The sequence below is a fragment of the Saccharothrix luteola genome (assembly GCF_020859565.1).
Classification (GTDB): Bacteria; Actinomycetota; Actinomycetes; order Mycobacteriales; family Pseudonocardiaceae; genus Actinosynnema; species Actinosynnema luteola.
Window position 1 is genome coordinate 1 of sequence record NZ_JAJHUO010000039.1, and the last position, 57,671, is coordinate 57,671.

Below are 57,671 nucleotides of genomic sequence, written 5' to 3' on the forward strand. Positions count from 1 at the left end.
ACCGACCAGCAGGTCGTAGGTTTCTGCGACAGTGGACATGCGGGTGTCCATCCTTCCCAGGGGTGCGCGTCCGTGACGGGCGCCGGCCCGGGTAAGGAAGATGCTCTCTCGGCAGTACTGTGACGGGCCACGACCCGCGGCAACGGGTCGGACAGGCTTCTGATCAGGCCATCGAGAGCGGCAGGGCCGGCGGCGCCTCCCCGGCTCGGGCGGGCAGATCTCACTCAAGGCACCCTGCGGGCCACCCTTTTCACGAGCCACACCCGAACCGAAGGCCACGACACCGACCCTGCCAGCCAGCCCCAGGCCAGCCACTGCCGAGTCTCACAGCCTTTCATCGTGCTTGGCGGCAGGTTTCGACGTGGTGCAGCACGAGGATGCCGCGACGATCGCGGTGGCCCGGCCTGGGCAGCAGCGCAGCTTCACCAGAACTTTCCAGCCCTTGAGCAGCGACACGGCGCGTTCACCGAGGGCCCGAATACGGGCATGGGCCCGGTTGACCGCCTTCTGACCGCGTGACAGCCGCGGCCGCGTGGCGTGACACTTGAACGGCGTGTGCACCATGCCGCCCGCGCCCTGGTACGCCTTGGCGGCGTACGTGGTCACCTCGTGTTCAGTCAGCACGTCGACCAGACCGTGGGTGCGGGCCGCAGTCATGCCCGAGTAGTAGGGCTTCTGGTCGGCGACGCGGTCGATCGGGACCAGGGTGCCGTCGGAGAATCGCGTAGGCGAGTCGGGCGGCGCGTTGACCGGCGGCGTGAAGGTTGTCAGCCAGGGCGGCGAGAAGGTCCACCGCTTCCCGGACGTAGCGCCAGGCGGTGCTGCAGGAGACTCCGAATCCGGCGGCCCGACGAGCGCAGGTGTCGCCGTTGCGCAGGTGGGCGAGCACGAGCAGCGCCTGACGGCCCGGATTCAGGGGGCGCCGCCACCGGATCGTCGCACACGTCTTGGATTCAATCGGTCGTCGCAACACCGGTGCCTTGGATTGAGTGTAGGTGATCGTTGAGTGCTTCGGCTGGTGTCTTCCAGCCGAGTGTCTTGCGGGGGCGGGAGTTGAGTGTGGCGGTGACCGCGGCGAGGTCGTCGGCGTTCCAGCGGGAGAGGTTGCCTTCGGCAGGTCATATGCGGACGGCGCAACCCGCCTTCCTCGGCGACCTACCGCGCGGCGAGCGCACGCTTCAAAATCCGAACGCAGAGATCAAGGTGCCCGAACGCTCGGTGCAGGATCTGGAACGCTCACTCCACCGAAGCGGCCAGGGGCACGAAGGCCCGCCGCAGATCCCGCGCCCGCCCCCCGTCGACGAACGCCAACGGCGCGTAGTGGTGCGACTCCCCATCCGGAACCCGCGACAACGGCCGATCACGCCCGTCCCGAGCCCACTCCACATCCCCGGTGATCGTGCGAGCAGGGATCAACCAGTAGTCACCGGGCCGCAACGTCCCACCCTCGAACCACACCTGCACACCGTCCTCCAGGTCCAGCCACTGCCGCTCCACCGCCTCGACCGCGCCTCCGACCGGCTTGGCGGGCCGGTGGTCCCACCGGCGCAGGAACGGGTGCCTGCCCGGCGCGCCGACCGCGACCGCGCCCTCCAGTTCCACGCGCAGCCGCTCGGTGTCCACGTCCACCACCCGAAGCAGGTCCGCAGGCTCCTCGCGCGCCACGGTCGCGTCGTCGAGCAGTTCCACCCAGTCGCCGATGTCCAGGTCGAGCTTGCCGTCGCGGCCCGCGTCCGACAGCGTCACAGAGCCGCCGTCCACCGAGGCCACGCCGAACACCACCGAGCCGTTCTCCCGAGACCACTTGAACGTCCGCTTCGGCGTCACGCTGTGGATCTCCAGTCGGTAGAGCTGGTTCTCCTCGCCCCGGTACCGCGAGTCGGGCGCGGCCAGGCACGGGCCGTCGTCGCCCTTGGCCGGTCGCTCGGTGCGCGCGGCCAGCCGCGCGGTGGAGTTCTGCTCGCCCACCCAGCGGGCGAAGTCGTCGGGGGTGCCGGGACGGGCCAGCACCTGCCAGGTCACCTTGAGGCGGGCGGCGGTGTCGGGCAGCGACGGGCCCAGCGCGGTCTCCCGGATCGCCGGGTCCTGCACGTACGTCACCAGTCGCTCGGTCACCTGTAGGTAGGCCACGAAGGGCTTGTTCGGCAGGTTGTCGGTCTCCGGCCGCTCCTTGTCCCGGTAGGCGTCGGGCTGGTCCCAGTAGGTCCAGTTGGGCGGGGGCAGGGTCGAGTGCTTGTCGTCCTCGACCGGAACGCCCGCGGCGGGCCGGGTGGCGTCGACCAGGATGCCGTCGACGTAGTAGCGGCCCGCGGAGATGACCAGGTCGGCGGGTTCGCCGTCCTTGGTCCGGTACTGGATGCCGAAGCCGAGCGCGTCGGCCGGACCGCCGTGCGGGCCGATCAGGTCGGCCGCCAGGGTGCGCTGCCGGTGCAGCTCCAGCAGCACCTGCTCGTTGGCGTCGGAGTCGAGCTGGACCCGGCCCTGCTGGGCGAGCACCGCGGAGTAGCGCCGATCGGGTCGGAAGCCCAGCTTGGAGAAGTCGCCGTGCATGGGGCCTTTCCCTTCATGAGACGAAGACGATGCCGGCGGCCGTGCCGGCGGGGAGGAACTCCTCCAGTCGGGCCCGGAGGTTGTCCTCCCGCTGCGGCTGGAACAGGTCGTGGAACGCGCCCAGCTCGGCCCCGTCCTCGGCGCCGCGGGCGATCTGCGGCGGACAGCCGGGGGCGAGCTGGGCGTAGCCGGGTGTGCCGTAGCGGGTCCTGGTGAAGCGCGGCCGGTGCTCGGACTCGCACCGGTAGCGCCGCGGCGTGCGCGATCCACCGGGCACGTAGCAGAAGCGCAGGCAGCCGATGCCCCGCCGGGCCACGTGGACGAAGCCGTCAAAGATGCTGTTCTCGGCGATGCGGATGGCGTGCGCGTGAACCTCGCCGATGACCGTGGTGTTGCTCAGGGAGAGCACGGCGTGCGCGTGCGAGCAGTCTGGACCCGCCAGCGCCTCGCGGTCGCGGCCGGTGGCGTCCAGGATGCTGTCCGCGATGTGGATTTCCAGCGGTTCGGTGCGCACTTCGTTGCCCTGGACCAGGATCGTGCCCAGGATGCTGCGCTCGACCTGCACGCAGGCGGTGGTGTTCTCCAGCACCAGGCTGGGTTCCTCGGGCTGCACCGGGTGGCACTGCGGGTCCAGCGTCCAGCCGGGGACCAGCGTGCTGTGCCGGATGACCACCTGCCCCACCGGTCCGCTGACGTGCACGCCGCGCCCGGTCACCAGCAGCCCGTCGAGCACCACGCGCGGCGGTCCGGGCCTGCCGCAGCTGTCGCGGTCCCGGTCGCCCTCCGCGGCCCGGATGATCAGCGCGTCCGGCCGGTTGCTGTACCAGTCCAGCAGCCGGATCACCGGCCGCGCCTCCTCCGCGGCGCGGACCTCCAGCCGGTCGCCGTGGTCCAGCACGAACTCGATCTGCTCCTGGTAGGCCAGGCTGCGGGTGATCTCGATGACGGCGTCGGCGGGCGCCTCGCCGGAGGCCTTCTCCCGCCGCCAGCGGCGGTAGGCGTCCATGATCTCCGACTCGTCCTCGTCGGGGCCGACCCGGTAGACCCGCGCGCCGGGCCGCTCGGGCCGCACCCGCGGGTACTCGCCGCCGCCCATGTCGTCGCTGAACCCGTGGTGGTAGCTCACCCACACCCCGCGCTTGGGCGCGGTGCGGGTACCGAACGCGATCCGCCCCAGCACCGGGTCCACCACCACCTGCTTGCGCTGCGGCCGGTACCGCCACCGGGACAGGTCGGCCACCACGATGTCGGCAGGCGGCACCGGGCGGTCCTCGCCGTCGCGCCAGATCTGGAAGCTCTTGCCCGGCCCGTAGTGGTCGGCCAGCCGGTCGCGCAGCGCCCGGCGGCGGATGAAGCCGGGCACGTTGGCGGGCGTGGCGATGTGGGTCGGCGAGGGCTCGGGGACCGGCTTGGTCAGCAGCGGGGTGTCGTTGCCCAGGATGGAGAAGGTGTAGAGGCTGCGCGCCCGGTCGATGCAGTACGCGGGCGCCTTGGTGATCGACTGCGGCTTGAGCCGCCACGCGAACAGCCCCACGCTCGCGGGCGTGCGCCCCCGGCCCGCCAGGTGCGCGAACTCGTCGAACGCCGAGTCCACCAGGTCCAGCTCCGCGCCCCGGCGCAGGTCGACCGTGCGCGCCGGGGAGGCCAGGTGCCGCGCGGCGGCCCGCGCCGGGCTGCCGGGGTAGAGCCGCACCGGCTGCGAGCCCGCCAGCAGCGGCCCGAACTCCACCGCCCGCGCGGGCCACTCGGCCACCGTGCGCGCGGTGTTCTCCAGCAGCGGCAGGGTGCCCTTGCGCCGCCGGTTGGTCACCGTGGCCGCCACGTCCACCCGCGGCGCCAGGCGGGCCGCCAGCAGCCGGGCCGAGGCCCCGCGCCCGGACACCGCCTCCTCGTACCCGCGCAGCGCCCGATAGCCCACCAGGTCGCCCAGGTAGGGCACCGCCCAGTCCGCGCAGGTCTCGATGAACCAGTTGTCGTACAGCTGCTCCAGGTCGGTCTCCACCAGGTCGACCTGCTCGGCGATGACGCCCAGCAGCGCGCGCAGCGCCCCGCCGCTCTCCGCGTCGCGCCTGCGGTGGAACTGGGGCAGCAGGTCGAACAGGCGGTCGGGCTGCCGGCTCATGACCGGACCTCCTTGAGGATCAGCGTGTCCGGCACGGCCGGGGACAGCAGCGCCAGCTGCGCGGGCCGCACGCCGCGGAAGACCACCACCGAGCGGTCGGCCAGCGGGTCGCCGGTGGTGATGTCCGGGTTGAGCCGCAGCAGCTCCGCCACGGTGATGCCGTGCTTGGCCGCGACCGCGGTCAGCGTCTCCCCGCCTGCCGCGACCCGGTAGCGGGTCTCGTCGAACACCGCCTGCCGCGCGGGCACCACGGTCCTGGGCTCGCTCAGCGAACCGGCCAGCGCGTCCAGCTCGACCGGCGTGACGCTGCCGGGTATCCCGGCGAACACGTCCACGTCCACGTGGTCGACGCCGGGCACGGCCTGCGCGGTGGCCAGCACCTCCGACAGGTAGGCGGGCTGGCCCAGCTCCCGGTTGCGGAAGCCCAGGCGCTCCAGCAGGGCCGCGCGCACCGCGGGCTCCAGGACCTCCCAGTAGTGGTCCGGGTGCACCCCGATGTTGGCCGAGACCACCAGCAGCACCGGCTCCCGCACCGCCACCTCCACCGGCAGGCCGGTGTCGCCGTGCGCGGCCAGCGCGGCGCGCAGCGTGGTGACGATGTCGGAGTCGTCCTGCAGCGCGATATCGTCCACCCCGGCCACGGTCAGGTGCACCACCTGCCGGACGCCGTTGAACAGCCGCCGCGCCGAGGCCCGCCCGATGCCCGCCCGCGCCCGCGCGAAGTCCTCGTGGTCGGGCACGGAGACCAGCCGGTCGAACGCGGTGACGCTGAGCGGGATGTTGCGGCGCAGCAGGCCCGCGTCGTCGCGGTCCGCGCCGCCGTGCGCGGGCAGCGGGTTGGTCACCCCCGACACGCCCAGCGGCCGGGTGGTCAGCTGGGTGATCCGGCCCGCGCCCACGTTGCCCGCCTCGCCAAGGCCGACCCGGTAGCGGGCCCGGATGTTCTCCACGCCGGTGGGCAGCCGCGCGCCGCGCACCCCGTCGCCGAAGGCCACCACCAGCGAGCCCTGCTCGCCGGGCCGGGTCACGAAGACCCGCTCGGTGGGGCCGCGCCCGGCGAAGCTGTCCACCTCGCGCCAGCGCACGCCGTCCACCCGCACCTCCAGCGTGCTCTGCGCGCCCAGCGGGTTGTCCGCGGCCAGCCAGGTCAGCGGCCCCTGGCGGAGCAGGAACTCCTGGTTGGCCCGCCCCTCGTCGCCGCTGCCGATCGGCTCGTCGCGGCCCGCGCCGTGGGTGGCGCGCACGACGTTGGCCAGCAGGCGCACCGTCTCCCGCCGGTAGGTGTAGGCCAGCGGCGTGGCCAGGGTGAGCGTGGTGTGCACCTTCTCGCCGGGCCGCCGCTGGTCGTGGTCCTGCTCGACCGCGGCGATCATGGCCAGCTCGGTGCCGGGCACGCCGGTGGGCCTGCCGGGCAGGTCGGTGCGCTCGCCGGTGACCACCAGCCAGCGGCCGGGGGCCAGCCCGTCGTAGAGCTCGGCCAGCTCGACCTCGCTGCCGGACACGTCGTCGGTGATCGGCTCCTCGGCCAGGGCCAGCCGCTCGCCGCGCAGGTAGACCGTGGTGTCGCGGATGTCGGACAGCCGGGTGTCCTGGGCGTCCAGCCACGGCCGGTCCAGCACCAGCTCGGTGACCTTGCCGCTGATCCCGAAGCCCTGCTTGGCGATCGTGCGCACCCCGGAGACCCGCGCGATGACCCGGTGCATCCCGCCGGTGGCGGAGCCCGGCTCGGCCTTGCGCGGCCGGTCGACCACCACCCAGCTGCCCACGCCCACGCCCTCGTAGACCGCGTCCAGGGTGAGCACGGTGGCGGGCAGGCGGGCCCAGGTGGAGGTGGTGACCGACACCGAGGGCCGCTGCGCGCCCTGCGCCGGGGTGGTGCGGGTGATCACGATGTTGGTCCACCGCTCGGTCAGCGGGTCCCAGTCCCACAGGTCCTGCCGGTCGTTGGCGACCAGCACGACGGGGGCGCCCAGGTCGTCGGGCAGCGTGACGGTCACCCGGTCGTCGGCGTTCACCTTGGACACCGCGATGCGGTGCGCGGGCAGGTGCGGCTGGGTCTCCAGGGTCACCTCGCCGTCGTCGGCCACGGTGTGCTTGATCCGCCCCGGACCGAAGTCCTGCTCGCCGTCGGTGGTCAGGTCGTCGATGGTGTCGCGCCAGGCGTTGGCGTCGAGCTCGAAGACCAGCGAGGCCGTCGTCGGGGTGTCCTTGGGCCCCGCCGCTTCCTCCTCGGGGTCTTCGGGCTCCTCGGCGACGTCGTAGAACACCGTGACCGCCAGCTTCTGCGGCACGTCGAGGTCCCACTCGACCTGCCGGGCGGGCTGGTCGGGCTCGATCACCGTCTTCAGCGGGGCGGTGGCCGCGAACGGGGTGGCGACCTGACGCATCGCCAGCAGCTCCTGCAACGCCAGCGGCGCGCTCAGGTCCACCCCGCGCCACGCTGTGTAGAGGTCGTCCTCCAGCCGCGGGTCCAGCGCGGCGAGCAGCTGGGCGGCCAGGTCCGATCCGGGCGCGTAGAGCTGGCCGACGCTGCGGCGCAGCTTGCGCGAGCTGCTGGGGGAGCGGCTGGGCGGGGTGCGCAGCGCACCCAGCAGCGCCCCCAGCCCCAGCAGCGCCGGGCTGCTCGACGGGGGCGTCGAGTCCAGCGCCAGCGCCTGGTACAGGGTGGGCTCCTGGTCGGCGTCCGGCTGCGGCGGTTCCAACTCGCCCGCCTTGGCGTGCTGGTCGGCGATCTCGGCCCGCACGTCCTCCAGCCACTTGCGCACGTGCGTGTAGTGCTCGGCCACGGCCAGCGCCTCGGCCAGCCGCTCCAGCGCCTCGGCCAGCCGCCGGGCGTACCTGGTGGGGGTGGGCAGCTCGCCGGGGTCCTCCGGGGTGGCCCCCAGTGCCGCGCGCAGGGGCACCAGCACGCCGTCCACGAAGCGCTTGAGGATCACGCTGCGCCGCACCACGTCGCCGGGGTCGGCCAGCAGCGCGTCCAGCCACTGCTGCAGCGCGGCGCGCAGCTCCTTGAGGTCGTCCAGGACCGGCGGCGGCTTGCCGACCGTGGTGGTGTCGCGGTCGCGGTCGAGCGAGACCTGCGCCACGTCCTCCAGCACCTGGCTGCCCGCCTCGCTGCCGAACACGAACAGCAGCCGGTCGCCCGGCTTGAGGTTGGTGGTCACGCCCTGGAGCTGGACCGCCCGCCGGTCCCGCAGGTCGTCCGCGGTCAGCTGGTAGGGCCTGCTGGTGCGCACCCGCAGGTTGTTCCAGGAGTGCCGGGCCACCAGGTCCTCGACGCTCTCGAAGGCCTGCGGCTCCTCGCCGGGGCCGGGCACGCTCTGCGCCCGCGCCCCGCGCGGGACGTGCGCCTCCAGGTCGCGGCCGGGGGTCGAGTCGGCGTCGACGGTGTAGGACAGGTAGGTGCCCGCCGCCACGCCGGGGCGCGGCAGGTGGCCGACCAGGCGGCCCAGCAGCTCCAGCGACCGCTGCTCGGTCGCGGTGCGCAGGTAGCCCTCGTCGGCGATCCGCTCGGTGTAGAAGGTGAGCAGGTCGGCCAGCACCGCCGAGGCGTCCAGCAGGCCGATCGCCGGGTCGTCGAGCGCGCGCGTGGTCAGCGCGTTCAGCGGTCGGTAGCCGGGGCTGGACAGCCGGGCCAGCATGGTGGCCAGGAACTCCGCGTGGGTGCCCACCCGGTGCGCCAGCGCGGCCTGCGAGGGCGGGGTGAACACCTCCACCGGGGTTCGCGCGGACGCCGCCGCGCGGCAGTCCTGGCAGCCGCAGCCGCTCATCGCCCACCTCCCAGCACGATGGCCAACCGGCCGTTCTCCGGGCGGTCGGGGTCGTTGTCCAGTTGCGCGACCTCCAGCGGGCCCAGCCGCAGCAGCCCCGCCTCCAGCGCGCCCTCGTCCTGGCCGAACTGCCTGCGCAGCGCGGTCACCCGCGCGGTGAGCACGCCGGGCACCGCGGCCGCGGCGGCCACCAGTGCGCTGACCCGCACCGGATCGCCGAAGGTGAGCCGGTCGGGGTGGAAGAACCCGCGCCCGCCCAGCGCGGCGGTCAGCGCCGCCAGCACGTGGCCGCGCTGGTAGCCCTCGGCCACGCACACCGCCAGGCCCACCTCCAGCGGCACCAGCACGGCGGGGCCGACGCTGACCTGATGGCCGATCCGCCGCACCCGCGCCAGCGCCTGCGCCACCGCGTCGAGCAGCGCGGCGTCCGGCTCGTCGCGGCCCACCGGGTCCACGGCCACCTGGACCTCCCGGCCCGACCCGGTCCACCGCACCCGCGCGGCGGCCCGCTGCACGCCGGGCACCCGCGCGGCCAGCGCCGCGTAGTCCTCGGCGGTGACCGCGCGCAGCAGCTCCCGGCGCAGCCCCAGCGGCGCCAGCTGGCGCACCTCGTCGAGCGTTTCCGGCTCCACGCCGCCGACCGCGGCCAGCGGGTTGCGCACCCGGTCCACCGCGTCGTGCTGGTCCCCGCGGCACAGCACCAGGTGGTTGACCGCCTCGGCGCCGACGTTGCCCGCGGTGCCGTTGCCGACCCGGTAGCGGGCGCTCAGCCGCTTGCCCGGCGGGGGAGCGGCGCCGTGCGCGCCGTCGCCGAAGCGCAGCGCCAGCTGCCCGGACTCCTCGACCTCGCCGACGAAGTGCCGGTCGCGCGGCCCGCTGTCGAGCAGGTCGCGCCGCGGGGTCCACTCGGCGTCGTCCTCGCCCCGCAGCAGCACCGCGGGCAGCGCCGTGCGCGCGTCGGTGAGCAGCGCCGACCTCGCCGAGCCGCGCAGCGCCGCCTCGTCCGGGGCCAGGCCCGCCGCGTGCTCGCCGCCCCAGCTCTGCGCCAGCTCCCAGGCGATCCCGTCGTCGAGCACCCCGCCCGCCAGCGCGCGGGCGCGCAGCACGTCCAGTCGCCGGGTCTTGGCCGCCAGCAGCTCGGCGCGCCGGGCCAGCAGCTCGCGCAGCGCCCGCTCGGGCCGCTCGCCCAGCCGCAGCTCGGTCAGCACCCGCTCGCCGTACAGCACGGTCAGCGCGGCCACCTGGTCCCTGCTGGGGCGCCTGCCGCCGCGCACCTGCCGCCACAGCTGCTCCAGCCAGGCCCGCACCCGCTCCGGGATGGCGGCCAGCAGCCGGGCCTGGCCCGCGGCGACGTGCGCGGGCAGCGGGAACGGCGCCCGCTGCGTCACCGGCGCCTGCTGGAGCACCGGCCGGAAGCGCGGTCGCACCGCGGGGTAGGTGATCTGCGCCAGCAGCGCGCGCAGCGCGGCGTGCTGGTCCTCGGCGGTGTCGGGCACCACCACCTCCCGGTCGCCGTCCAGGTCGAGCACCAGCCCCGCGCGGTCGGTGGTGCCCTCGCCCAGCAGCCCCACCAGCTCGTGGACGTGCTCCGCGGTCAGCGGCTCGCGGTCGCCGGTGCGGCCGATGAGGTCCTGGACGAACGCGACGACCGGATCGACCGCGTCGTCACCGCCGCAGCCGAACTCCGGCGGGTCGCAGGTCGGCGGCACCACCGGCGCGGGCGGCACGGTGATCACCTCCACCGGGCCGCCGCACGCGTCGACGCTGCGCCCGTGGTCGACCAGCACCACGTTGCCGCGCGCCACGCTCACGTCCGGGATGGGGCAGCAGTCCTGGCCGCCGCGCGAGGACAGGCAGGCGGTGAAGGCCAGCGCGTCCTCGACGTCCCAGGTGACCTCGACCACCGGCTGGTCGTAGAGGTCGTCCACCCCCGGGGTGACGCTGAGCAGCCGCACCGCCTGCCGGTGCGCGGGATCGGCGTCGGCGGGCGCGCCGCTGTCCGGGCCGACGACCTCCTCGATGACCAGCACGTCACCCGGCCGCAGGCGCAGCGCGCGCCGCTTCGGGCGGGTGCTCTCGGCCTCGGCGTCCCCGGCGTCCCCGTCCTGCTCGCTGTCGTGCTCGGCGTGGTGCAGCCACTCGTCGCGCAGGGTCGCCGAGGTGGCGCCCTTGCGCAGGCTGCACTCCTGGTCGCCCCACGTCCAGAAGCGGATCTCGTTGTGCGCCGGGAAGATCCGCAGGTCGCCGGGGTCGACGGGCTCGAAGAACTCCCACGTCGCCGAGGTCGGCAGCTCCGCCACCACCTCCTCGGCCACCACCGGCCCCAGCTCGGGGCGGCGCAACGGGTCCACGTAGCTCAGGTCCACGGCCAGGAAGCGGAAGTCGCCCGCTTGCAAGGTGGCCTCGCGGCACGCCTCCAGCGCCACGAACGTGCGCGCGTTGCAGCCGTCGTGCATCGCGTAGTCGACCAGCCGGGCGTGCCTGCGCACCGAGGTCCGCCTGCGCGCGGTGTCCAGGTACGCCTCGGTGGCGATGGCGTCCTGCTGGTAGCTGAGCCGGTCGCCCACGTAGGCCAGCAGTTCGGCCACGGTGACGCCCAGGTCCGGCACGTGCCGCTCGACCCACCGCGGTGTGGTCAGCGTCAACCGGTCCAGCAGCAGTTGGCGCAGCGAGGCGTAGTCCCGCGCGGTGTAGTTGATGACCGGCCGCGGACCCGGCGGCGGTGGCGCGGCCCGCTCCGGCAGGCAGTCCAGCTCCGTCGGGCACATCCGGCGGAAGTCGAAGTCCGCGCCCGCGTAGCGCGGGTCGAAACCGGGGTAGGGCTCGGTGCCGGGCAAGCCGTGCCCGTCGGCCCGGACCACCGAGAGCCGGTAGGTCGAGCTGTCGCCGGGCCGGTCGACCCGCACGCGCACCCGGTCGTCCAGCTCCGGGTCCTCCTCGTCGTCCAACCGCACCGACACCGCGACGATGCCCCGGACGCGGCGACCGCCGTCGATACGGATGTTCGCCGGGCCCAGCTCGCGCGGCGCCCGGCCCAGGAAGGTGACGGTGAGGGTGCGCCCGTCATCGGAGACCTCCACGCCGTCGACGCCGTTGCGGTGCTTGGCGCGCACCCGCGCCCGCCTGCGGTCGGTGCGGCAGTCCTGCGTCATCGGTCGCCGCTCCTCTCGAACGTGTCGGTGCGCCGGGTGCCGGTGGGGCGCACGACGTAGACCAGGTGCACGCGCAGGGTGCTGTCCTCGCTGACGACCTCCAGCGCCTCCACGTCGATCACGTCGCCCAGCCACCGCTGCAGGCTGGCCTGGATGGACAGCCGCAGCGCGGAGGCGAACTCCGGGCTATTGGGCGCGAAGACCAGGTCCAGCAGGCCGCAGCCGAAGTCCGGCCGCATCACCCGCTCGCCGGGGCTGGTGAACAGCAGCTGCTCCACCATGTCCCGGACGTGGTCGTCGTAGCCGCGGTCGGCGGTGCGCCCGCGACCGTCGACCCGGAAGGGGAAAGCGATGTCGGTGCGGGTCATCGTCCCACCGCCCTTTGCTGCACCACGACGACGTTCGGCGGCCCCTGCGGGACCTGTTCGGCGCTCTGGCACAGGCCCACCGAGCTCTGCAGCAGCGCGGGCTGGCCGTCCAGGGTGATCCGGGCGGAGGGGGTGACCCACTTGATCGTCACGCACGGCTGGGGTTTACCGCTGACGTTGAAGGCGCAGCCCGCGATCGTGTGGACGTCCGCGAGCGTGGCCACCGGCTGACCACTGGCCAGCACGCGCGTGCGCGAGGGCAGCAGGGTGGCCTGCCCGCCGTGCGGGCACATCACCGTCGCGTTGACGTGCAACAAGTTTCCGGACATCGTTCCCCCTCAGGTGACGGCGAGTGCGCCCTGGTTGATCGAGACCGTCGGCCCCGCCAGCGAGATGGAGGCGCCCTGGCCGTTGCTGATGACGATCCCGCTGTCGTTGACCGTGATCATCGCCCCGGTCGCGGTCTTGAGCGTGATGCCGACACCGGGCACGTCCGACAGCACGATCGAGTGCTGCCCCAGCGTCTGCAGCACCATGTTCGGCGAGGCGGGCAGCCCCGCGTCTGCGGGCGCGGGCAGCTCCGCCTGGCTGCCGTACCAGCAGCCGGTCCAGATCGGGAAGTCCTTGTTGCCCTGCTCGAACTCGACCCAGACGCCCGCCCCGACCGGCGGCACGACGTAGTGGCCCATCTGCGGCCCGGCCACCGGCAGGCACGGCAGCGCGAACGTGGACGGCGTCGTGCCGTACACGTCGGACACCAGCGCCTGGATGCGCCCTCGGCGCTCCGGGTCGACGTTGTTGAACACGGTGCCGCGGTACTTGCCGAGGTACCTGGTCGGTTCGGTCATCTGGCTCCCCTCACGGCCGGACCACTGGGGCCAGGGAGATCAGGCCTTCCCTGGCGAGCGTGAAGTTCTGGGTGTAGCTGCCGCGCTGGAGGTTGTGCGTGACGCTCTTGACGTAGTACAGGCCGTCGTAGGTGATGCCCGCGCCCCGCACGCCGACCAGCTCCCGCGCCCGCAGCACGTGCCCGTAGCGCACCACGTCGAGCTGCCCGGAGCCGGACACCGCGTCGGCGGACTCGGCGGCCTTGGCCAGCGCCTCGGCCAGCGCCTGCGGCGCGTCCTTCTTCGCGGTGTCCTTGATGACGGTCTTCTTCAGCGCGGGCGCGGGTTTGAGCGCCATCGGCGGGCGCAGCACGCTCACCTCCGGCACGGGCAGGGGCAGGGAGATCTTGGTGGCCGGGATCTGCACCATCACCTCCGGCCGCTCCCGCGCGGTGCCGTCGAAGCTGAACGTCATCTGGTCCACGTTGGACGAGGCGTCGGAGTTCACCGTCAGCGCAGGCTGGGGGACGCCCAACCGCACCTCCGGACCCCAGTAGGCCAGGCTCACCCCCGGCGCGGGACCCGGTTCGAGGTAGAAGACGTACCCGTTGGCCTTGGCGATCTCGTTGAGGTAGGCCAGGTCGGTGCCCTTCTGCGAAGGGGTCTGCTCGGTGGGAAGCTTCACTTGGGGGAAAATCTCCGGCACCACCGCGGGCACGATCCCGTAGGTGGCGTACTCCGCGATCACCACCGCCGCGCGGGTCGCTGGTGAGGTGGCCGGGAACTGCCGGTCCTCCTTCTCCTCCAAGTCCATCAGCACCGTCAGGTCTTCACCGGTGACCGTCAGCGTGGACTGGCCGGGCTCGTTGCTGATCCCGACCTCCTGGCGGATGCACACCCCGTCCATGATCACGCTCGGCACGCCGCGCACCGTGACCACGAGCACCACGCGCGTCTCCGGGTCGAAGAACCCCGCGGGCAGCAGCGCGCTGCGCAGCACTCCCAGTTTCGACAGGTCGAACGCGAGCTGGAATCCGCTGCGCTGGCCCGCCGAGACGGTCACCTGCGCCGACAGCAGCGCGTCGGTGACCTCCCGCGGCACGGGCACCGGGATGCGGCGGCCCATGAGCAGGGTGAGGTGGACGGGGGCGAGGTCAGCCATTCGGCATCGCGATCCTGAGCAGGCGGCCCGGTGTGCCGGTCAGCTCCTCCGGGCTCAGCACCGGGTTCGCGTCCGCGATCCGCCACCACGCCTCGGCGTCCCCGAAGTACCGGTGCGCCAGCAGGTCCGGCCGGTCCCCCTCGCTGACCTCGTGCTCGGCGATGGCGGTCGTCGGTGGCGGCGGCAGCAGCCTGCGCGCCAGGTGGGGCACCTGCCTGCCGTCCGCGGTCACGTGCACCGCTGTGGGCACGCCGTAGTAGCGGCTGCTGCGCGGGTAGGGCGTGGGCTGCGGCACGGCGGCGGCCATCGCGTCCGCGGGGTTGGTCATGGTGTGCTCCCTCAGATGTTCCGCAGTCCCAGCGCTTCCAGCCGCCCCGGCGCGGCGGAGCCCGCGAACCGCTCCTTCTGCGACAGGTAGGCCATGTAGAGGTCGGCCCCGCGGTGCCCCGCGGGCAGGTCGTTGACCGAGAGGATGCGCAGCCCGATGCTGACCGTGGCCCGGTACGGGTTCAGCTCGGCGTCGAAGGCCTCCTCGGTGATTGCCAGCTCGGTCAGCCGCACCGGCATGACCCGCTTGGCACCCCAGACGAACAGCGTCAGCGGGGTCTCGACGGGGGTGATCTCCAACGTGCCCAGGCTCGCCAGGCGCAGGTTGGTGTTGATCTGGGTGGTGGTGGGGTGGACCAGCATCTCCAGCGTGGCCAACTGCGGGTGGATGCCGAACTCGCTGGGGACGTCGGGCTGGTCGGTGGCGTCTATCTCGGCGGTGAACCGCCAGGTCTCGATGGCCGGGCCCTTGAGCCTGAGCGCTTCGGTGCGGTCGCCCTGCTCGGCCCCGGACGCCTGGGGGGCGAGGCTGCGTTCCAGGGTGTCGGGGTTGAACTGCATGACGATGACCCGGCGCGTGCCCTGGTCGGGGTCGATCACGATCCCGGCGCGGACCGGCTTGGGGATGTCCAGGTAACGGGTCATGAGCCATCCACCCCCGCGGCGTCGTACGCCTCAAGTGTCAGCGAAGCCCTTTCCCGCAATGTTGGGACGGGGTCGTACGCGGCGATGTCCTCCAAAGTGGGGCGGTATTCGGGCCAAGGTGAGTAGGTGGTGGCCCAGAGGGACATGTCCCTCGTGCGTTCGTCCTGGTGGGTGAGGCCGCGCTGAATGCGCTCGAACGTTCCTTCCTCATAGGTGTACGGAGCCCCCACTCCCAGTTTGAGCAAGGCGAGCCCCAGCCTCACCGGATCTTTGGCGACATCCACCCGGCGCCACAGGTCGAGCAGCCGCCAGGGCTTCAACTCCTCTTCGAGCGTCCCTCCCGTGGAGGTCGTCAGGTTGGGCTGGTCCCCCTTGGCGTAGATGTACGAACTCGATGAGGGCTGGTCTTCCACGTAGTGCACGGTCGTGCCCACCCAGGCTTGCCAGACCACCTCGCGCCTGCTCTCCGAGGCACTCCCGAGTTCCTCGACCAGCGGCCAGCTGTTCTTGTCGGCGAGCTCGGCGACCGCCTCCTCGGCCGGGTGTTGTCGGAGCACCATCCGCGATGTGCGGAATTCCCGGGATGTCATGCCAGGCCATCCATTCTCTGTCGTTCCGCCGTGTACCTCGAATGAATCCCGTATATCCTATGGATGCGCTCCCTGATTTGCCGGTAGATCTGTTTCCTCTTCTCCTCCGCCGTGGCCTGGGAGTCGACGACTATCTCATCGCCGAGACTGCGCACCCAGGCTTCGACCACCACTGCCTCTCGAAGGCGCACTTCACGTGCTCCGGGGGACAGGTCATCCACGTTCCCCCGGTTCATCAGGTGTTGGTGCAGTTCCTGGGAGGCCGCTCTCGCTTGGGGGATGCCCATGGGGTGCATGGCGGCGGCTTGAGCCATCGTGATGTGGCCCCTGGCGGCCATGTCGAGCAACATGCCACCGGTCGCCCGCGTCACCACCGACCGCAGCGTTTCCTGGTGGATCATCAGTGCCGTGACCTCGCGGACGAAGCGGGGATTGGGCCCCCTCACGGGCTCGCCGCGTAGCGTGTCGAACGCGCTGCGGGCGATCGCCTGCTGCTTGAGCACTGAACGGGGACCTCGCCAGGACGCGAACAGGTTGCTCAGCTCCTCGTAGCTCAGCGCCTGGTCCGGAGTGGCCCGGAACTTCTTGTTCGGGTCGATCCACGGTTGCTGCCGCGACTTGGGGATGTTGAAGCGGACGCCGCGGTTGCGGGACGACCTCCCGAACCACTGCTGCCAGATCACATCGACCGAACCGCCCGCCTGCGTATCGGTGTAGCGCTGCAAGTCCTTCTGCCACAACGTGGTCGGTGGCTGGTTGCGGAGGTACTCCTGGACCTCGACTGCGCCTTGGCCGGTGAACTCGTGTGCCACGGTCGGCGTGCCGGCCGCGACAGGCGTGGTCTGCGGCCTGGTGCTGCCCGGTCCCTGCGGGTGCGCCCATTGGGGAGCGCGGCTGAGCTCCGCCGAGACCTTGCGCACGAAGCGCAGCACGTCGTCCACGACGAAGGCGACGCCTTTGAGGAAGACCAGTACCGGGTTGAGCGTGGCGCGCAGGTCGACCCCGCGTTGCCCCAGGCGTTCCAACCTGGTCAACCGGTAGGCGATGCGCATCGCGAACAAGGTGGCCCGCAGCACCTTGCCCCGGACTCCCTTGCTGAGCAGCCAGGAAAGCTTCGGCTTGATGCGCGCGACGATGAGCTGCAGCCGCTTGTTCTTGTCGTCGGGCTTCGGCTTGTTCTTCTCCTTGGCCTTCTTGTCCCGGTTCTTCTTCAGCTTGTCCTTGATGCGGTCCCGGTAGTTCCGGTACTTGTCCCGCAGTTTCTTCGCGGTGTTCCGCAGCGACTTGCCGATCTTGCTGTTGGCGATCTTGCGGCCGACCTTCTTCAGCGTCGTGGCGACCCGCTTAACGCCGTTGGCCACCGCATTGCGCACCGGGTTGACCCGCCGCTTCGGCGAGTCGGCTCCCGGCCTCTCCTGACGGCGAGGGCGATCGGGCCGGTCGGGGCGTTGCGGGCGGCCCGGTCGCTCGGGGCGGCGACCTGGCGTGCCGGGGCGCGTGGGACGGGCGGTGGGCCGTCCAGGGCGAGGGCGGCCGGGGGGACGGCGGAGGGCGGCACCGGCGCGCTGCGCCCCGCGCCGGGCCGCGTTGACCGCGCGGCTGGCGGCCTTCCGAGCGCCCTTCCCGGCCCGCTTCAACCCGGCCATGATCTTCTTGGCCATCCCCTTGAGCGCGCCGCCCACGCCCTTGGCCGCCCCGGCCAGCTTGGCCATCAGGAAGTTGGTGATGAACTCCAGCAGCGCCACCACACCAGCGGCCACCGCGGCGGCGAACAGGCAGGCGGCAGGCCCGGCCTTGACCGCCTTCACGAAGGCGATGAAAGCCCCGATCGCGGCGATGATCTTGCTAATCGTGCCCCAGGCCGCCATCAACCCCTGGACGACGGCGAGGACGGCGCCGGCGGCGGGGACGATCAGGGAGACCAGTCGCTCGATGACGACCGCCACGATCATCATGGGCAGCGCTGCGATGATCGCGTCCCAGACCATCTTGCCGATCTTGGCCATGCTGAAGCAGCCCTTGATCAGCACGTCGATCACGGTCTTGCCGAGCCCGACGATGGCCTGGACCTTCTCGTTGAACCACTGCCGCACGGCCGTCTTGATGGCGTCCCACAGGTGGTTGCGGATGCCCTCGACCGCCGCCGCGCCGAGTCTGCCCAGCCACGTCCCGACGCCCATGGAGGCGATGTCGGCGATGATCGCGGCGAACTCGCCGAGCATCTGGATCGCGGCCTTGGCGAACTCGATCGCGGCGTTGACCGCGCTGCGGACCAGCTCGACCGCGGCCTTGAGGCCTTTCTCCAGCAGGCGCAGCAACCCGGTCAGTGCCTCGGCCAGTTTGTTGAGCAGGAACTCGACGCCCGCCTTCAACGCGTCGGCGAGCTTGTTCACCGCGGCGATGGCCGCGTCGCGGGCGGCTTCGATGCCCTTGCGTATTCGGGCGGCCAGCTCGGGGAAGAACAGGGCCAGGACGTCGCAGAGCTTGAGCAGCACGTCGGCCAGCGCGTTGATCAGGCCGATGATGGCGTTGCGGGCGGCGTCGATCAGGCCGGTGACGATGGTGGCGAAGGTCTTGATGATGCCGTTGACCACCGCGACGGCCGCGTTGAAGATCGCGGTGATCGCGTTGAGCAGTCCCTCGAAGAAGCTCTTGACCTTCGACGCCAGCCAGCCGAAGAAGCCGCCGTCGGACTCCTGCTTCTTGGCTTCCTTCTCCTTGCGCGCCTTCTCCTCGGCCTGCTCGCGCTCGTGCTGGATCTTGTCGTTGTCGGTCTGCTGGCGCTGCTCGACCTCCTTGTCGGTGTTCTCCTTCTCCTTGTGGATGCCGGTCCGCGACGCCTCGTGCTCCTTGGTGGCCTCGCCGTTGCTCTCCTCGATCTTGGCGTCCTGCTCGGCCCGCCACCCCTCGCGCTGGGCCTGCACGTCCGCGGCGACCTTGCCGCGCTCGTCGGCCTGCGCGGCGCTGTTCTCCTGGACCTGCTGCGCCACCTGGGCCTCGTGGTCGGCCTTCGCCTGGGCCTCGCCCTGCTGCTTGGCCTGCCGCTCGGTGCCCATCTGGGACTGGCCCTGCGCCACGCCCGCCTGGATCTCGGCTCCCCGTTCCTGCTGCGCGACAACGGCGACGCCCTCGTCGGCGCCGCCCGCCTGGACCGGGCCACCGCCCCCGCCGCCCTCGGCCGAGGGCACCTGGGCGGTCAGCGTCTCCGGCGGCGCGTTGGGGAAGATCTGGTCCTCGCCCATCGGCTTGGCCGACTCCTCGCGGCCCGCCGTGTGCAGGGTGGTGGAGGCGTCCCGCAGCTCGGCGGTCTGCTCGTCGGTGCGGGCCGGGTCCTGCTCGCCGGTCAGCTCGACCTTGGGCGCGGGGCCGACGGTGGTGTTCAGCGCGGGGTCGGTGGTGGGGACGCTGTTCACCGCGTCCTGGACGTCGCGGACCTCCTGCTCGGACATCTCGCCCTGGGCGTTGCCGGTGACGTTCGGGCGCGGGGTCTGCTGCGCCTGGTTCTCGCCCTCGACGCGCTTGGCCTCGGCCTGGCGCTTCTCCTCCGCGGCCTGGGTCTCCTTGGCCTTGGTCAGCTCGACCTGCACCGGCTCACCGGGCGGCGCTGCCTCAGGCGGTCCGGTCAGGACCTGCGGCGCGCCGGACGGGCGGGTGGTCGTCGGGGGAGCGGCCTGCAACGCCTGCTGCTCCTTGGCGACGTCGTTGGACGCCGCCGCGTCCACCTGGGACAGCGAGGTCTGCATCTTGTCCGGCGGCAGCGTCGCCACCGTGCTCAGCGCCGCCTCCGGCGGCTGGCTGGACACGTCCGGCGGGGGTGCCTGCTGCTGCTCGGCGGGCGCGGGAGCCACTGCTCCGCCGCCACCGCCACCACCACCGCAGCCACCGCCACCGCCCGCGGCCTCGGGCTCGGCCGGGGCGGGACCACCGTCGCAGCCGCCACCGCCGCGTTCCAGCGACGCCTCGGGAGCCGGGCCGGGCCCCAGCTCGCCGTCCGCAACGCCGGACGCGGCGCCCGGAGCGTCGACCGCGCCACCACCGGCGCCCGCACCGCCACCGAGGTCCGCGCCACCGCCGGGACCTGCGCCGCCCGCCAGGTCCGGACCCGCGCCCGGACCGACCGCACCGGCAGGATCGGGGCCGGCCTCGGGACCGCCCCCGAACGCCGTGGGCGCGGTGGGCGCGGACAAGGCCGCCGCACCGGCGGGCTCGGTGGCCTCGGCGCGGCCGTCGTCCGCGCCCACCGGACCGGGCGGTTCGGGTGCGGCGGCGGGCGGCTCGGCGGTCGGTTCCGGGCCGACCTCGGCGTCCAGCGGCTGCTCGGCGGGGGCCTCGTCCTCCTCCTCGCGCTCGGCGGCGGGCGAGGGTTCCGGCGCTGGTTCGGGCGAGGGCTCGGGCGCTTCGGCCCGCTCCGGCGGTTCCTGCTCCTCGGCCTGCTCGGCCTTGGTGGGCGGCGGGCTGGGGAAGCTGGGCGCGTCCTGCTGAGGCGGTGACGATCCGCTGGCGGGCAGCGTGATCCGGTCGGCGGTGGGGACGTTGGAAACGTCGAGGTCGGTGGCGGGCAGGTGGTCCTCGGGCTTGAGCTCCGGCTGCTCGGGCCGCTCCTCGTCCTCGGCCTTGGGCTCCTCGGGCTCGGGGACCGGCACTTCCTCGTCGGCCGCGGACTCCAGGCCGATCGGCTTCTCCTGCTCCTCGACCCGCTCGTCGGTCTCCGGGCGCTCCAGCAGGCCGTGCTGGACCAGCGGGCTGTCCGGGGCCTGCGCGGCGGCCTCCACCCGCTCGGGGGCGACCTGGCCCTCCTGCTGCGCCATCGGCGCGACCTCGGGCGCGGGTGTGGCACCGGCCGGAGGTCCCTGCCCCGGTGGTGGCTGCGCGCCCGGCGCGCCGGGCTGCTGCGCGGCGGGGATCTCCTCGGCGGGCGCGCCCTCCGCCGGGGCCTCCTCATCGGCGGGCTTGTCCTGCTCGCCCTTCTTCTCCTCCTCTTTCTCCTTTTCCTTCTCCTCTTCGCTCTTCTCCTCGTCCTCTTCCTCCGGCTGGGGCTCTTCCTCGGGGGCAGGCTCCTCCGGTTGGGGTTCTTCGGGAGAGGGCTCTTCCGGCTGCGGCTCTTCCGGCTGGGGTTCCTCCGGCTGGGGTTCCTCGGGCTGCGGCTCTTCGGGCGCGGGTTCCCCAGGGGAAGGCTCTTCGGGGCGGGGTTCCCCGGTGGCGGGCTCATCGGGCACCGGCTCGGGCACGTTCGGCGTCTCCACCGGGCCGGGCGTGCTCTCCGCCTCCCGCACGTACTCCAGCACCCGCGCGTACTCCGCCGAGGACAGCCGCCGCTCCAACCGGATCAGCACGTCCTCGCGCAACTCCGGGGTGAACCGCGCCAACTGCGCCCGCACCCGCCGCGACGAGTCGGTGGGGTCGCCGCGCAGGCTGCGCAGCACGCCCGCCACCAGCCGGTCCACCAGCGTCGCCGGGTCCAGCCGCTCGGTGCGCAGCCGGTCGGCGTTGACCGTGGCGTAGCGCAGCCACGCCGCCCCCTGCGCCACCTGGGCAACCGGCTCCTCGACCCGGTCCGACCGCGCGACCCGCTCGGCCTCCTGCTCCACCGGCTCGCCCGGCATGGACACCGAACCGGTGTCGCGGCCCTGCACCAGCGCGCCCAACGGGTGCGGCACCTGCGCGGTGTGCAGCAGTTCGTGCACCAGCAGCCGCTCGCCGGCGGGGGTCTCGGGGCGGAACATGCCGTGCCCGAAGAAGATGTCCTGCCCGACGGTCACCGCGTCCGCGCCCAGCAGCTCGGTCAGCTCGGCCGCCTCGCGGTCGTGGTGCACGCGCACCGCGGCGAAGTCGTGGCCCAGCCTGGACTCCAGTTCCCGGCGCAGCCCGAGGTCGATCGGGTGGCCCGGCGCGGCCAGCACCTCCCGCAGCTCGCGCGGCTTGCGGGTGAACGCCGACGCGCCCTCCTTCTTGGGCTTGCCCGGCTCACCCGCCGGGCGCGCCACCGCCCGCGTCACGGCGCACCCCTGCGAAGTCCGCTGTGGACCGAACGGGCCAGCGCCACGCCCAGCAGGCGCGCGGAGGAGGTCCGGGGCACCACGGGCAGCCCGGCCACGACCTCGCGATCCACCGGCACCACCGGGGCGCGCCGCAGCAGCCGGGTCAGCTCCCTCTGGAACGACTCCACCAGCAGGTCCGCGTCCAGCCGGTCGAACCCGGTCAGCACGAGCTCGTCGATGCGCACCCTCACACCCACCCGGCCACCTCCGCGGAGGTCAGCGAGCGGTCCAGTTTCAGGTACTCGGTGCGGGCCGCGGCCAGCACGTGCCGCATCCCCAGCGGCACGGCCTGCTCGGCAGCCAGGAACGCCGCGGACAGCGCGATGTTGCGGATGCTGCCGCCCGCCACGGTCAGCTGCGCGAGCTTGCCCGCGTCCACGCCCTCGATGGGGGTGTCGGCCGGGATGACCCGCCGCCAGATCTCCGCGCGCTCCACCGGGCCGGGGAAGGGGAAGTCCACCACGAACCGGATGCGCCGCAGGAACGCGGTGTCCAGCGCCTTCTTCATGTTGGTGGTCAGGATCGCCAGGCCCCGGTAGGACTCCATGCGCATCAGCAGGTAGCTGACCTCGATGTTGGCATAGCGGTCGTGGCTGTCCTTGATCTCGCTGCGCTTGCCGAACAGCGCGTCGGCCTCGTCGAACAGCAGCAGCGCGCCGCCACCCTCGGCCGCGTCGAACACCCGGCGCAGGTTCTTCTCGGTCTCCCCGATGTACTTGCTGATCACCTGGGACAGGTCGATGACGAACAGGTCCAGCCCCAGCTCGCCCGCCAGCACTTCGGCGGCCAACGTCTTGCCGGTGCCGCTGCCGCCCGCGAACAGCGCGGTGACGCCCAGCCCTCGCCGCAGCACGTTCTCGAAGCCCCACTCCTGGTAGACCTTGGAGCGCTGGCGCACGTGCGCGACGACCTCGCGCAGCACCAGGCGCTGCGCGTCGGGCAGCACCAGGTCCGCGGTCACCGCGCGCGGCTCGACCCGCTGCCCCAGCTCGTCCAGCGCCATCCGGGCCTGCTCCAGCCCGGCCCGCCAGGCCAGCTCCGCCGGGTCTCCCGAGGAACGCCCCACCGCCGCCCCGGCCGCCCGGATGACGTGCGACGCCAACGAGAACTGCGCCACGATGTCCCGTAGCCGCCGCTCGGGCACCGAGGAGCCGCTGCCGTTGAGCGCGGACCGCCACAGCGCGCGCTGCTCGTCCTGGGTCGGCCGGGTCACCGGCACCCGCGGCCAGGTGCGCCGCCCGGACGGAACCGGGTCCAGCGCGGAGACCACCACCGGCACCGCCAGGCCGTCGATGAACGAGCGCACCGCGGCGTGCTGCGGCCCGGACACCTCGACCAGCAGCGCGGAGGGCAGCAGGAGGGCCTCGCGCTCCCACAGCCGCGACAGCGCCTCGCGCTCGGCCGCGCCGGTGGGCACGTCCTCGGAGAACATCGCGTGCAGCGCCACCCCGGCGTGCCGGGCGGCCGACGCGGCGACCTCCCAGCGGGTCTGCTGGTCGGCGCCGACCAGGTGCACCCGGGGGCTGTCGGACCACCGCGCGGCCAGCGACTCGGCCACCCGCCGGTGCGACTCGGGCAGGTCGCGCGGCACGTCGACGCGGGTCAGCGTGCCGTGCAGGCGGCTGTCCACGTAGGGCACGCCGACCAGAAAGTGCAGCACCCGCTCGTCCAGGTGCAGCCGGGCGGCGGTGAGCACCGGCTCGGGGTCCACCTCGACCAGCCGCCACCGGCGCAGCGGGGCGACCGGCGTGGCCGCGCTCCAGTGCGCTCCGTCGAACGCGCCGAAGGCGTGCGCGAAGGTCGGCACGGGCGCCTGCGGGCGCAGCTCTGCGGCGGCGGCCAGCAGCAGCACCTTGCGCTCGAACGGGCTCAGCCCGAAGCACGAGCACACCGCGTCCAGGGCGCTGAGCCCGTCACCGGGAGGTTCCTCGCGGCCGGCGAGGACGGCGTCGACGGCGGTCAGCAGCGCGCGCCGGTGCCGGTCGCCGTCCCCCTCGAACCCCTCGAACCCCTCGTCTCCCACCGCGCTCACCCCGCGATGTCGACGGTCGGCCCGGTGAACGCGCCGTCGGCGAACGTCAACGGGCTCTCCGCGCCGTCGACCTGCACCCGCACCAGGTACGTGCCCCCGTCCACGTCGCGGATCGGCACAACCTGGGCGGTGCCCGGCGGCAGCGGGAACGGCGCGGTGAACTGGTGGCCGCGCGCCTGCCCCACCGGCGTCCGCTCGTCCAGCAGCAGCGTCACCCGCTGGTCGGGCCGCACCGGGATGTCCAGCTCCACCCGCAGCGCGCCCTGGCCCTCCGGTGTGGCCTGGAGCACCTTCGGTCGACGCACGTAGGGCGCGGCGTTGGACTCCAACCAGGGCCGCGCGGAGTCGCCGATCGGCACGTCGTAGCGCAGTTGCACCGGGTGCACGCCCGCGGGCAGGTCCGCGGGCTGGGCCAGCACGACCACGTCCTCCCGCGACCGCACCACTTCCGCCTCGACGCCGCCGACCAGTGCGCTCACTCCGGGGCGGCCCAGGTTCGCGCCGCGCAGCACCAAGCGCCGCTCGGCGGTGATCGGGCCGTCGTCGGGCGGGGTACCCTCGGGCGCGTCGAGGGCCAGCGACAGCACCTCGTCGATGACCGGCCGGGAGAACGCGGTGACCGCGATCTGCCGGCGCAGCACAGGTTTACCGGACGTGGGCGGGGACTGCCCTTCCAGCAGCACCGCGGTCGCCTGGTAGGGCACCGACAGCGCGTAGGGCGTCTGCAGCATCGTCGACCACAACTTGGACAGGTCGTCGAGGTCCATCTGGGTCGGGGTGAAGCGCACCAGCTGCGGCGAGGCGGCCAGGTCTGAACCCAGCAGCGGCGGGCTGCTCACCGCGTCCTGGATGTCCGAGCGGGCCAGGATCGGCTGCTCGTGCAGCGCGGCCACCACCGCGCCCAGCAGCCGCTGCGGCACGAAGTCCGACTCGTCGCCGTAGAAGCTGATCAGGTAGTGCAGGTCGATCGCGGCCTGCGGTCGCTTGAGCACCGTGCCGTCGCCCGCGCGAGTCACGGTGTCCCGGTTGCGCAGCGCGGCGTTGGGCACCACCTGGTACAGGAAGACGGTCACCAACGCGTCGGAGGTCGGGTCGGCGGGCGGCTTGGCGGCGGCCACCGTCGCGCCGACCTCCACCGCGGCCACGGCGCGGGCCAGAAAGGTCTGCAGCGCCCTGGTGGCGGTGGCCACGGCGAGGAAGTTGCTCATCGGCGGTCGTCCTCACGGGCGAGGTAACGCTCCAGGCTCAGCACCGGCTCGGCCCGCCGTACCCGCGGGCGAGGTGGCCGCCCGCGTTCCGGCTCCGCCGCGGTGACCTCGACCCGGCCGATGGACACCTGCACCAGCGGCTGCGGTGGCGGTGCGGCCACCGGCGCGAGCGCGGGTGCGGGGGCCCGCCGGGGTTCGACCACCGGTGGCGGGACGACCACGGTGGTGTGCCGAGGGCGCAGCTCGGCGACCGGGGCGGCGGGCCGCCCGGTCACCTCCAGGGTCGTGGAGCGGTGCTCAACCAAAGGTTCCCGGACCACTTCGTGCCGCGTGCGCTCGGTGCTGATCACGGTTTCGATCACCCTCACCGGCACGGGGCCCGGTGCGGGCGGCCCGACCTCCGGCGGCGCTTGCGCTGCCGGGGGAGCGGGAACCCCCGGTGTGCCACCGGCCGGGCCGCGCGGCCCCTCCGGACCCCGCGGCCCCGTCGCGGGCCGCACGACCGGTGCGGGCGCGGTGGGCCAGACCTCCACCTCGGCCTCCGGTTCGGCGTCGAACCGCTCGTAGAGCCGAGGCAGCCGCGGCCGGACCACCTGGTCGGCCGCGGGCAGGCCCGGTACGCTGCGCGCGAGCAGCCGGTCGAAGTGGTCAGCCATGGCCCACCAGCTCCAGGTAGTGCCGCCGCCGGGTCGGGCTCAGCGCCAGCACCTCCGGCTCGGTCCAACCGTAGGCCGTGGCCAGCGCGTGCACCTCCAGCAGCAACGCCCGCGCCCAGGCGTCGAGCTCGGCCCACAGGTGGGAGACGACGTCGATGGTCGCGGTGTTGCGCCGCCCGCACTCCACGCAGGGCATCGCCACCCGCACGTCCGCCGCCGGGTCGGCCTCGGCCGCGGCGGCGGCCAGCAGCCCCACCACCTCGGCGGGCGGTTCGGCCCGCACCGGTCGCCCGGCGCGCTGCACGGCGAGTGCGCACCGGGCCAGCAGCACCGCCCTGGCCGCCGGGGGATCGGCCGCCGCGGCGAGCAGGTCGGCCGAGGTGGGCAGGCGCATCCGCACCCGCCACCCGCCAGACTCGACCTCCACCACGTCCTCGGCGGGCGCCGGGACGCGCAGCACGTTGGCCACGTCGAAGTCGAACTCCTGCTCGGTGCCGCACCCAGGGCAGGCCAGCAGCCCGGTCAGCCGCTCGCCGAACAGCGCGCGGCGCAGCCCGAACAGCAGCCGGTCGCGCGCGCCGACCGGGAGCTCCGCCGAGCGCTCGCCCGCCAGCGCCTGCAGCAGCAGCGCCCGGCGCACCGGTCCGGCCGCCAGGCCCGCCTCCCACGTCGCGAGCAGCTCCGCCGGCGCGCGCACGGGTCAGGCCGGGAACTGGATGGACGGCTCTTCCGGCTCGGCGACCTCGTAGTCCCGGTCCCAGCCCTCGTGCTCCAGCTTCAGGCTCTGGATGGCCACGGCGTTGGCGTTGGCGTCCAGCTCGCCGACGACCTGGTACTCGGCGACCCAGGCTCGGTAGACCTTGTAGGCCACGGCCACCTGTCCGGCCTCGTTGAGCACCTGGATCACGATGTCCTTGCGGAAGTCCCGAAGCGACGACTCCGACCCCCGGCCCTGCCCGACCATCCAGACCTTGTTGGCCCAGCGGTCGAACTCCACGTCGTGGGTGATCCCGCGCTCCAGCGTGATGGCCTCGAACTCGGTGCGCCCGGCGGATTTTCGCGGTGAGCTGGCATCACCGCCGCTCCGGTGCTTGACCACCTCGGTGGTGCGCTTGAGCGGGCTGATCTTCGACACGCCCGCCACCGCGCGGCCGTCCCACAGCACGAGGAACTTGAAATTCTTGTACGGGTCGAACCGCTGCGGATTGACGATGAACTCGGCCATGCGAACCCTCACACCTCGATCTGCCCGGCCAGCTGCTCGATCTGGATGATCACGAACTCGGCGGGCTTCAGCGGAGCGAAACCGACAAGAATGTTCACGATTCCGGAGTTGATGTCGTTCTGCGTGGTGGTGTCCTTGTCGCACTTGACGAAGTACGCCTCGCGCGAGGATGTGCCCTGGAACGCGCCGCGCTCGAACAGCGAGTTCATGAACGCGCCCACGTTGAGCCGGATCTGCGCCCACAGCGGCTCGTCGTTGGGCTCGAACACCACCCACTTCGTGCCGCGGTAAAGGCTCTCCTCGATCATCAGCGCCAGCCTGCGCACCGGCACGTACTTCCACTGCGAGGGGGGCGAGTCCGCGCCATCGAGGGTGCGCGCGCCCCAGACCACCGGCCCGATCACCGGGAAGGACCGCAGGCAGTTCACCCCGAGCGGATTGACCAGGCCGTTCTCCGGGTCGTTGAGCGGCACGGTCAGCGCGCGGGCGCCCGCCAGCCGCGCCTCGGTGCCCGCGGGGGCCTTCCAGACCCCGCGCTCGCTGTCGGTGCGGGCCATGATCCCGGCGACCGTGCCGCACGGCGGGAAGGCCCGCAGCCTCCCGGTCAGCGGGTCGGTCTGCTCCAGGTGCGGGAAGTACAGCGCCGCGTGGTCGCTGCGCACCGGGTCCAGCTCGGTCAGCCCGGCGCGGGCCCGGTCCAGCGTCGTCCACGTCGCGGGGCTGTCCACCAGCAGGAACATCCGCTTGTCCGCGCACAGCCGCTCGGCCGCGGCGAGCACCTGGACCTGTTGGTCGATCGAGTCGAACCCGCACACCTCGGGCAGGCACAGCAGGTTGACGTCCTCCACGTCGCGCAGCGCGTGGATGCCGGTCTTGTCCAGTTCCGAGCCGATGATGTCGTTGGGGCCGGGCAGGTCGCCGTCGGTGCCCTGCTGCGTGGCGCCGACGGCGTAGGCGGTGGTGTTGGGGGAGGCGTTGAGGTTCAGCGCGGTGGCCACTTCGCCGCTGAACTCCAGCACGGTGGTCGGGTCGTCGGAACCGGAGACGACCTGCAGCCGGTTGCCCATGGGCGTCACCCGCGCCGCGCCGAAGGTCCTGGACCGAGGCTTGTCGGGGATCGCGCGCAGCGCCTTCTCCAGCGCCAGTCCCAACTCCACCACGTTGGCGGGCTGGCCCGCGATGCGGGTCTTGTAGGTCTCGGTGCCGCCCTGGACCTTGACCTCCAGGTCCTTGTCCGGGATGGCCGGGACGTCCGTGCCGAACGGGCCGGAGACGGTGCCGTTCGGGTCGGGCCGCAGCACCGGGCCGTCCCCGCCGGGCGAGGAGATCTCGATCAGCGCGGAACCGGAGTTGACCACGTCCACGACGTAGCGCGGGTGGTCGGGGTCGGGGGAGAGGTCGTTGAAGGTCTCGTTGCCCACTCGCAGGGTGAACGTGTCGTTGGGCGTCGGAGTGGCGTAGTCGACCGAGATCCGCAGGGCGTTGCCCCAGGCTCCCGGCTCCTTCGCCGCGACGACCAGCGCGTCCCCGGGGGACTGGGACGGGTCGGAGCTGTTCTTGAGCGTGGAGCTGGCCGTCGCCGAGCCGGAGGCCACCCGGACCACCACGCCGATCGACCCGCCGTTGAGGAAGAACTGCTGTACGGCGTAGCTGACCGGGCTCTTGGCGGCTAGGCCGCCGAACCGCCGCTCGAAATCGGCGAAACCGGTGATCGTGACCGGCTGGTCCACCGGCCCCTTGGCGGTGTACCCGACGAATGCGGTCACCGAAGTGGACACCGCGGTGATCGTGCGAACCCGACTGGGCAATTCTTCGATGTAGACACCGGGATAGGTCGGTGTGACAGGCATGTGCGCTCCACGATCCTCGGCACGCTAGTGGTGAGAGGCGTGGGCGGGCGACACCCAGCTCCCCCCGTTCCCCAGCGCTCACGCGCCATCGGATAGGATCGATACTTGCCCCGTCCGCCGTTCGCGTCAAGAGATTACGCCGTGTACCGCTATTAAGTACCCCATATGGCTGATGATCGACAAGTGGCTTGCCTCGACCCGGAGTTGATCCGGGCAATGGGGCCGTTTGTCCGGCTTCTGCCGTGTAGTCGTTGAATTCGCTGGTCGAATGGCCCGACGAGGTGTCGAGCCGGTCCCACTGCCCTGGGGGACGGGTGCGAGTGCGGGGTCGGCTGCCCTCGCGAATACCTCGGAGGACATGCCGGCGCGGGCGTGAGTGGGTGGACCGCCGATGCGATCGACGCCCGAACGAGGCGAGGCGCATCGATCTGCTCCTCGGTACCGTCGCTGTGACCGCGCCGCGCAAGGCCTCGGCCGAACCCGCCGTGGCGAGAGCTCCCGGCGCTGTGCCTGCCGATAATGCTGTCCATGCAGGTCAGGCGGCGTGGTGGTACTCGTTGAGGATGCCGCCCAGTCGCTGTCGTCGGCGGATGTCGAGTCGGGTGACGGCTGCTTGATCGGTGGTCGCTTGTGGTAGCGGCTGTAGCGGTCGTGCGTTGTCGATGCCCTGGTGGGGTCGGTGGGTGTTGTAGAACTTCTCGTACTCGCGCAGGGCGTGGAGCAGGTGCTGTTGGTTCCAGATCAGTGTGCGGTCGAGGAGTTCCCGTCGACAGGTCTGGATCCAGCGCTCCGTGATCGCGTTCATCCGCGGGATTCGGACGCCACTGAGAACGACCTGGATGCCTGCGTCGGCGAGGACGGCGTCGAACAGGGCCGGGAACTTTCCGTCCCGGTCGCGGATCAGGAACCGCGCGATGCTGCCCGCGTCTTCGAGGTCCATGACGAGGTTTCTGGCGGCTTGGGTGACCCAGGAGGCGGTCGGGTGCGCGGTGGCGCCCAGGACGCGGATCCGCCGGCTGCTGTGTTCGATGACCGCAAGCACGTACAGACGCGTGCCGGTCAGGGTGGAGGTCTCGAAGAAGTCGCAGGCCAGTAGAGCGTCGGTCTGGGAGCGGAGGAAGGTCGACCAGGTGGTGGAGGTGCGCTGGGGTGCCGGATCGATCCCTGCGTCCTTGAGGATCTGCCACACGGTGGAGGCGGCGACCTTGATGCCGAGCACGAGGAGTTCTCCGTGGATGCGGCGATAGCCCCAGGCGGGGTTCTCCCGTGCCAGACGCAGCACCAGGAGCCGGATTGAGCGGACGGTTCGAGGTCGGCCGGGCCGCTTGGGGCGGGACCTGGCGGCGTGGCGGCGGGCGAGGAGGTCCCGGTGCCACCGCAGCACCGTCTCCGGGCGTTGTGCCTGCCGACAACCCCATCCGTGCAGGTCACGGAGATTGCAGAGACAAGTGCGCGGAAGCGGTCGTGCACCCACGCTGCGGTCGATCGACACGGCAGGATGGTCAACCGTGTTCCTCCGACTGGCCTACCTGAACATGATCAACGCGTTCGCGCTACTGCGCCTGCTGCCCATGAGTGATCGTGACAAGGACGTGGAGATCCTGGCGCTGCGCCACCGGATCACCGTCCTGGAACGCCGACGGGGCAAGGCCCGCCCGCGGTTCTCTCCCGGCGACCGGGCATTCCTCGCGGCACTGCTGCACCGACTCCCGGTGGAAACGCTTCGTCGGTTCGGACTGTTGGTACGTCCGGAGACGGTGCTGTGGTGGCACCGGGATTTGCTCGCACGACGCCACGCGGCCCAGTCCCGTCCCAGGCGTCCGGGCCGACCACGGACCGTGCGCTCGATCCGTCTCCTGGTGCTGCGCCTGGCGCGGGAGAACCCCGCCTGGGGCTACCGCGTATCCACGGAGAACTGCTCGTGCTCGGCATCAAGGTCGCCGCGTCCACCGTGTGGCAGATCCTCAAGGACGCCGGGATCGATCCGGCGGCTCAGCGCACCTCGACGTCCTGGTCGAACTTCCTCCGCTCCCAGGCCGGCACACTGCCGGCCTGCGACTTCTTCGAGACCTCCACCTTGGGCGGCACCCGACTCTACGTATTCGCGGTCATCGAACACGCCAGCCGCCGGATCAGGATTCCGGGAGCCACCGCGCACCCGACCGCCTCCTGGGTCGCCCAGGCCGCGAAGAACCTAGCCATGGACCTCGAAGACGCAGACAGCTCCGCACGGTTTCTGATTCGCGACCGGGATGGGAAGTACCCCGCCCTGTTCGACACCATCCTCGCCGACGCGGGCATCCGGGCCGTCCTCACCGGTGTCCGGATCCCGCGAATGAACGCGATCATGGAACGTTGGATCCAGAGCTGCCGCCGCGAACTCCTCGACCGCACACTCATATGGAACCAGCAGCACCTACTCCACGCCCTACCCGAGTACGAGCAGTTCTACAACTCCCACCGACCCCACCAAGGCATCGCCAACGCCCGACCACTACGCGCGCTGCCACAACCCGCCGCCGATCAAACAGGGGTCGCCCAACTCGACATCCGCCGACGCCAACGACTGGGTGGCATCCTCAGCGAGTACCACCACGCCGCCTGACCTGTACGGACGGCATTTTCGGCAAGCTCCAGCTCGTCGCGAGGGTCGATCCGTGGACCGTCCGCCGGGCTACTGAGATGAGTGATCGTCCAGTAACCCGACTCCGAACAACCAGGTGAGGATCACACCGGGGCTCCGCCATGCTTACCGCCCTCGACCGCGTGGGTGCCGACCTGACCGTGGTCGAGGCGTCCATGCTGTGGCGGCTGGTCAACGGTCGCGGCGGCGTCTGGACCTAACCGGCCACCCGCGTCGCCGACGTCATCAACGCCGTCCGCCGCGTCGAGGAACGCCGCATCGCCGCGTGCACGCTCCCGGCCGTCGGCCTCCTCGCCCCCGTCCGTTGCTGACGGGTTCGGTGGGCGACCAGTTCCAGGACGATTGCCCGCAAGAATGCGGAATTCGGCTTCTCGGCCTTTCGCGGTGGTCGACGAGATCTCCGTGCCCTTGAGTGGTGAATAATCGGCGCGTGGGAGCGAGCGGGAATCCGGGCGGGGAAGCGGCTGACGGGTCGGTGACCCAGTCGGCCGACACCGGTCCCGCCGGGCTTGTGATCCAAGCGGGACGCGACGTGAACCTGCGGACCGGTGCGCCGGTGACGACCCGCTACCGCCACCAGGTCAAGCGGATCGTTCCGGCGCGGCTGCTCGACCGGGACGCGGAGCTCGCCGAGCTGGCGGCGTTCTGCTCGGGTGCGTCGCCGGGCACCTACCAGTGGTGGCGGGCGGAAGCTTGGGCGGGGAAGACGGCGTTGTTGTCGTGGTTCGTGCTGAACCCGCCGCCGGGGGTGCGGGTGGTGTCGTTCTTCGTCACGGCGCGGCTGGCCGGTCAGGCGAACCGGACGGCGTTCGTGAGCAACGTGCTGGAGCAGCTGCTCACCCTGGTGGGCGAGGAGAAACCGCAGTTCCTGGACCCCGCGACGAGCGAGGCGCACCTGTTGGGTCTGCTGGAGGAGGCGGCGTCGCTGTGCCGGGAGCGCGGTGAACGCCTGGTGCTCGTCGTGGACGGGTTGGACGAGGACCAGAGCGTCACCGCGGGGCCCGACTCGCACAGCATCGCCGGCCTGCTGCCCGCGCACCCCGCCGAAGGGCTGCGGATCGTGGTGGCCGGACGCCCGGACCCGCCGGTCCCCGGTGACGTGCCGGACGAGCACCCCTTGCGCGACGGTGGCGCCGTGCGGCGGTTGGGGTTGTCCGAGCACGCGCGGGCGTTGCGCACCGAGATGGAACGCGACCTGAAGTCGCTGCTGGCCGGTCCCGACCTGGGCCGGACGCTCCTGGGGCTGGTGGTGGCGGCCGGTGGCGGCCTGACCGCCTACGACCTGGCCGAGCTGGCGCACACCGGAGCGTGGCAGGTCCGCGACCACCTCAAGACGGTGTCCGGACGCAGCTTCACCCGCCGTGACAGCGACCTGAACCCCGGTGCCGACCCGGAGATCTACCTGTTGGCGCACGAGGAGCTCCAAGTCACCGCGACCGAGATGCTCGGCCCGGCCGAACTGGCCTCCCACCGCGCCGTGCTGCACGACTGGGCGGCGGACTACCGGCAGCGCGGCTGGCCGGCCGAGACACCGGAGTACCTGCTACGCGGCTACCACACGATGCTGCTCGCCGCCGTGGAGCCGGACCGGGCCGCTGCGCTGTGCGCCGACCGCGCGAGGAACGAGCGGCTGTTCGAGCGGATCGGCGGCGACAGCGACGCCCTGGCCCAGCTCACCACCACGTTGGACGCCCTGGTCGGCGCCGAGGTGCCCGACCTCGTCGCGATCGGCCGCTTGGCCGTGCACCGCGACTTCCTGAGCGACCGCAACACCCACGTCCCACCGGCCGTCGCGGGCGTGTGGGTCCGCTTGGGACAACCTCGCCGAGGCAGCGCTCTGGCCCGCTCGATCCCCGACCTGCACCGGCGGGTCCTGGCGCTGGTCGCGGCCGCCGAAGCCCTCGTGGACCTCGGGCACCGCGACCAAGCCGTGGAGCTGCTGGACGAAGCGGCGGGGACGACCGGTTCGATCATCTACCAAGATGCACGGGATTTGGCGTCTACGGCGGTGGGCGTGGTCTACGCGAAAGCCGGTGAGCACGACCGCGCTGCCGAGGTCGCCCAGTCGACGCGGCACCACGATCACCGCAACGACGTGTGGACCGCAGTGGCGGTCGAGGCGGCCAAGGCCGGGCACCACGATCGCGCCGTAGAGGTCGCCCGGTCGATCCGCGACTCGTTCCGCCGCGGCCCGGCGTTGGGACTGATCGCCGTGGAGCTGGCCGGGAACGGGCACGACGACCAGGCCTCGGGCCTGCTCGCGGAGGCGGAACGCACCGCCCTCGGGATCATCGACCACTACCTGCGCAGCGTGGCTTCGGCACTGGTCGCCGTGTCGTGGTCGGACACCGGCCGACGGGATCGTGCCGAGACCCTGCTGGACGACGCCGTGCGCACCGCACGGTCGATCACCGACGTCCACCGCCGAACCCTGACGTGTGCGCCGATCGCCAAGGCACTGACCAAGTTGGGGCGTCCGGACCAGGCCGTCGACCTGGTCCACGAGATCCCCGACGTCGACCGGTGGAACCCGGTTCTGGTGTCGGTCGCGCAGTTGTTGGCCGCGGCGGGGCGCGAGGCCGAGGCGAGGCGGCTGCTGGACCACATCGAGTGGACCTCCCGCTCGATGGCCAACCCCGAGGAGCGGAGCGCTTCGCTGGTGTCGGTGGCGGGCGCGCTGGCCGAGGCCGGCCACCACGACCGTGCCCGCGACCTGCTGCACGAGGCGTTGCTGACCGCCCGCTCGATCGCCGGGCGCAGGCCGGACGGCCCGACCGCGGCCTCGGCGGCCGTGAAGCTGGCCGAGGCGGGTCACCAGGAGCAGGCCGGGCGGCTGGTTGAACGGGCGCTCGAGTTCGCTCACTCGGACAACCACCTGGAGCCGCTGGTGTCGACGCTGGTGTCGGCCGCAAATGCCTCGGCGCAGGTGGGGCTCCGCGATCAAGCCGTGGACCTCGTCCTGGGCGCGGAGAAGGAGCTCCGGCGGCAGAAAGCACCCTTTGAACTCGCGGGGCGGGCACAAGTGGCGATCGCGATCGGTTGGGCGCAGATCGGGCACTACGACATAGCCGTACAACGGGCCGCCGTGATGCTCGCCGCGTACCGGGAACAGGCGCTGTCCGGAATCGCCTGCGCGCTCGTGGCGAGGGGCGACCACGATCGTGCCGTGGCACTCCTCGTCGCCGAAAGCCGGATCGGCCTCCACGCCGAAGCCCTGGCGGAGGTCGCGGAAGTCATGGCCGCTTCGGGCGACAGCGTCGGCGTCGAGAAGCTGCTCGACCACCTCATGGGGCTCGCCCAGGCCGAAAAACCCGTCCCCGCGGGCCGGATCCTGTTGTGGGTGGCGAGGGTCCTCGTCATGATTGGGAACCGCGGGAAGGCCGAGGACCTGGTTCGCGGGATGTTCGACCGCCTGCACCGGGACGATCTGCGGTTCCTCGATCAGGACATGGCGCTGTTGCTCAGCCGGGTGCTGGCGGACGTCGGGGACCACGAGCGGGCGCTGCGGGTCGCCCGTGAGGTCGCGAACCTCCGAGATCAGGCGAAGGCGCTGGCGACGCTGGCGGAGGCGCTGGCGGTTGCCGGGCAGCACGACCAGGCGATGCGATTGGTCGATGAAGTGCTCGAGATCGGGTTGCTGCCCGACCGAAATGTGCGAGACCTCATCGCGGAACAGCTCGCGACCGCGAGCTTCATGGCCGGTCGTTACGACACGGCAGCGGCAGCGGTCCAGTCGATGATCGGAGCAGACGACCGTTGCCGGGCGCTGATGCGGCTCGCGCACGCACCCGTCGCGCCGGAGCACGCGCCGCAGGCCCCGCGCTTCGCGGCACAGGCGTTGCGGAACGGGCACTGGAGCACGGCACTGGACGACCTCGCCGCCGTCTCGATCCCCACCCTGCTGGCGATGGCGGAGGAGTTCACCGCGTTGGCGGACTGAGGCGACGTCCCCGGTCAGCACCTGCCGGTCGTCACCGCCACCGGTGGTGGGGTGAGGCGTTGGCGGACGACCTCGAACGGTTCCAGGGCGGGGTGGCCGCTCAGCCAGCCGAACCACGCGTCCTTCAGGGCCGGGTGTTCCTGTTGCAGGTAGGGGCGGTCGGCCTGGCTGCGGTGCAGCTCGATGGCGCGCTGCCGCAAGCGGGCCACGTGCTCGGTGACCGGGTGGAAGGCCGTCGGCGTGAACGACTGGCCGCTGCTCGGCTTCCGGTACCAGCACAGGCTCACCCCCGACCGCTACGGCCGCCCCACCATCGCTGCGGGGTCCGGCGTCACCCTGCTCGCCGTCAGCGTCATCGCCGCCACCGCGCCCGGCGACTCCGTCGCCCTGCTCGCCCTCGCCTTGGCGCTGCTCGGCCTGGGCTGGAACTTCGGCCTCGTCTCCGGCACCGCCATCATCACCGATACCGTGCCCCTGGCCACCCGAGCCAAGCCCCAGGGCACGATCGACGTCTCCATCGCCATCGCCGGCGCCACCGGCGGACTCGCATCCGGCCTCGTCGTCGGCACCGCCGGCTACCCGGTCCTCGCCCTGGCCGGCGGCCTGCTCTCTCTGGCTATCCTGCCCGCTTTCGCCGTTGGCGCCCGCAACCGGTGAACCTTAGGTAGCCGCACGTCCGGCACCCGAGGCGTTGCTGTCGATCGCAAGCCCGTACGTGACACGCCGTCCGGCCTTCCGGCCGCACCGACCAGGCGACGATGCCTACGTCCAGAGCAGGTGCTTGCCGGCGTGGACGAGTCCCAGGTGCTGACTCACCTGGAGCCGGGTATGGACCGGTCGCTGTCCATGTCATAGCCCTTCGGCGAGCAATTGCTCGCCGTTTGGAACCTTCCCCTCGTGGGCGAGGGCGACGAGTCGCTGACCGCAGTGCTCGTCGCCCTTTCGTGTCCGGTCGAGCAGTTCGCCGTGCCGGCCGTGTTCGGCGAGCAGTGCCGCCAGCTCCCGGCCGGCGTGGTCGAGGCCGGTGTCGGCCAGCTCGCGCAACGCGTTGAGGTTGCCCGCCAGGGCCAGTCGCTTCGGGATCCACTCCTGTGCCCAGGGCTTGCCCTTTACCAGCATCAGCGCCTCCGACCAGCGGCCCTTATCGGCGAAAAGATTCGCCAACTGCTCCTGTCGTTGGCCCACGCGCCATTCGACAAATTTAGGGAACACGCTGCCCCGCAGGAATCGGATGCCCCCAGCGCGCTCGTCTTTCGACTTCGACAGTGCCTCCGCTGCGGTCGCGCCGGTGACCAGCTTGATCGCCAGCTCGTCCTCGCCCCGGTCGACCAGGGCGGCCAGTAGCCGGTCGGTCGGTGGATGACCGGCCTTCACAAGATCCGACACCACTGCTTCGGCGTCGGCCTGGTCGTCGGTGGCTAGGGTGTGGGCGGCCAAGTTGGCGATGGCTTCGGGAATGTCGGTCGCCGCGAGCTGGCGCAGTCGGTCGACGTTGCCCGCTGCGGCGAACCGCTCCGCCAGCCAGGCGCTGGCCCAGCTGGCCGGCTCGGCGCGCACGATGTCCAGCGCCTCGTCCCACCTCCCGCTGTCGGCCAGTACGTCGGCCAGCCGCTGCCACCGGCCGTTCGACGATTGCCACAACACCCCGCCCGCATCGTGGGGCGAGGCGGCTACGGCCAGCTTGTCGGCCGGTGAGAGGTCCGCCCAGGAGCCGCGGTCCTCCAGCAGATCGAGGAACATCTGGCGGTGCGGGAGCCAGGGGCGTTGCAGTACTTCGGCTGTCTCGTGGGTGCGGATGTGGGGCGGTTCGCGGTCCAGCAGTTCGCGGACCTCGTCAACCCGGCCGTGCGCGATCAGCACGCTCATCATCCGCACCGCCGTCGTGGTGGAGCCAGTGGCGGTGGCCGTGCGGTAGAGCGGGTCGGCGTGGCGGTAGCGCAGGCGGTGGTAGGCGCTGCGGGCCAGTCGGAACCGGTCCTCGGGGTCGTGGGCGTGGGCCATGAGTGCGTCCCAGAGAGAGTCCGGGGTGAGGGCGCGCCTGCGGGTGAACCGGCCGTGCTGGTCCAGGTAGTCGTGCAGGTGGTAGCCGTCGGGTGGTCCCACGCCGCGGTGGAGGCGTTTCGGGATGAGCGCGGCCACGCCGAGCCGGGTGGCCGTGGCGGTCTTCAGGCCGATCTCGAACCATGTCTCCGGCGCGTCCACGCGGTCGTCGTCGGCCAGGTAGTCGGGTGCGGCGGCGGTCAGAAGCGCGGTGGTGAGCAGGGCGTGGTGACCCAGCCGCCGCGCGTCGAGAGCCGCGGTCAGGATGGCGGTCGCGTACCGGTCCTCCGGGGTGTCCGGGTGCTCGTAGCGCTCGACCACGGCCGTACCGCCCGCGATCGCTTGGACGACTTCGCCGTCGTGCGCGGTCGCGAGGGCCTTCGCCAGCCGGGGGTCGGTCGGGGCGGTGGCCATCTGCGCGGTGGTGAACCGCTTGGCGACTCGGATCCGCGTGACGCGGTGGTGCAGCAGGTTGCGTGCCTGGGGCTGGTTCGGGCCGGTCAGGGTCGACCAGTATTGCGGCCACAGGGTGCCCACGACGATGAACGGGCCGGGGAGTTTGAGCAGGGTGCGCAGTGCGGCAGCCGCGCGTTCGCCGTGGGTGTCGAGCAGGTGGTTCTGGGTCTCGTTAAGCCACAACACCGTGCCGGGTTCGACGCCGTTGGCCAGCAAGTGCAGCAGGTCCTCGGCCGTGCGGGGGTAGAGCAGCGGCCAAGTGCCCAGCTCAGCGGCGATCGCCTCATACAACGCGCGGGTCTTGCCCGTGGACGACTCGCCGGTCAGCACCACCATCGCGGTGCGCTTCGCCGTGAGCATCTCGGCGAGCGCCCGGTCGTGCTCGCGCGGTAGGTACGTCGGGAGGTCCGGGAGCCCGGTGCCGCCGACGGTGACAGCCCGGTGCACGTCCAGGTCGAATGGGTGCCACTCACTGATCGGTCGTGCTGGCGAGGGAGCGCCGCGCCGCGCGTGCATGTGCACACCACCGACGATTGACCCGGCCTGGACGACAACGGCCGCTTCGCCGGACATCTCGATACGCACCGGATCGGACACGCGCCCGACGCTACGGAATCTCGCCGCGCTTCACCACGGGCACCGTGGAGGTGCCCGGCGGGCCGTCACCTCGTGTCGACATGTGTGCAACCACGCGGCCTTGCGCGGGCCTGGGGCTCGGCCACCGCGTTCACCGTCTCGGCCTTCTGGAGGCCGGCTTCGCGGTGCCGCGATTGGCGATCGCCGACTCGGCCGACGACCAAGGACGCAACGACTGGCCGTCGATCACCGACCTGTCCCGCAAGACCCGGCTGGACGAACGCACCGTCCAACGCCGCCTCAAACGCCTGCACGACCAGGGCCGCATCGCGATCGAGATCGGCGGCGGACGGCACCGTAACCGCTACGCCATCCTGATGACCCCACCGCCGACCCCGTCCGGCCCAGCACCGCCACAGGATCAGTCCGCTGCACCGGTAGATCGCCGGACCAGCTGTGCTCTCCCGTTGAGGCCGCACCCGAGAATCGGACCGGAGATCCGACCCCGTCGACTCGTGGCCGTCGTCGTCCAGGTTGTGCAGCGCCATGACGGAGCCGGTCGTCAGAATCGCCAGTTCACCTGGATCCGTTCGGCGACCGTTGCTCCGTCGGGGTTGACGACGGCGGACTCCAGCATCACGAGGAAGAGCAGACGTAGGTCGTCGTCGTCCATATCCGGCACCGTCTCGTCGTCGAGCTGTTCGAGGCGCTCGGTGCCGCCGAGTTCCTCGAACTCGTCTGCGAACTCCCCGAGCAGCGCTTCTGGGTCCTGGCTGATCGCCCCAGCGGCGCGTGTGAGGAGTCCGGGGTGGGTGTCGAGGCGTTCGGCGATCAGGGCGAGCACGTACTCGTCCGCGTCGTCGGCGTCGATGTCGTTGCCGTGGTCCATGGCGGCGGGAAGCGCCATGTCGCGGAGGTACGCGACGACGTCTTCGCCGGTTTCCTCGCATCGGGCGACGAGCACCTGGTGCGCCAGTTGTGTGAGCGCGATCAGGTAGGAGGCGGCGGTCGGTCCGGTTCCGAGGTTGGTCGTCAGTACCGGCGCGATGTCGTCGGCGGGTCGTTGCCCGCTGTAGACCTGGGCGTACACCCGGGCGGTCGCGAGAACCCGGTGCCATGGCTCGGGAAGGTCGGCTTCGTCGTCCGCGAGTTCGGCCGCGACATCGTCGAGGACTTCGGCCGGCTGCATGTCGTGGATCTCGGCGATGACCTCGCAACCGGCCACGATGAATCGGGAGTGGAGGACGACGGCGGTCAGAGCCTGGCTCGCCGTGTCGTCCACGGATTCGTCGAGCAGTGCTGGCAGGTCGTCGGGTGTGGAGTGCATCGCCGTCACCAGGGCCACGGCGTGTCGGACGGAGTCCACCGCCATGCCCGCGGCGTTCGGCGCCCGGGTCGCGCCTGCCGCGCGCACGCGCCGTTTGCTCTGTCTGCGGCGGTCCTTCTTCCTGCGGTTGGCTTTGCTCACAATCCCGTCCAGACGTCGGCGCGGTCCGACACCGCTTCGGCTCGAGCGGCGACTCTATCGGCAACGAGGTCCGGACGTCCGCCTTGACACCCGTCTGGCGTCAAGGTGGACGACTGGATCAGGTGGAGCCGTCCTGCCGTTGTCGGATCAGTCGACTGGTGTACCGAGCAGGGTCGTCAGTGCCCTGACCGGGTATACGGCTAGCAGTTGTAGTTGCGGTGCGCCGAGTAGTGCCACGGTGTCGCCGGTCCGGATTCCGGTCAGGTCGCGCAGGCCCGCGGGGATGAACACGTGGTGTCGGCTGTCGATCCGGTGAGGGCTGTGGGCGTCGAGTCGTATGGTGATCGTCTGGTCGCGTAGTTGGGCGGTGGTGGTCTGGTCGGGGTGCCAGTCCAGCGCGCGCAGGAGTCTGCGAGCGGGGATGCGCCCGGAGTGGTCGATCGCCGCGGTGGCCAACAGCAGATCCGTGAGGTCTGTCCGAGGTCTGGTGTCAACCGTGATGAGCGGCGTGGACAGGTCGGGTTCGGGTGGGCTGAACAGCGGGGTCGGGCGTTCGGTCATGGCTGGAGTGGGTTGAGGATCGGGAACACGGGTAGCCCGCCTGCGGGCGGTGGTGTTGTGCTCAGGGGGTGTGGTTCGCCGGTGTAGGCGGCCAGAGCGGTGGCCAGGTCCGCGATGGTGGGTTTGGTGTAGACGGCGGTGACGTCGTCGCTGCGCGGATGGGCATGGCCTGCGTAGCCGCGGGCGACGGAGGGGCCGTAGTGGCGTTCGACCCAGGTGAGTGTGGTGTGGCGTAGCCAGTGGGTGGAGACGTTGCGGGCGGTGACCCAGGGGAGTCGGTCCCCGAGGCGTTCCCACAGGCGGTCGTAGCGGCGGTGGTTGATCGGGTTGCCGTCGCGGTGGCGCAGCAGGGGTTCGGGGCTGGGTTTGCCGTTGCCGCGGTGTTGACGGTGGGCCAGTAGTGAGGCGATGAGGGTGGGGCTGGCGGGTTGCCAGCGGACGGTGTCGTTCTTCTCGCGTAGTTGGATCAGGCAGGTGGTGGGTTCGATGTCGTCCTCGCGGAGGGCGAGCGCGCCGCCGCGTCGGCAGGCGGTTTCCAGGTGGAGGCGGAACAGCAGGGTGTCGAGGACGGTGTCGTGGCCGCTGGTGGTGACCGCGTCGGCAAGAGCCGTCACCTCGGCTGCGCCGAGGGACTGGCGGGTGGTGGGACGGCGTCGGGGCTTGGGGACCTTTCCGGCGGGGTTGTGTTGTGGTGGGAGCAGGTTGTCGTTGATCGCGCGGTTGTAGATGGCGCGCATGGCGGCCAGGAGGTGTTCTGCCACGGAGTGGCCGCCGCGGTCGTTGCGCCTGATCCGCCGGTTCTCGACCAGGCGGCGCATGAGTCCCTCGATCTCCGACGGGGTGACTTCATCCAGCCGCTTGTCGCCGAAGGCCTCGATGATGCGGGTCCAGTAGGTGCCGTAGGTGCGCTTGGAGCCGGTGCCCGATGCTGAGATGACGTGGGGTACGTAGTCGCGGAAGGTGGGCAGGTCCGTCGGTACCCACATGAGGTCTTCGGGCGTGAGGCCGAGTTGGGAGATCAGCAGGCGGGCGGCGCGGACGGTCGTGGGGTCGGTGCTCAACGAATCCTCGTATGGGTGGTATGCGACTGGGGTTCCCATGGCGCTGAGCTGCACGATTGATCTTGCTCGACCCAGGGGCGAGAAGTTGTACCACTGTTGGTACGGACTCGCACGGCGACGAGTACCAACGTTGCCCCCGTGCCTGCGTCGCCGGTTCATCCGCACCTCGCGGAGAACCGTGCGCGGTTCGGCCACCGCCTTGCGGCTCTGCGCCTGGATCGCGAGTGGACTCAGGAGCAGCTGGCTGAGGCCAGCGGATTCGACCGCAAGACGATCAACCGGATCGAGAACGGCCGGCACTCGCCCAGCCTCGACCGCGTGTTCGTCCTGGCTGACGCCCTCGGAGTCGCTCCTCTTGAACTGTTCCGTTGGCCAGACTCGTGATTCGCCCCATCGTGTAGGCACACAGCGTCCAGAGCGGAGAGTGCCGGTCGACGGAGCGGCACCCGACGACCGGCACTCGCGGCTGCGGCTATCTGCGACCGTGATCACCTGCATGGGTGATCGGCGATCACAGGCGGCCCAGCTCGGCGAGGGGATGAGGCTCGCCGGTGTAGGCAGACAACGCTCGCGCCACCTCCTGCGGCATGCCCTTGATGTAGGTCAGGGTCGAACCGCCCTTGGTGTCGGTATGTCCCGCGTAGGCCCGAGCAACGGCGTAGCTGTAGTGCCGTTCCACCCATGTAAGGGTGGTATGACGCATCCAGTGCGCGGAGACGCCCAGCTTCGCCGCCCACGGAAGCCTGGCCTGCACGCGCTTCCACATCAGGTCGTAGCGTCGCCGGGTCAACGGTGTGCCGTTCGCGTTCCGCAGGAGCTGGTCGCCGGGGTGTCGTACTCCACGCGACTGGGCGTGCTCCAGCAAGCTCGCCACCATGGTGGGACTGATCGGTTGCCAACGCTCCGTCCCGAACTTCTCGCGCAACCGCACCGCACAGGATTCGGTGTCCAAATCCGCCAACCGAAGGCTCAGTGCTCCCGACCTGCGGCACGCGGTCTCGCTGTGCAGCCGCAGCAGCAGCGAGTCCAGAGGTACGTCCCTGCCGGTGGTGACCACTACATGGTTGATGGCCAGCAACTCCTTGCTTCTCAACGCGCGCCGAGTGCTGGGCAGACGTCGCGGCACCTTCACCTCCCAGGCCGGGTTCCAGCCGCGGGGAAGTAGGCCGTCGGCGATGGCCATCCGGAAGAACGTCCGCATGGCTCGGACAGCACTCTCACCCGCGTACCTGCCGCCGCGGGTGTTGGAGCGCAGTTTGGCCTCGCGGGCGCCCTGCTGCTGCAGGATCAGCACATCGGTCACGGTGACCTGGTTGAGCCGGCGGTCAGCGAGGTTGACCTCTGCTCGTCGCCAGTGCGCCTGGTATGCCTTCAGCTGCCAGTTCGATGCCGCCGCCCGTACCTGCGGCATGTACTCGGCAACGGTGGGGACCGCCCTTGCGGACAGATCCGACAACGTGATGCCCAGCTCGGAGAGGAGACGACGTACCAGCTCCGCCTTGTCGAAGTCACCAGCCACGGGATGCCTCCTGGGTGACGTAGTGCTGCAGGATCAGGCCCGCGATCGTTGAGGTCGCGTGGATGGTCAGCGTGGCGATCTCAAGGCGGGCAACCAGGACCACACGGTCGTTCGCGGCCACGCCCAACCCCTGTCGGACAGCAGCGGGCAAGAACACGTGGCGGCGCTTGTCGATGCGGTATGAACCTTCCGGGTCGACCGATACGACCGCACCATCAGGCGTCACCACCACCTCGTGGCGATCACCGGGCTGCCATCCGAGTGCGTCGATCAGCCACCGGTCGCCCACGCGACCCGAGTGATCGACGCGCGTGATCGCCAACCGCAGGTCGGTGTCCTCACAACGTCGGGGAAGTGCCGGAAAGTGCTGCGGCTGCGGCGCCATCTTCGGGCGCACAGCCGGTGGGACGAACAAGAGAACAGCGCGTTCTTTCATGACAGCACCGCCGATTCAGCCTGCTGGGATTCCAGCCGCAACCGTGGTAACTGCCGCACCGTCAACACCGTTGGTAAGATCATCTAGTCCTCTTTTGAGAGTCGCAGAGGCCGAGATCCCGCCACAGACACAAAAAGGTCCACGCAGAGTAGTCAACTTGTGACTCTGCGTGGACTTCGGCGGCTGAAATCTCAGCCGTTTTGGTGTCCGAGGGGGGACTTGAACCCCCACCCGTGGGATACATCCCCACCGGGGGGTCGAATCCCCGCGCCTCGTCACCACGATGATGTTGTTGGTCCCCGTCCCGCCGTGGGGACGTGTCACACGTAGAACGTAGCACAGACGATCTTCGATGTCATATCGTCCACAATGGGCAGTAGCTCCTGTGATGGTGACGTTCGGCGATTCGATGACTGGTGATCCTGCACTACAGCAAGACGGTGCTCAGTTGACTGGTGTACGGCGCGGACTTGTAGGACGTGCGGACACCCTGTGGGATCATCGATCACAGCCCTTGCCCCTGCCGGACAAGGAGAAGCCGCGATCGACATTCTGATTTCCGGTTTGTGGAGCCCACTCCTCTATTGAGTCAGACCGCGACCGGCGCCGGGCCGCAACCGCGTCGCCGCCGGTGTGCCGGTCGTCGAACGGCAGTGCCGCTCCGGGCCGAGGGTGAATGCCGGCACGAAGGAGCACCCCGAGTACGTCACGTGGTGGGAGCGGTACGTCGAACAGCCGCTCGGCCGCAGGCCTCGGCGCACCACCCGGCCGATCTCCACCCTGCCCGGCCCGGACGCCGACCTCGCGGACGGACTCGTCGACACCGTTGCCGCGGAGGTGGACGCACAGGTCATCACCATCCTGCTCAACGCCCTCCGGGGCCGGCCGGAGGCTCCCGCGGACGCGCTGCGCACCGGAATCGCCCGCCTGGTCGAACACGGTCTGCTCACCGAGCGCTCCCGCCTCGCGTCGGCCGCGCGGGAGTTGTCCGCCATGGCGTGACGGTTCGCCTTCGGGGCAAAGGCAACCGCACAGCGGCGCCACCGGTGCGACCCGGAGCGTCGCGGAGATGAGGACACGATGCACCGTCGTCCACCACGGCCTCACCACGACGACAGCCAGGCACCCGCCGGGTGCTGCTGCGCCGGCCCCGGAGACGCCGTGCCCGCTCCGGTTCGTCCTGGGCTGAGCGTGGTCATCGGCCTGGCACTCGCCCCCAGCACGCTCGCCGTCCTCGCCGCGGGCGCCCTGCTGGTGGCACTGCTCGTGCTTCCGGCGCCCGGGCTGGCGGACCTCCTGATCGACCTGACCACCGACGGCGCGCTGGCCGTCCTCGCGGCGGGCGCGGCGCTGACCGGCCTGCTCGTGGCGATCCGCCTGCACGGCCGGTGCCACCACACCACCGCCCGGCGCCGGGCGGCGCAGCTCCGCCCCGACCGGATGACCGCGTTCCGCCTGGAGTGTCACCTGCACCCCTGGTGCCGGCTGCCGATCGGCGAAGCCCGGTGTCAGGTGTCCCGGCGCCTAGGCGCGTCCAGCCGGATTGGTGCCGGTCACCGACTTGTGGAGGGTGTTTGCGGGCGGTTCTCTTCGGGTGACCCTGCCGGAACTGCTCAACCGCTCCACGGCGCTCAAGTAGCCTGCCCGGCACTGCTGTGGTTGTCCGGTCGGGGAGTCCGATCAGACGCTGCTGCGCAGTTGTGGCTGGCTTCGGCGACGTCGCGGCGCTGCCGGGACAGCAGGGCGTGATCCGGCAGGACGGGGACAACGGGTGCAGCGGCGCAGTTGGTGGCGGTCAGCGCTGGTGGCGTTAATGATCCTGGTGGCCGCGGTCGCGGCGTCGGTCGTGGCGGTCGCGGTGAACGTGGCCACGGGAGGAAGCAGCCTGTGGTTTCCGCCCGTCGAGGCCCATCCGCTGCGGTGGGCCGCCGGGGGCACGGCCGCGGTGGCCTGGTCAGGTTTGCTGGTGTGGTGGGCGCAGCGGGTGTTCGACCGGTGGTTGGCGCAGCTCGTGCCGGCCGAACAGCGGCCGGAGCCCTGGGTGGTGGACCGACCGCAGCAGGTCAAGGAGGTCGTGGCAGCGCTGTGCCGACGTGGTGGGGCGACGGTCGGGATTACCACGTTGCTGCAGGGTGCCGGCGGGTTCGGCAAGACCACGGTGGCCAAGCTGGTGCGAGCGGATCGGCGGGTGCTGCGCCGTTTCAACGGGGGGATCTACTGGGTGACCCTCGGCCGGGACGTCCGGACGGCCGCCGCGATCGTGGAGAAGGTCAACGACCTCATCGCGAGGATCGACCCGGGCCACGCCACGGCGTTCGCCGATCCGCAGCAGGCGGGCGAGCACCTGGCCGCGTTGATGGCGACAGGTCCGCGGCGGCTGCTGATCCTCGATGACGTGTGGCACCCCGAACAGGAAGCGGCGTTCCCGGTCGGCGGACGGCGCTCCGCGCGGTTGGTGACGACCCGCATTCCGTCACTGGTGGCGGGGCAGGCCGTGGCGGTGCCGGTGGACCGGATGACGCCGGAACAGGCGAAGGCGTTGTTGACCGCGGGCCTGTCCGCGCTGCCGCCTTCACTGGTCGAAGGACTCCTGGCCGTGACGTGGCGGTGGGCGCTCCTGCTGCGGCTGGTCAACAAGGTGCTCCTCGACCAGAGCAGGACCGAGCCCGACGTCGCGGATGTCGCGCGCCAACTGCTGCGGCGACTGCGGGACGAGGGCGCCTGGCAGCTCGACCGGCTCACCGGTGCCGTCGGGCATGAACTGGACGCTGATGATCCGCGTCGCCGGCAGTTGGCGGTCGTGCCCACCATCGAGGCCAGCATCGGCATGCTCACCCCGGAGCAGCGCACCAGGTTCACCGAGTTGGCGATCTTCGCCGAGGACGAGGTGGTGCCCGTCGACCTGGTCGGCGCGCTGTGGCGGGCTTCGGGCGGCTTGGACGTGATGATCACCCGCAGGTTGTGCGCACGACTGGCGGACCTCGCACTCCTCACGATCTCAGAGGGGTCGGGCGCGGGTCGGGTCGGCTTGCACGACGTCGTGCGCGACTACCTGCGCGCCGAACTCGGCGCAGAACGGTTGGCAGAACTGCACCGCCTGCTGCTGGACTCGGTGGCGGAAGGGCTGCCGGATGCCGCAGCCCTCGTTGGCCGAGCGGCCGGCAGCCGCAAGGCGTGGTGGGAGCTGCCGGAGTCGGCGTCCTACTTGTGGGACCACCTGGTCGAGCACTTGTCGGCCGGTGAACGTGTCGAGGAAGCCGAGGACCTGGCCTCCGACCTCCGATGGGTCGCCGCCCGGCTGGAGATGTCCGGTCCGACCGCACCTGTCGCAGACCTGGCGCTGATCGACACCGGACACTCCGCATCGCTGCAACGACCGCTCGGTCAGGCTGCGCACCTGCTCGCACCCACCACTCCCGCTCACAGCCGTCTCGACATCCTCTTCAGCCGAGTGGCCCACGACGAGCATTGGGGCCCACAGGTCGCCGCTCTCACGCGCGACCGCGCGATGCCGAGGTTGGCCAACCGCTGGCCGCTGCCGGACCTGCCCCACCCCGCGCTGCAGCGGAGCCTCAACGTCGAGGCGCGTGTCTTGGCGCTCGCGCCGGACGGCAGGTGGCTCGCCACGGTCAGCTCGAATGGGCTGGTGCAGGTCTGGAAGGTGATCAGCGGCATCCGCCCGACGGCGTTCGCTGGGCCGAGCAGTCCTGTACGCGCTATGGCAGTGGCGCCGGACGGCACCTGGCTGGCCACCTCGAGCCATGACCGATCGGTGAGGATCTGGGACGTGGCCAGCGGCAGCCGGCGGATCACGCTGCCCTCCACCTGTCCGGTGTACGCGATGGCAGCGGCGCCGGACGGCACGTGGCTGGCCACCGGGGGCTTGGACGGAGTGGTGCGCATCTGGGACGTCGCCACCGGTCGCCTGCAACGTGAGCTGGTGGGCCACTGCTCAGTGCGGGCGGTCGCGGTGGCGCCTGACGGCGAGAAGCTGGTCTCCGCGAGCCTGGACGGGACGGTGCGGATCTGGGATCCGGGCACGGGCCGAGTGCACGGCGAGTTCACCGGCCACACCAGCCAAGTGCGTGCGGTGACAGCCGCACCCGATCGGTCGTTGCTCGCGACCGGGGGTGTCGATGGAGTCGTGCGGACCTGGGACGTGCTCACCGGGACACCGTCATCCCAGTTCGTCAGCAACCACACGGTCAGGGCGGTGGCGGCCGCGGCGGACGGCACGTCGCTGGCCGAGGCCGGTGCGGATGGCATGGTGCGCATCTGGAGCCTGGCGGCCGGTCATCGACGCGCCGTGTTGGAATCCGCCGGCTCGCCCGTGCGTCAGGCCATGGTCACGGGTGACGGCAAGGTGGTAGTCGCGACCGGCTTCGACGGCGTGGTGAGGGCCTGGGGCGTGACGTCCGGGCGACAGTGGGCAACACTCGAGATGCCGGCCGGTCAGGTGAGTTCGATGGCGCTGGCTTCGGGCGCTGACTGGCTCGCCGCCGTCGCTCAGGACCAGTCCGTGTGGATCTGGGCCGTGCTCGGTGATCGTGAACGGCGCCGGCTCATGAGCTCTGCCGGGTTGGTCCGCTCGATCGCGGCCGCGCCGGACGGGAGCTGGTTGGCGACCGGGGGGTTCGACGGCGTGGTGCGTCTGTGGGACGTGGTGAGCGGCCGGCAACAGCGGGTGTTCACGGGATCCTTCGGCCCGATCCACTCCATGGCGATCGCACCGGATGGGAGCTGGTTGGCGACCGGGGGCTCGGACGGCATGATCCGCACCTGGGACGTCGACGGCGGAGCCGAGCGCGGTGTGCTCGGCTCCGCCAGCGGCCCGATCAGCTCGATGGTCGTGGCTCAGGACAGCGCCTCTCTGGTGGTGACCAGCGCGAATGGCTCCACGGTCTGTTGGGATGTGCCGGCCCGCCGCCGGCGCGTCCAGTTCACCGGCCGCGCCGGGTCGGCGCACGCGGCGGTGATGACGCCGCACGGCACCTGGCAGGCGATCGGGGATTTCGACGGTTCGGTGCGGGTGTGGGAAGTGGAGACGGGCTCTGTCCGGGCGATGATGCGCGTCGAGCAGGAAGTGAGGGCCCTCGCCTGGACGCCTGACGGCAAGTCCTTGGTGGTCGGCACGATCAACGGGCTGTCCTTGTTCGACTTCCAACCGGGCGCCGGTGGTGCGCCGAGGTTCGGCCCTCTTCGACCAGGACCGCTGTGACCGCGTGGTGGTGTGCGACATGCGGGTCGGGCGCGTCGGCCTGCTCACCGGCTCGTGGCGGTTGGTCGCGGGGGTGCGGTGGAGTTGCGCACGACCAGTCGGACGTCGAGGACCAGTGGTTCGGTGTGGTGGTTCCGCCTTCGGCGAGGTCGAGGAGGCGGTCGACGGCGTGGGTCGCCTTGCCGACGATGTCCTGGGCCACGGTGGTGAGCATGGGGGTGATGTAGGCGCTGATGTCCAGGTCGTCGAACCCGACGACCGAGACCCGCTCCGGCACGGGGACGCCGATGGCGTGCAGGCCCTCGATGATGCCGATCGCGAGGATGTCCGCGGTGGCGAACACCGCGGTCGCCTCGGGGTGGCTCGCGAGCAGGCGCCTCCCGAGTTCGATACCGTCGTCCTTGGTGTCGACGGTCTCGGTCGGACAGTCCTGTGGGGACACTCCGGCGTCCCGCAGTTCCGCGTGGAAGCCCAGGAAGCGTTCGTGGACGACGCCGACTTCGGTGAACGACGGCGCGGCGAACACGATCCGCCGGTGCCCCAGGGACAGCAGGTGCGTGGTGGCCAGGTGCGCGCCGGTGAAGTCGTCCGTGCGCACCCCGGTGGTCAACGGGTTGTCGGAGTAGCTGTCGATGGCCAGCACCGGTGTCGTTCCGGTGACGCGGCGTTGTAGTCGGCCGATCTCCTCGTCCAGGAAGCCGAGCAGCACGGCTCCGTCCAGGCTCCACGACCGCAGGGCCTCGCCGATCTCGGCGGTGTCGGACACCCCGCGCAGCAGCAGGTGGTAGCCGCGCTTGCGCAGTCGGCGCTCGATGTGGCCGACGATGGCGATGTTGTGCGGGGAGATGGCCAGGCTGACCTCGCTCGCGGCGGGCACCAGCAGCCCGATGAGGCGTGAGCTGTTGGCGGCCAGGCTGCGTGCGGAACCGTTGGGCACGTAACCGAGTTCGGCGACGATCCGGCGCACCCGCTCGACGGTCTCCGCCGACACGCGATCGTGCTTGCCGTTGATCACGTTCGACACCGTCATGATGCTCACGCCCGCCGCCCTGGCGATGTCCTTCAGGGTCACCCGCACCGGTCTGATCTCTCCTCTCGCTGATCGCCGAGGCTGCCGCGATGGGCATCCGCACGATCGTCGACGTCGTCCCGAACCACGTCTCCAGCGAGCACGCGTGGTTCAAGGCGGCGCTGGCGGCCGGCCCCGGTTCGCCGGAGCGGGAGCGCTTCTGGTTCCGCGAGGGCCGCGGCGCGCACGGCGAGCTGCCACCCACGGACTGGGTGTCGAGCTTCGCGGGCGGCACGTGGACGCGCGTCCCGGACGGCCAGTGGTACCTGCACCTGTTCGCGCCCGAGCAGCCGGACCTGAACTGGAACCACCCCGACGTGCGGCGCGAGCACGAGGACGTGCTGAGGTTCTGGTTCGACCGGGGAGTGGCGGGCATCCGGGTCGACTCGGCGTCGATGCCGGTCAAGGACCCGGCGCTGCCCGAGGTGCCGCAGACCTACGAGGCGGGCGGGCACCCGTCCATCGACCGCGACGAGTTGCACGACATCGACCGCGGCTGGCGCGCGGTGGCCGACTCCTACGACGAGCCGCGCGTCCTGGTGGGGGAGATCTGGCTGGGCGACCAGCAGCGCTTCGCCCGCTACCTGCGTCCCGACGAGATGCACTCGGCGTTCAACTTCGACTTCATGGGCCGCCCGTGGGAGGCCAGCATCTGCGCGAGTCGATCCAGTCCACGCTGGACGCCCACGCCCCGGTCGGCGCGCCGCCCACGTGGGTGCTGTCCAACCACGACGTCACCCGACCGGTCACCCGGTACGGCCGTGGGGACAGCTCGTTCTCGTTCGCCACCACGCGGTTCGGCACGCCGACCGACCTGGCGCTGGAGAGCGGCGGGCTCGCGCGGCGGCGCTGCTCACCGCGGCCCTGCCCGGCGCGCTGTACGTCTACCAGGGCGACGAGCTGGGCCTGCCCGAGGTGGAGGACCTGCCGCTGGAGGCGTTGCAGGACTCCATGCACTTCCGCGCCGGGCGCACCGACCCCGGGCGCGACGGGTGCCGCGTGCCGCTGCCGTGGACCCGCTCAGGTCACTCGTTCGGGTTCAGCCCCGACGGGTCGGGCACCCCTGCCTGGCTGCCGCAACCGGCTGCCGGGTGGGGCGAGCGCTCGGTGGAGGTGCAGGACCACGACCCGCGTTCCATGCTCGCCCTCCACCGGGCTGCCCTGGCCTCGCGCCGGTCCGAACCCGCGCTGCGCGGGGAGCGCTTCTCCTGGCTGGACAGCACCGAGGACGTGCTGGCCTTCACCCGCGACGACGTCGTGTGCGTCGTCGACCTCGGCACCGCGCCGATGCCGCTGCCCGACCACCACGAGGTGCTGCTGACCAGCGTCGACCTCGACGGTGACCACCTGCCCGCCGACGCCGCCGCCTGGCTGCGCGCCTGATCAACCCGAAGGAACGACGATGAAGTCCTCCGCCGCAAGGCCACTGCCGACCAGACTCGCGACCGCGGCGATCGTGCTGCCCTTGGTCCTGACCGCGTGCGGCGACGATCCTGACGACCAGGTGGGCGCCGACGGCAAGGTCGTCATCACCGTCGCGATGGACTCGGGCCTGGAGGAGGCCGCGATCGACGCGTTCACCAAGCGCGCCGAGCAGTTCGAGGCGGCGAACACCGATGTCGACGTCCGCACCCAGGAGTACACCTGGACCGCCGCGTCGTTCACCGCCCAGCTCGCCGGCGGCACCATCCCGGACGTGTTCACCGTGCCGTTCACCGACGGCCGCGGCCTGATCGAGCGCAAGCAGATCGCCGATGTCAGCGAACAGGTCGCCGAGCTGCCCTACGCCTCTTCGCTCAACCCGAACATCGCCAAGGCCGGGCAGGCCGCCGACGGCAGGCAGTGGGCCGTGCCGATCGCCGCCTACGGCCAGGCGCTGCACTACAACCGCACGCTGTTCACCCAGGCCGGGCTCGACCCGGACAATCCGCCCACGACGTGGGCCGAGGTGCGTGCCGCGGCCAAGCAGATCACCGAGCGCACCGGCCAGACCGGGTACGCGCAGATGACCTCGGGCAACACCGGCGGCTGGATCCTCACCACGCTCGACTACGCCTTCGGCGGTCGCATCGAGAAGATCACCGGCGACCAGGCCGAGGCCACCGTGGACACCCCGGAGATGACCGCGGTGCTCGACACCCTGCGCGCCATGCGTTGGGAGGACAACAGCATGGGCGCGAACTTCCTCTACGACTGGGCCGGGATCAACCAGGACTTCGCCGCTGGCCGCATCGGGATGTACGTCTCCGGCGGCGGCAACTACGGCAACCTCGTCACCCAGAACGGTCTCAAGGCCGCCGACTACGGCGTCGCCGCCCTGCCGCTGGCGGACGAGCCGGAGGCGGGCGTGCTCGGCGGCGGCACGCTGGCCGTGGTGAGCCCCAAGATCGGCGAGCGCAGCAAGGAAGCCGCCGTGAAGTGGATCGACTTCTACTACATGGGCAAGCTGACCGACCAGGAGGCCGCCGTCGCCGACGTCAAGACGCTGGCCGAGACCAACCAGCCCGTCGGGGTGCCGGCGCTGCCCGTGGTGGACCGCGCGACCCGGTCCACCCAGGACGTCTACAAGATCCTGGACCAGGCGGTGCAGCCGCTGCTCACCGACCGGTCCGCGGACGTGCCCGCCCTGCTGGCCAAGGCCGACGCCGAGGTGCAGGCCCAGATCGGCCGGGGCTGACGTGGCCGTCCGATCCCACTCCCGCGTGGCGGCGGTCCCCCCACCGCCACGCGGGACCCGCCCGCCGCGACGACGGCGCACGCCGGTCACGTGGGTGCGCCGCGGTGGGTTGAGCACCCTGGTCTTCCTGCTGCCGCTGCTGCTGGTGTTCGGTGTCTTCTCGTGGGCGCCGATCGTGCAGTCGGTGGTGATGAGCTTTCAGCGCACCAACCTCGTCGGACCCGTCGAGTTCGTCGGCCTGGACAACTTCGCCCAGGTGCTGTCGGACCCGCTGCTCTGGACCGCGTGGCGCAACACGGTGTGGTTCGCCGTGCTGGCGCTGCTGTTCGGCTACCCGCTGCCGCTGCTGGCCGCGCTGCTGATCAGCGAGGTCCGCCACCGCAAGGGCCTGTTCAGCGCGTTGGCCTACCTGCCGGTGGTGATCCGCCCGTGGTCGCGGTGCTGTTGTGGAAGTTCTTCTACGACGCCAGTCTGATCGGGGTGTTCAACACGGTGCTGGGTCGGGTCGGGCTCGGGCCGTGGCAGTGGTTGCAGAACCCGGGCAGCGCGATGCCCGCGCTGGTGCTGGAGGCCACTTCCTCGCATGCGGACTTGTTGGCGTGGCATGGGCGCTGGTCGACATTGACTGACGCCGGTCTCCACTCCCGCGCTGGCGATCTCGTCGATCATCCCCATCGCGCTGTTCCTGGTGTTCCAACGGCTGTTCCTGGGCATCACCGCGTGAGGGACTACGGCGAGGTGATGCAAGAGGGGCTGGCGAAGCCGTCGGAACAACCATCCCGATGATCGGGTGCTCTTGCTGCTCAGCATTACCGTGGTGTTGTTTTTGGAACAGGGGTGAGGATCCTGCCTATAGCGTGGGCGTGCCGGTGCAGCCTGCCCATGCACTGCGGAGCGCGACACACCCTACCTCTTTATGTCCAGATTTTCTGGACATAAAGAGGTAGGGTTCGCATCATGGCAACGGCAGCAGAGACCCTCCAGGCGACGCTCAGCGAGCGCGAGTACAGAGCGCTGAGGGTGCTCGCCGCGACACCCGATGCTCTGTCAGGCCGCAAGGTCGCGACGGCGCTGAAGGTGTCTCCGACCACGGCAAATGACGCGCTGTCGACCCTGTCTGATGCCGGGTTCGTTACCGCGACGAAGTCGGGCCGGTCGACTTTGTGGCGACTGGTGGTCTCCCACCCGTCAATCAGCGCATGGTTGGAGGAGATCTCGTCAGACGACGAGGGATCGGTGGCCGGTTCGAGCCCGTACTCCACGGGCGGCGGAGGGGTGCGCCTGGAACATTCTTATGCGGCGTGCCTGATCGCCGCATTCCTGGCTGGCGAGACGTTGCAGGAGCTGGGGCAGGCTGTGTCGGCCGAGACGATCCGCTTGCAGGCCAGCGATGTGAGCACGGTCGACGATATCGTCCTGGAAGGCCGTGACAGCCAGGGCGCACCATGTCGCTCGTCGATCGCCGTACGCCGTAACCCCGCCCTGACTTCCAGTGACAGCACGTCCGTTCCGTTGATCCGGGACTTTCTGGTGATCGTCACCGAGCACTGGTCCGAGGTGATGGCGGGGCGGTGGCGGATCGTACTCGCGGTGTCCACGAACGCCAACGCAATCACGCAGCTGGCTGAACTGGCTGAACTGGCCAGCGGTCTTCCGGGCGCGCAGGCGCTGGCCAGTCGCGTGAGTGAGCCTGGGCGGACCAACGCCGGGCTGCGCAGCCGGCTCGACCACATCACGGCGCTGGTCGGGCAGGCGGCGGCGAAACTGGACTCGGCCAGTGGGCTGAGCGCCCAGGAGCTGACCTGGCGGCTGTTGTCCGGCTTGAGCACACGCAGCCTGCGCTTGGAGCGCACGGACAGAGCCGACCGCGCCGCTGCTGTCACCGCGCTGCAGCGCATGCTCCATGACGGCACGCCCGCCACCGCAGACGCGCTGTTCTCGCGTCTGGAGGATCTCGTAGGGGTGTGGGCGCCGCAGGCGGCCGTGCTGACGCAGTCGGTGATCCGTCGCGCGATAGCCGACTTCCCGCTGACGCACTCCGCTCGATTCGCCCGCGCCTGGGAGATGATCGACAGGCTCGGATCGCGGCTGCGCGAGTCGATCCGCCCGGCGCTGCGCTCGGCCGCGCAGTCGCTGGAGCTGCAGCGCTGCGGCGAACGCGCCCGTCTGGTGGAACTCATGCGGTCGGTGGGCACCTCGGCTGGCGCAGTGGTGGTCACCGGTGATCCCGATGTCGGTAAGTCCGCGCTGTCGCTGCGAGCGGCGGAGGAGCTGCGCGAGCAGGGCGCGGTGGTGTGCAGCCTGAGCCTGCGCGATCTGCGGCACACCATGGCGGACTTGGAGAGCCAGTGGGGCGGGCACGCCGTGGACGACGTCCTGGCGGCGGGTCCCGTGCGGCCTGTCCGACTCGTGCTCATCGACGGCGCGGAGTCGGTCCTGGAAGGCAAAGGCGAGGTGTTCCGCACTATGTCCGCAGCCGCAGTGCGGGCTGGCTTCGGTGTCGTGGCGGTGACGCGCACCGACGGCTCGCGCCAGGTCCGTGATGAGCTGACGCACGCCCTCGACTTGGCCGACTCAGGTGGTGCTGCGGCCGAACACGTGGTGGGGTTGTTGACCGACGACGAGCGCGACGCTCTTGCGTCCGCGTTTCCCGCGCTGGCTCGGTTGGGCAGTGATCCGCGCGCTCGCTGGCTGCTGGGCCGGCCCGGCCTGGTCGACGTACTGCTGCGCACCGGCGCCGTGCTCGATCCCGCTGACCTGTTGTGCGAGGCCGATGTGTTCTCCGCGGTGTGGCGCGGCCTCATCCGCTGCGATGAGATCCACACTCCCGGCACCGCCTCGCCGCACGACCGTGAACAGGCCGCCCTGAGCGTGGCGCGCCGCAGTCTTGGCATCGACACGGTGGCACCTGCGGGCACTAGCTCGGCGGAGCTGCGTTCGGACGGTGTGCTCCGGGTGCCCCACAATCCCGCGTTCTCAGCGGGGGATGAGTTCGCGACGGATCTGTTCCGTGACTTCGCGCTGTGCCGGCTGTTCATCACGCAGGGATGGCAGCCGCTCGCCGTAGCCGGAGCCCCCCGCTGGGCGATCCGCGCGGCCCGCCTGGGCTGCCAGGCGGCCCTGCTCGACCGCAGCGACTCCTACGGCTGGGCCCGACTGTCGGCCAGTTTCACCGGGATCGCCGCCGCCCACGGTGAGCGGTGGCGCGAAGTGCCCTACGAAGCGCTTCTCACGCTCGGCGACGCCGACGCGGCCATACGGCAGCTGTGGGACACGCTCACCGGCGACGACAGTGCCGCGTTGATGACGCTGCTGCGCCTGGCCGAGACCCGCTACATCAGCGGCACGGTTGGCGACGCATTCGCGCTCGCACCGCTGGTGAAGGTCATTTTCTGCGAACGGCCGGTGATCGAAGGCGGGCCGAACTCGGATCATCGCACCGTACGTCAGGTCATCCAGGACCTGGTGCTAGCGTGGTTGCGGGGCATGGCCGGCACCCACGCGCAGCCGCATCCGTTGCGCCGCGAGGTTCGCGACACCATTCTCGACGGCGACCCGGCCCTCTACGACGACTTCGCGATCGAAGCACTCGCGTGTCTGGGCCCCGACATCGACGACCGTGCAGAGGCCTATCTGCGTCAGGTCGCCGACGACAGTCCAGGACACCTCAACGCCGCGGTGGAGTCGTTCCACGTCGCCGTCAGCATGTCGGCGGCCCGGCCCGCGCTGCTGCTCGATCTCGCCGAGGCCAACTACATCAAAAAGCCGTCCACGCACCCGCGCTGGGGCGGTCACGACCTCGACGACGGCATCCGCAACTTCAAACACGGCCTCACCCCCGGATTCGGCGTGCCCCTGGCCGCGTGGTTCTACGGTCCGTTCTTCCGGCTACTGCACACCATCCCGATCGACACCATCGGCTTCCTCAACCGCATGCTCAACCATGCCGCCACGGTCCGCGTGCAGAAGCTGGCCGATCTGCACGGCCATGCCCGTGAAAGTGGCACCGACGACCTGGACGGCGTACGTCTGGATGTGCCGGGGATCGGCGAACGGCTCTACGTCGGCGACAGCCACGTCTGGGCGTGGTATCGCGCCACCAGCGTCGGCCCGTACGCGTGCATGAGCGCGTTGCTGGCGCTGGAACGGTTTATCGACCACCTGCTGGAGCAGCTAGAGTTTCCGGCACCACGGCTCGTCGAGGTGCTGCTGCGCGATTGCCACAACCTCGCGATGCCCGCGCTGCTCGTCGGAGTGCTGACTCGGCACCCGAACATCACCGGCGCACTGCTCGATCCGTTCCTGGCGTCCCCGGCCATCTGGCAGCTCGAGCACGCCCGCGTTAGCAGCGAATACGGGTTGCGTGTCCGTGATGCTGAGGCCGACAAGCTGACCGGATCCGAGCGGCGCACACAGACCTTCCAGCAGACCGTGGGCACGATGGTCATCAACGCCCGGCTCGCCGGCGACGACGACCGCCTGGCCCAACTGCAGGCCGTCGGCGACACCCTCACCAGCACCGCGCACGCCCAGTTCGCCAGTTCCGCCGACGGTGACAACAACGAGTACCTCGCGGTCATCGAAACCTGGGCCGAACAGTTCCGCATCGACAACTACCGGATGAGCCGTGACGGTGACCACCTGCGCATCGAGTTCGAGCGACCCGAACGGCTCGAACACGTCCTCGCACCCCGCGCCGCGGAACTAAACACGACCAACACCCTGTACGGACTGCAGAACCGCTACAGCCGTCACAACGACAACCCCGCACACTGGCCCGTCGACACCCTCGCCGAGGACCTCGCCACCGCACGCACGATCGCCGAGACCGAGCAGCCACCCACCGGCATGCCCTGGCCGGAGAACCCCCTCGTCGCTGTCGCCGCAGCCGCCGTGCGCGCCCACGCCCTGGGTCTGGCGACGGTGACGCCCGCTGATCTCGAGTGGGCCGTCGATGCGGTGATGTGGGCAGCCGACAACCCGCACGGCGACGACTTGAACAACAGCGGATCGCTGTTCTCGATGGGTGCCGATCGCGCCGCGGCGGCGTCCGCGCCGCTGCTCGTGCTCGCGCCGTTCGACGATCTGGGCCTGGATCCCTCGCGCGTGCAGGCGTGCCTGCGCGCGCTGGCCACCAGTGAGTTCGACGAGGTGCGCGCGATCTTCGCCTTGGGCTGCGAGCCGGTGTGGACTGCGCCGTGCAATACCCACAACGACACCGGCGAATCCGGTGTTGAGTCCGACGGCGGCTCCGGCGTTGCCACTATGGTCGGCATTGATCGCTGCCGCCGGCATGCACCGGTGTGGGCCGCCGCCATTGCGGGCCTGATCGACAGCCGGCTCGGACCTCCGGACCCGCAGACCCATCAGCGGCGACCCGATCCGCTGGCTGCACCGGTACACGAGTCGCTGACTACCGTCGCTGACGACGAGCTTCTGCTCAACCGGCTGCGCATGCCGTTGACATGCTTGGTCGACGCCCGG

The 57,671-nt window shown here is 71.2% G+C and carries 40 protein-coding genes and 4 pseudogenes (1 of these 44 running past the window's edge); 14 read left to right on the plus strand and 30 right to left on the minus strand.

Annotated elements, in window-relative coordinates; all coding sequences use genetic code 11:
- Nucleotides 1–334: 334 nt before the first annotated feature.
- The 22 genes and pseudogenes from LNK82_RS40015 to LNK82_RS40120 form a co-directional block, all read right to left on the minus strand.
- Nucleotides 335–931, minus strand: a pseudogene (locus LNK82_RS40015) (transposase family protein); the annotation flags it as partial.
- 22 nt (nt 932–953) lie between these two features.
- Nucleotides 954–1,118: pseudogene (locus tag LNK82_RS40020) on the minus strand (IS30 family transposase); the annotation flags it as partial.
- Between the two features lie 118 nt (nt 1,119–1,236).
- Nucleotides 1,237–2,550, minus strand: coding sequence for a DUF6519 domain-containing protein (locus LNK82_RS40025; RefSeq protein WP_230572080.1), 1,314 nt, complete (start codon nt 2,548–2,550; stop codon nt 1,237–1,239).
- A gap of 13 nt (nt 2,551–2,563) precedes the next feature.
- Nucleotides 2,564–4,672, minus strand: coding sequence for a hypothetical protein (locus LNK82_RS40030; RefSeq protein ID WP_230572081.1), 2,109 nt, complete (start codon nt 4,670–4,672; stop codon nt 2,564–2,566).
- Entirely contained in the window at nt 4,669–8,442 is a 3,774-nt protein-coding gene (locus tag LNK82_RS40035; protein WP_230572082.1) for a putative baseplate assembly protein, read from the minus strand. The genes LNK82_RS40030 and LNK82_RS40035 overlap by 4 nt, the downstream gene beginning before the upstream one ends.
- Nucleotides 8,439–11,594, minus strand: a complete 3,156-nt coding sequence (locus LNK82_RS40040) for a putative baseplate assembly protein (protein WP_230572083.1) — start codon at nt 11,592–11,594, stop codon at nt 8,439–8,441. The genes LNK82_RS40035 and LNK82_RS40040 overlap by 4 nt, the downstream gene beginning before the upstream one ends.
- Nucleotides 11,591–11,962 (minus strand): GPW/gp25 family protein, encoded by a 372-nt coding sequence (locus LNK82_RS40045; RefSeq protein ID WP_230572084.1) that lies wholly within the window; start codon nt 11,960–11,962, stop codon nt 11,591–11,593. Before LNK82_RS40045 ends, LNK82_RS40040 begins: the two co-directional genes overlap by 4 nt.
- Nucleotides 11,959–12,291, minus strand: a complete 333-nt coding sequence (locus LNK82_RS40050) for a PAAR-like protein (protein WP_230572085.1) — start codon at nt 12,289–12,291, stop codon at nt 11,959–11,961. The genes LNK82_RS40045 and LNK82_RS40050 overlap by 4 nt, the downstream gene beginning before the upstream one ends.
- Nucleotides 12,292–12,300: 9 nt before the next feature.
- Nucleotides 12,301–12,810: a phage baseplate assembly protein V gene (locus LNK82_RS40055; RefSeq protein WP_230572086.1), complete on the minus strand. Its 510-nt coding sequence runs from the start codon at nt 12,808–12,810 to the stop codon at nt 12,301–12,303.
- A gap of 10 nt (nt 12,811–12,820) precedes the next feature.
- Nucleotides 12,821–13,951, minus strand: coding sequence for a hypothetical protein (locus LNK82_RS40060; RefSeq protein ID WP_230572087.1), 1,131 nt, complete (start codon nt 13,949–13,951; stop codon nt 12,821–12,823).
- On the minus strand, nt 13,944–14,279 hold the full coding sequence (locus LNK82_RS40065; RefSeq protein ID WP_230572088.1) for a LysM domain-containing protein: 336 nt from the start codon (nt 14,277–14,279) through the stop codon (nt 13,944–13,946). Before LNK82_RS40065 ends, LNK82_RS40060 begins: the two co-directional genes overlap by 8 nt.
- 11 nt (nt 14,280–14,290) lie before the next feature.
- Nucleotides 14,291–14,923 (minus strand): hypothetical protein, encoded by a 633-nt coding sequence (locus tag LNK82_RS40070; protein ID WP_230572089.1) that lies wholly within the window; start codon nt 14,921–14,923, stop codon nt 14,291–14,293.
- The gene (locus LNK82_RS40075; protein ID WP_230572090.1) at nt 14,920–15,513 is read right to left on the minus strand and encodes a hypothetical protein; all 594 of its coding nucleotides are present in this window, start codon (nt 15,511–15,513) and stop codon (nt 14,920–14,922) included. The genes LNK82_RS40070 and LNK82_RS40075 overlap by 4 nt, the downstream gene beginning before the upstream one ends.
- Entirely contained in the window at nt 15,510–21,509 is a 6,000-nt protein-coding gene (locus tag LNK82_RS40080; protein WP_230572091.1) for an eCIS core domain-containing protein, read from the minus strand. Before LNK82_RS40080 ends, LNK82_RS40075 begins: the two co-directional genes overlap by 4 nt.
- On the minus strand, nt 21,506–21,748 hold the full coding sequence (locus LNK82_RS40085) for a hypothetical protein (RefSeq protein WP_230572092.1): 243 nt from the start codon (nt 21,746–21,748) through the stop codon (nt 21,506–21,508). Before LNK82_RS40085 ends, LNK82_RS40080 begins: the two co-directional genes overlap by 4 nt.
- Entirely contained in the window at nt 21,739–23,574 is a 1,836-nt protein-coding gene (locus LNK82_RS47315; protein WP_308257470.1) for an ATP-binding protein, read from the minus strand. Before LNK82_RS47315 ends, LNK82_RS40085 begins: the two co-directional genes overlap by 10 nt.
- 5 nt (nt 23,575–23,579) lie before the next feature.
- Nucleotides 23,580–24,791 (minus strand): Pvc16 family protein, encoded by a 1,212-nt coding sequence (locus LNK82_RS40095; RefSeq protein WP_230572093.1) that lies wholly within the window; start codon nt 24,789–24,791, stop codon nt 23,580–23,582.
- Entirely contained in the window at nt 24,788–25,447 is a 660-nt protein-coding gene (locus tag LNK82_RS40100; RefSeq protein ID WP_230572094.1) for a hypothetical protein, read from the minus strand. Before LNK82_RS40100 ends, LNK82_RS40095 begins: the two co-directional genes overlap by 4 nt.
- Nucleotides 25,440–26,144 carry a T4 family baseplate hub assembly chaperone gene (locus LNK82_RS40105; protein ID WP_230572095.1) on the minus strand — a complete coding sequence of 235 codons (705 nt, stop codon included), beginning with the start codon at nt 26,142–26,144 and terminating at the stop codon, nt 25,440–25,442. Before LNK82_RS40105 ends, LNK82_RS40100 begins: the two co-directional genes overlap by 8 nt.
- A gap of 3 nt (nt 26,145–26,147) precedes the next feature.
- A complete protein-coding gene (locus LNK82_RS40110; protein WP_230572096.1) occupies nt 26,148–26,672 on the minus strand; it encodes a phage tail protein in 525 nt (174 codons plus the stop codon).
- An 8-nt stretch (nt 26,673–26,680) separates the two neighbouring features.
- Nucleotides 26,681–28,522 carry a phage tail sheath C-terminal domain-containing protein gene (locus LNK82_RS40115; protein WP_230572097.1) on the minus strand — a complete coding sequence of 614 codons (1,842 nt, stop codon included), beginning with the start codon at nt 28,520–28,522 and terminating at the stop codon, nt 26,681–26,683.
- 535 nt (nt 28,523–29,057) lie between these two features.
- Nucleotides 29,058–29,804 (minus strand): integrase core domain-containing protein, encoded by a 747-nt coding sequence (locus LNK82_RS40120; RefSeq protein ID WP_230572098.1) that lies wholly within the window; start codon nt 29,802–29,804, stop codon nt 29,058–29,060.
- Between the two features lie 639 nt (nt 29,805–30,443).
- On the opposite strand from LNK82_RS40120, the gene LNK82_RS40125 reads away from it, so the two are divergent.
- Complete coding sequence (locus LNK82_RS40125; protein ID WP_230572099.1) at nt 30,444–31,127, plus strand: integrase core domain-containing protein; 684 nt, start codon at nt 30,444–30,446, stop codon at nt 31,125–31,127.
- Nucleotides 31,128–31,698: 571 nt separating this feature from the next.
- Nucleotides 31,699–35,106 (plus strand): hypothetical protein, encoded by a 3,408-nt coding sequence (locus LNK82_RS40130; protein WP_230572100.1) that lies wholly within the window; start codon nt 31,699–31,701, stop codon nt 35,104–35,106.
- Between the two features lie 14 nt (nt 35,107–35,120).
- Here the strand turns inward: LNK82_RS40130 and LNK82_RS40135 are convergent, their stop codons facing one another.
- Nucleotides 35,121–35,315, minus strand: a complete 195-nt coding sequence (locus tag LNK82_RS40135; RefSeq protein WP_230572101.1) for a hypothetical protein — start codon at nt 35,313–35,315, stop codon at nt 35,121–35,123.
- Between the two features lie 7 nt (nt 35,316–35,322).
- On the opposite strand from LNK82_RS40135, the gene LNK82_RS40140 reads away from it, so the two are divergent.
- Nucleotides 35,323–35,763: a hypothetical protein gene (locus LNK82_RS40140; protein WP_230572102.1), complete on the plus strand. Its 441-nt coding sequence runs from the start codon at nt 35,323–35,325 to the stop codon at nt 35,761–35,763.
- A gap of 192 nt (nt 35,764–35,955) precedes the next feature.
- Here the strand turns inward: LNK82_RS40140 and LNK82_RS40145 are convergent, their stop codons facing one another.
- Entirely contained in the window at nt 35,956–38,049 is a 2,094-nt protein-coding gene (locus tag LNK82_RS40145; RefSeq protein ID WP_230572103.1) for a hypothetical protein, read from the minus strand.
- A 230-nt stretch (nt 38,050–38,279) separates the two neighbouring features.
- Here LNK82_RS40145 and LNK82_RS48510 point away from each other — a divergent pair.
- A pseudogene (locus tag LNK82_RS48510) lies at nt 38,280–38,489 on the plus strand (helix-turn-helix domain-containing protein); the annotation flags it as partial.
- Nucleotides 38,490–38,740: 251 nt separating this feature from the next.
- Here the strand turns inward: LNK82_RS48510 and LNK82_RS40150 are convergent.
- The 3 genes from LNK82_RS40150 to LNK82_RS40160 form a co-directional block, all read right to left on the minus strand.
- Nucleotides 38,741–39,646 carry a hypothetical protein gene (locus LNK82_RS40150; RefSeq protein WP_230572104.1) on the minus strand — a complete coding sequence of 302 codons (906 nt, stop codon included), beginning with the start codon at nt 39,644–39,646 and terminating at the stop codon, nt 38,741–38,743.
- A 147-nt stretch (nt 39,647–39,793) separates the two neighbouring features.
- Nucleotides 39,794–40,207: a hypothetical protein gene (locus LNK82_RS40155; protein ID WP_230572105.1), complete on the minus strand. Its 414-nt coding sequence runs from the start codon at nt 40,205–40,207 to the stop codon at nt 39,794–39,796.
- Entirely contained in the window at nt 40,204–41,268 is a 1,065-nt protein-coding gene (locus LNK82_RS40160) for a tyrosine-type recombinase/integrase (RefSeq protein ID WP_230572106.1), read from the minus strand. The genes LNK82_RS40155 and LNK82_RS40160 overlap by 4 nt, the downstream gene beginning before the upstream one ends.
- Nucleotides 41,269–41,406: 138 nt before the next feature.
- On the opposite strand from LNK82_RS40160, the gene LNK82_RS40165 reads away from it, so the two are divergent.
- The gene (locus LNK82_RS40165) at nt 41,407–41,652 is read left to right on the plus strand and encodes a helix-turn-helix transcriptional regulator (protein WP_230572107.1); all 246 of its coding nucleotides are present in this window, start codon (nt 41,407–41,409) and stop codon (nt 41,650–41,652) included.
- Between the two features lie 127 nt (nt 41,653–41,779).
- Here the strand turns inward: LNK82_RS40165 and LNK82_RS40170 are convergent, their stop codons facing one another.
- Together LNK82_RS40170 and LNK82_RS40175 are read right to left on the minus strand one after the other, a co-directional pair.
- Nucleotides 41,780–42,787, minus strand: coding sequence for a tyrosine-type recombinase/integrase (locus tag LNK82_RS40170; RefSeq protein WP_230572108.1), 1,008 nt, complete (start codon nt 42,785–42,787; stop codon nt 41,780–41,782).
- Nucleotides 42,777–43,223: a hypothetical protein gene (locus tag LNK82_RS40175; protein WP_230572109.1), complete on the minus strand. Its 447-nt coding sequence runs from the start codon at nt 43,221–43,223 to the stop codon at nt 42,777–42,779. Before LNK82_RS40175 ends, LNK82_RS40170 begins: the two co-directional genes overlap by 11 nt.
- Before the next feature lie 672 nt (nt 43,224–43,895).
- On the opposite strand from LNK82_RS40175, the gene LNK82_RS40180 reads away from it, so the two are divergent.
- The 3 genes from LNK82_RS40180 to LNK82_RS40190 all read left to right on the plus strand — a co-directional run bounded on the left by LNK82_RS40180 (nt 43,896) and on the right by LNK82_RS40190 (nt 48,441).
- Entirely contained in the window at nt 43,896–44,225 is a 330-nt protein-coding gene (locus LNK82_RS40180; RefSeq protein ID WP_230572110.1) for a hypothetical protein, read from the plus strand.
- Between the two features lie 159 nt (nt 44,226–44,384).
- Nucleotides 44,385–44,972 carry a hypothetical protein gene (locus tag LNK82_RS40185; protein ID WP_230572111.1) on the plus strand — a complete coding sequence of 196 codons (588 nt, stop codon included), beginning with the start codon at nt 44,385–44,387 and terminating at the stop codon, nt 44,970–44,972.
- A gap of 22 nt (nt 44,973–44,994) precedes the next feature.
- A complete protein-coding gene (locus LNK82_RS40190; RefSeq protein WP_230572112.1) occupies nt 44,995–48,441 on the plus strand; it encodes an NB-ARC domain-containing protein in 3,447 nt (1,148 codons plus the stop codon).
- Here LNK82_RS40190 and LNK82_RS40195 read toward each other — a convergent pair.
- The gene (locus LNK82_RS40195; RefSeq protein WP_230572113.1) at nt 48,359–49,519 is read right to left on the minus strand and encodes a LacI family DNA-binding transcriptional regulator; all 1,161 of its coding nucleotides are present in this window, start codon (nt 49,517–49,519) and stop codon (nt 48,359–48,361) included. The two genes, LNK82_RS40190 and LNK82_RS40195, sit on opposite strands and share 83 nt — an antisense overlap.
- A 23-nt stretch (nt 49,520–49,542) precedes the next feature.
- Here LNK82_RS40195 and LNK82_RS48515 point away from each other — a divergent pair.
- The 6 genes and pseudogenes from LNK82_RS48515 to LNK82_RS40220 form a co-directional block, all read left to right on the plus strand.
- Nucleotides 49,543–50,127: pseudogene (locus LNK82_RS48515) on the plus strand (alpha-amylase family glycosyl hydrolase); the annotation flags it as partial.
- 94 nt (nt 50,128–50,221) lie between these two features.
- Nucleotides 50,222–50,893 (plus strand): alpha-amylase family glycosyl hydrolase, encoded by a 672-nt coding sequence (locus tag LNK82_RS48045; RefSeq protein WP_230572114.1) that lies wholly within the window; start codon nt 50,222–50,224, stop codon nt 50,891–50,893.
- Nucleotides 50,894–50,912: 19 nt separating this feature from the next.
- Entirely contained in the window at nt 50,913–52,187 is a 1,275-nt protein-coding gene (locus tag LNK82_RS40205; RefSeq protein ID WP_230572115.1) for an ABC transporter substrate-binding protein, read from the plus strand.
- A gap of 109 nt (nt 52,188–52,296) precedes the next feature.
- Complete coding sequence (locus LNK82_RS40210; protein WP_230572116.1) at nt 52,297–52,662, plus strand: ABC transporter permease family protein; 366 nt, start codon at nt 52,297–52,299, stop codon at nt 52,660–52,662.
- Entirely contained in the window at nt 52,617–52,973 is a 357-nt protein-coding gene (locus LNK82_RS40215; protein ID WP_230572117.1) for a hypothetical protein, read from the plus strand. The genes LNK82_RS40210 and LNK82_RS40215 overlap by 46 nt, the downstream gene beginning before the upstream one ends.
- A gap of 171 nt (nt 52,974–53,144) precedes the next feature.
- Nucleotides 53,145–57,671, plus strand: partial view of an NACHT domain-containing protein gene (locus LNK82_RS40220; RefSeq protein ID WP_230572118.1) — the 5' portion only. The gene runs 789 nt beyond the window's last position; only the first 4,527 of its 5,316 coding nucleotides appear in the window; its start codon is at nt 53,145–53,147; its stop codon lies off the right edge, out of view.

Bases quoted from the DNA above. Each gene is read 5' to 3' on its own strand.
- LNK82_RS40100 (WP_230572094.1), bottom strand. From the start codon at position 25,447: ATGGCTGACCACTTCGACCGGCTGCTCGCGCGCAGCGTACCGGGCCTG.
- LNK82_RS40115 (WP_230572097.1), bottom strand. From the start codon at position 28,522: ATGCCTGTCACACCGACCTATCCCGGTGTCTACATCGAAGAATTGCCC.
- LNK82_RS40070 (WP_230572089.1), bottom strand. From the start codon at position 14,923: ATGACCCGTTACCTGGACATCCCCAAGCCGGTCCGCGCCGGGATCGTG.
- LNK82_RS40060 (WP_230572087.1), bottom strand. From the start codon at position 13,951: ATGGCTGACCTCGCCCCCGTCCACCTCACCCTGCTCATGGGCCGCCGC.
- LNK82_RS40025 (WP_230572080.1), bottom strand. From the start codon at position 2,550: ATGCACGGCGACTTCTCCAAGCTGGGCTTCCGACCCGATCGGCGCTAC.
- LNK82_RS40110 (WP_230572096.1), bottom strand. From the start codon at position 26,672: ATGGCCGAGTTCATCGTCAATCCGCAGCGGTTCGACCCGTACAAGAAT.
- LNK82_RS40155 (WP_230572105.1), bottom strand. From the start codon at position 40,207: ATGACCGAACGCCCGACCCCGCTGTTCAGCCCACCCGAACCCGACCTG.
- LNK82_RS40035 (WP_230572082.1), bottom strand. From the start codon at position 8,442: ATGAGCGGCTGCGGCTGCCAGGACTGCCGCGCGGCGGCGTCCGCGCGA.
- LNK82_RS40055 (WP_230572086.1), bottom strand. From the start codon at position 12,810: ATGACCGAACCGACCAGGTACCTCGGCAAGTACCGCGGCACCGTGTTC.
- LNK82_RS40075 (WP_230572090.1), bottom strand. From the start codon at position 15,513: ATGACATCCCGGGAATTCCGCACATCGCGGATGGTGCTCCGACAACAC.
- LNK82_RS40095 (WP_230572093.1), bottom strand. From the start codon at position 24,791: ATGAGCAACTTCCTCGCCGTGGCCACCGCCACCAGGGCGCTGCAGACC.
- LNK82_RS40050 (WP_230572085.1), bottom strand. From the start codon at position 12,291: ATGTCCGGAAACTTGTTGCACGTCAACGCGACGGTGATGTGCCCGCAC.
- LNK82_RS40065 (WP_230572088.1), bottom strand. From the start codon at position 14,279: ATGACCAACCCCGCGGACGCGATGGCCGCCGCCGTGCCGCAGCCCACG.
- LNK82_RS40045 (WP_230572084.1), bottom strand. From the start codon at position 11,962: ATGACCCGCACCGACATCGCTTTCCCCTTCCGGGTCGACGGTCGCGGG.
- LNK82_RS40175 (WP_230572109.1), bottom strand. From the start codon at position 43,223: ATGAAAGAACGCGCTGTTCTCTTGTTCGTCCCACCGGCTGTGCGCCCG.
- LNK82_RS40040 (WP_230572083.1), bottom strand. From the start codon at position 11,594: ATGACGCAGGACTGCCGCACCGACCGCAGGCGGGCGCGGGTGCGCGCC.
- LNK82_RS40205 (WP_230572115.1), top strand. From the start codon at position 50,913: ATGAAGTCCTCCGCCGCAAGGCCACTGCCGACCAGACTCGCGACCGCG.
- LNK82_RS40030 (WP_230572081.1), bottom strand. From the start codon at position 4,672: ATGAGCCGGCAGCCCGACCGCCTGTTCGACCTGCTGCCCCAGTTCCAC.